This window comes from Pandoraea aquatica (assembly GCF_902459565.1).
Lineage (GTDB): Bacteria > Pseudomonadota > Gammaproteobacteria > Burkholderiales > Burkholderiaceae > Pandoraea > Pandoraea aquatica.
Genome location: NZ_CABPSN010000007.1, coordinates 1 through 57,671, shown reverse-complemented (window position 1 = coordinate 57,671; position 57,671 = coordinate 1). Strand labels below are relative to the sequence as shown.

The 57,671-nt window shown below is 63.8% G+C and carries 46 protein-coding genes and 1 pseudogene (1 of these 47 running past the window's edge); 14 read left to right on the top strand and 33 right to left on the bottom strand.

Translation table 11 applies throughout. The annotated features are described in order from the left end of the window. Together PAQ31011_RS20490 and pobA are read right to left on the bottom strand one after the other, a co-directional pair. Window positions 1–1,278, bottom strand: partial view of an MFS transporter gene (locus PAQ31011_RS20490; RefSeq protein ID WP_150577568.1) — the 5' portion only. The gene continues 102 nt to the left of window position 1, outside the view; only the first 1,278 of its 1,380 coding nucleotides appear in the window; it begins with the start codon at window positions 1,276–1,278; the stop codon falls past the left edge of the window. Window positions 1,279–1,545: 267 nt separating this feature from the next. Next, window positions 1,546–2,724 carry a 4-hydroxybenzoate 3-monooxygenase gene (gene pobA, locus PAQ31011_RS20485; protein ID WP_150577567.1) on the bottom strand — a complete coding sequence of 393 codons (1,179 nt, stop codon included), beginning with the start codon at window positions 2,722–2,724 and terminating at the stop codon, window positions 1,546–1,548. A gap of 278 nt (window positions 2,725–3,002) precedes the next feature. Between pobA and PAQ31011_RS20480 the strand changes: the two genes are divergently transcribed. Continuing rightward, the gene (locus PAQ31011_RS20480; protein WP_174990215.1) at window positions 3,003–3,968 is read left to right on the top strand and encodes a helix-turn-helix domain-containing protein; all 966 of its coding nucleotides are present in this window, start codon (window positions 3,003–3,005) and stop codon (window positions 3,966–3,968) included. Here the strand turns inward: PAQ31011_RS20480 and pcaD are convergent, their stop codons facing one another. The 5 genes from pcaD to pcaH form a co-directional block, all read right to left on the bottom strand. Further along, window positions 3,969–4,757, bottom strand: a complete 789-nt coding sequence (pcaD, locus tag PAQ31011_RS20475) for a 3-oxoadipate enol-lactonase (RefSeq protein WP_150577565.1) — start codon at window positions 4,755–4,757, stop codon at window positions 3,969–3,971. Between the two features lie 13 nt (window positions 4,758–4,770). Then, window positions 4,771–5,205 (bottom strand): 4-carboxymuconolactone decarboxylase, encoded by a 435-nt coding sequence (gene pcaC, locus PAQ31011_RS20470; RefSeq protein ID WP_150577564.1) that lies wholly within the window; start codon window positions 5,203–5,205, stop codon window positions 4,771–4,773. After that, the gene (locus PAQ31011_RS20465) at window positions 5,202–6,581 is read right to left on the bottom strand and encodes a 3-carboxy-cis,cis-muconate cycloisomerase (protein WP_484549343.1); all 1,380 of its coding nucleotides are present in this window, start codon (window positions 6,579–6,581) and stop codon (window positions 5,202–5,204) included. Before PAQ31011_RS20465 ends, pcaC begins: the two co-directional genes overlap by 4 nt. A gap of 102 nt (window positions 6,582–6,683) precedes the next feature. Further along, entirely contained in the window at window positions 6,684–7,283 is a 600-nt protein-coding gene (gene pcaG, locus PAQ31011_RS20460; RefSeq protein ID WP_150577562.1) for a protocatechuate 3,4-dioxygenase subunit alpha, read from the bottom strand. Window positions 7,284–7,286: 3 nt separating this feature from the next. Continuing rightward, window positions 7,287–7,997, bottom strand: coding sequence for a protocatechuate 3,4-dioxygenase subunit beta (gene pcaH, locus PAQ31011_RS20455; protein WP_150577561.1), 711 nt, complete (start codon window positions 7,995–7,997; stop codon window positions 7,287–7,289). A 131-nt stretch (window positions 7,998–8,128) separates the two neighbouring features. On the opposite strand from pcaH, the gene pcaQ reads away from it, so the two are divergent. Continuing rightward, window positions 8,129–9,076, top strand: a complete 948-nt coding sequence (gene pcaQ / locus PAQ31011_RS20450; RefSeq protein WP_150577560.1) for a pca operon transcription factor PcaQ — start codon at window positions 8,129–8,131, stop codon at window positions 9,074–9,076. Between the two features lie 12 nt (window positions 9,077–9,088). Here pcaQ and PAQ31011_RS20445 read toward each other — a convergent pair whose 3' ends face one another. The 14 genes from PAQ31011_RS20445 to PAQ31011_RS20380 all read right to left on the bottom strand — a co-directional run bounded on the left by PAQ31011_RS20445 (window position 9,089) and on the right by PAQ31011_RS20380 (window position 26,134). Then, window positions 9,089–9,997 carry an amidohydrolase family protein gene (locus PAQ31011_RS20445; protein ID WP_150577559.1) on the bottom strand — a complete coding sequence of 303 codons (909 nt, stop codon included), beginning with the start codon at window positions 9,995–9,997 and terminating at the stop codon, window positions 9,089–9,091. Continuing rightward, window positions 9,994–11,745: an acyl-CoA dehydrogenase family protein gene (locus PAQ31011_RS20440; RefSeq protein ID WP_150577558.1), complete on the bottom strand. Its 1,752-nt coding sequence runs from the start codon at window positions 11,743–11,745 to the stop codon at window positions 9,994–9,996. Before PAQ31011_RS20440 ends, PAQ31011_RS20445 begins: the two co-directional genes overlap by 4 nt. Before the next feature lie 9 nt (window positions 11,746–11,754). Continuing rightward, window positions 11,755–13,593: a feruloyl-CoA synthase gene (locus tag PAQ31011_RS20435; RefSeq protein WP_425495127.1), complete on the bottom strand. Its 1,839-nt coding sequence runs from the start codon at window positions 13,591–13,593 to the stop codon at window positions 11,755–11,757. Window positions 13,594–13,716: 123 nt separating this feature from the next. Next, window positions 13,717–15,168 (bottom strand): aldehyde dehydrogenase, encoded by a 1,452-nt coding sequence (locus PAQ31011_RS20430; protein ID WP_150577556.1) that lies wholly within the window; start codon window positions 15,166–15,168, stop codon window positions 13,717–13,719. Between the two features lie 18 nt (window positions 15,169–15,186). After that, a complete protein-coding gene (locus tag PAQ31011_RS20425; RefSeq protein ID WP_150577555.1) occupies window positions 15,187–16,017 on the bottom strand; it encodes a p-hydroxycinnamoyl CoA hydratase/lyase in 831 nt (276 codons plus the stop codon). 164 nt (window positions 16,018–16,181) lie between these two features. Then, a complete protein-coding gene (locus PAQ31011_RS20420) occupies window positions 16,182–17,324 on the bottom strand; it encodes a porin (RefSeq protein ID WP_150577554.1) in 1,143 nt (380 codons plus the stop codon). A gap of 164 nt (window positions 17,325–17,488) precedes the next feature. After that, window positions 17,489–18,754, bottom strand: coding sequence for a 3-(3-hydroxy-phenyl)propionate transporter MhpT (gene mhpT, locus PAQ31011_RS20415; RefSeq protein WP_246179699.1), 1,266 nt, complete (start codon window positions 18,752–18,754; stop codon window positions 17,489–17,491). A gap of 358 nt (window positions 18,755–19,112) precedes the next feature. After that, window positions 19,113–19,583: a MarR family winged helix-turn-helix transcriptional regulator gene (locus PAQ31011_RS20410; RefSeq protein ID WP_150577729.1), complete on the bottom strand. Its 471-nt coding sequence runs from the start codon at window positions 19,581–19,583 to the stop codon at window positions 19,113–19,115. 305 nt (window positions 19,584–19,888) lie between these two features. Further along, window positions 19,889–20,254: a response regulator gene (locus tag PAQ31011_RS20405; protein WP_039400475.1), complete on the bottom strand. Its 366-nt coding sequence runs from the start codon at window positions 20,252–20,254 to the stop codon at window positions 19,889–19,891. Between the two features lie 48 nt (window positions 20,255–20,302). Beyond that, entirely contained in the window at window positions 20,303–20,944 is a 642-nt protein-coding gene (locus PAQ31011_RS20400) for a chemotaxis protein CheX (RefSeq protein WP_150577553.1), read from the bottom strand. 77 nt (window positions 20,945–21,021) lie between these two features. Next, window positions 21,022–21,591 (bottom strand): hypothetical protein, encoded by a 570-nt coding sequence (locus tag PAQ31011_RS20395; protein ID WP_150577552.1) that lies wholly within the window; start codon window positions 21,589–21,591, stop codon window positions 21,022–21,024. Between the two features lie 23 nt (window positions 21,592–21,614). After that, on the bottom strand, window positions 21,615–22,343 hold the full coding sequence (locus PAQ31011_RS20390) for a methyl-accepting chemotaxis protein (protein WP_150577551.1): 729 nt from the start codon (window positions 22,341–22,343) through the stop codon (window positions 21,615–21,617). A 104-nt stretch (window positions 22,344–22,447) separates the two neighbouring features. Continuing rightward, a complete protein-coding gene (locus tag PAQ31011_RS20385; RefSeq protein WP_150577550.1) occupies window positions 22,448–24,904 on the bottom strand; it encodes an MCP four helix bundle domain-containing protein in 2,457 nt (818 codons plus the stop codon). 288 nt (window positions 24,905–25,192) lie between these two features. Beyond that, the gene (locus PAQ31011_RS20380; RefSeq protein WP_150577549.1) at window positions 25,193–26,134 is read right to left on the bottom strand and encodes a LysR family transcriptional regulator; all 942 of its coding nucleotides are present in this window, start codon (window positions 26,132–26,134) and stop codon (window positions 25,193–25,195) included. A gap of 122 nt (window positions 26,135–26,256) precedes the next feature. On the opposite strand from PAQ31011_RS20380, the gene PAQ31011_RS20375 reads away from it, so the two are divergent. Together PAQ31011_RS20375 and PAQ31011_RS20370 are read left to right on the top strand one after the other, a co-directional pair. Next, window positions 26,257–27,525: a flavin-dependent oxidoreductase gene (locus tag PAQ31011_RS20375; RefSeq protein ID WP_150577548.1), complete on the top strand. Its 1,269-nt coding sequence runs from the start codon at window positions 26,257–26,259 to the stop codon at window positions 27,523–27,525. Window positions 27,526–27,631: 106 nt separating this feature from the next. Then, window positions 27,632–28,999: an MFS transporter gene (locus tag PAQ31011_RS20370; protein WP_150577547.1), complete on the top strand. Its 1,368-nt coding sequence runs from the start codon at window positions 27,632–27,634 to the stop codon at window positions 28,997–28,999. A 21-nt stretch (window positions 29,000–29,020) separates the two neighbouring features. Here the strand turns inward: PAQ31011_RS20370 and PAQ31011_RS20365 are convergent, their stop codons facing one another. The 6 genes from PAQ31011_RS20365 to PAQ31011_RS20340 form a co-directional block, all read right to left on the bottom strand. Next, on the bottom strand, window positions 29,021–30,658 hold the full coding sequence (locus PAQ31011_RS20365) for a gamma-glutamyltransferase family protein (protein WP_150577546.1): 1,638 nt from the start codon (window positions 30,656–30,658) through the stop codon (window positions 29,021–29,023). Window positions 30,659–30,736: 78 nt separating this feature from the next. Continuing rightward, window positions 30,737–31,675 (bottom strand): ABC transporter permease, encoded by a 939-nt coding sequence (locus tag PAQ31011_RS20360; RefSeq protein ID WP_246179698.1) that lies wholly within the window; start codon window positions 31,673–31,675, stop codon window positions 30,737–30,739. A 12-nt stretch (window positions 31,676–31,687) separates the two neighbouring features. Continuing rightward, window positions 31,688–32,632 (bottom strand): ABC transporter permease, encoded by a 945-nt coding sequence (locus PAQ31011_RS20355; RefSeq protein WP_150577545.1) that lies wholly within the window; start codon window positions 32,630–32,632, stop codon window positions 31,688–31,690. A gap of 13 nt (window positions 32,633–32,645) precedes the next feature. Continuing rightward, the gene (locus PAQ31011_RS20350) at window positions 32,646–34,148 is read right to left on the bottom strand and encodes an ABC transporter substrate-binding protein (RefSeq protein WP_150577544.1); all 1,503 of its coding nucleotides are present in this window, start codon (window positions 34,146–34,148) and stop codon (window positions 32,646–32,648) included. Between the two features lie 43 nt (window positions 34,149–34,191). Continuing rightward, entirely contained in the window at window positions 34,192–35,298 is a 1,107-nt protein-coding gene (locus PAQ31011_RS20345; RefSeq protein ID WP_150577543.1) for an ABC transporter ATP-binding protein, read from the bottom strand. Then, complete coding sequence (locus PAQ31011_RS20340; protein ID WP_217424880.1) at window positions 35,295–36,320, bottom strand: ABC transporter ATP-binding protein; 1,026 nt, start codon at window positions 36,318–36,320, stop codon at window positions 35,295–35,297. The genes PAQ31011_RS20345 and PAQ31011_RS20340 overlap by 4 nt, the downstream gene beginning before the upstream one ends. A gap of 130 nt (window positions 36,321–36,450) precedes the next feature. Between PAQ31011_RS20340 and PAQ31011_RS20335 the strand changes: the two genes are divergently transcribed. Beyond that, on the top strand, window positions 36,451–37,320 hold the full coding sequence (locus PAQ31011_RS20335; RefSeq protein ID WP_150577541.1) for a LysR substrate-binding domain-containing protein: 870 nt from the start codon (window positions 36,451–36,453) through the stop codon (window positions 37,318–37,320). Window positions 37,321–37,418: 98 nt separating this feature from the next. Here PAQ31011_RS20335 and PAQ31011_RS20330 read toward each other — a convergent pair whose 3' ends face one another. Next, window positions 37,419–38,753, bottom strand: a complete 1,335-nt coding sequence (locus PAQ31011_RS20330; protein WP_150577540.1) for an MFS transporter — start codon at window positions 38,751–38,753, stop codon at window positions 37,419–37,421. Between the two features lie 160 nt (window positions 38,754–38,913). On the opposite strand from PAQ31011_RS20330, the gene cyoA reads away from it, so the two are divergent. From cyoA to PAQ31011_RS20305, 5 genes are all read left to right on the top strand, one after another. Next, window positions 38,914–39,948, top strand: a complete 1,035-nt coding sequence (cyoA, locus tag PAQ31011_RS20325; RefSeq protein WP_150577539.1) for a ubiquinol oxidase subunit II — start codon at window positions 38,914–38,916, stop codon at window positions 39,946–39,948. A gap of 100 nt (window positions 39,949–40,048) precedes the next feature. Next, complete coding sequence (gene cyoB, locus PAQ31011_RS20320; RefSeq protein ID WP_150577538.1) at window positions 40,049–42,040, top strand: cytochrome o ubiquinol oxidase subunit I; 1,992 nt, start codon at window positions 40,049–40,051, stop codon at window positions 42,038–42,040. Next, complete coding sequence (gene cyoC, locus PAQ31011_RS20315; protein WP_174990214.1) at window positions 42,033–42,707, top strand: cytochrome o ubiquinol oxidase subunit III; 675 nt, start codon at window positions 42,033–42,035, stop codon at window positions 42,705–42,707. Before cyoB ends, cyoC begins: the two co-directional genes overlap by 8 nt. Beyond that, entirely contained in the window at window positions 42,704–43,114 is a 411-nt protein-coding gene (gene cyoD / locus PAQ31011_RS20310; RefSeq protein WP_150577537.1) for a cytochrome o ubiquinol oxidase subunit IV, read from the top strand. The genes cyoC and cyoD overlap by 4 nt, the downstream gene beginning before the upstream one ends. A gap of 12 nt (window positions 43,115–43,126) precedes the next feature. Further along, complete coding sequence (locus tag PAQ31011_RS20305) at window positions 43,127–43,981, top strand: SURF1 family protein (protein ID WP_281350017.1); 855 nt, start codon at window positions 43,127–43,129, stop codon at window positions 43,979–43,981. Here the strand turns inward: PAQ31011_RS20305 and pdxR are convergent. Next, window positions 43,947–45,428 carry a MocR-like pyridoxine biosynthesis transcription factor PdxR gene (pdxR, locus tag PAQ31011_RS20300; RefSeq protein ID WP_150577536.1) on the bottom strand — a complete coding sequence of 494 codons (1,482 nt, stop codon included), beginning with the start codon at window positions 45,426–45,428 and terminating at the stop codon, window positions 43,947–43,949. The two genes, PAQ31011_RS20305 and pdxR, sit on opposite strands and share 35 nt — an antisense overlap. A 227-nt stretch (window positions 45,429–45,655) precedes the next feature. Between pdxR and PAQ31011_RS20295 the strand changes: the two genes are divergently transcribed. Then, the gene (locus PAQ31011_RS20295; RefSeq protein WP_150577535.1) at window positions 45,656–46,324 is read left to right on the top strand and encodes a M24 family metallopeptidase; all 669 of its coding nucleotides are present in this window, start codon (window positions 45,656–45,658) and stop codon (window positions 46,322–46,324) included. 762 nt (window positions 46,325–47,086) lie between these two features. Then, entirely contained in the window at window positions 47,087–48,709 is a 1,623-nt protein-coding gene (ggt, locus tag PAQ31011_RS20290) for a gamma-glutamyltransferase (protein WP_246179714.1), read from the top strand. 98 nt (window positions 48,710–48,807) lie between these two features. On the opposite strand, the gene PAQ31011_RS20285 is transcribed toward ggt, so the two are convergent. The 3 genes and pseudogenes from PAQ31011_RS20285 to PAQ31011_RS20275 form a co-directional block, all read right to left on the bottom strand. Next, window positions 48,808–49,452, bottom strand: coding sequence for a methionine ABC transporter permease (locus PAQ31011_RS20285; RefSeq protein ID WP_150577533.1), 645 nt, complete (start codon window positions 49,450–49,452; stop codon window positions 48,808–48,810). Window positions 49,453–49,520: 68 nt separating this feature from the next. Next, window positions 49,521–50,334: pseudogene (locus tag PAQ31011_RS20280) on the bottom strand (methionine ABC transporter ATP-binding protein); the annotation flags it as partial. A 38-nt stretch (window positions 50,335–50,372) separates the two neighbouring features. Further along, entirely contained in the window at window positions 50,373–51,203 is an 831-nt protein-coding gene (locus PAQ31011_RS20275; protein WP_150577531.1) for a MetQ/NlpA family ABC transporter substrate-binding protein, read from the bottom strand. Between the two features lie 326 nt (window positions 51,204–51,529). On the opposite strand from PAQ31011_RS20275, the gene PAQ31011_RS26780 reads away from it, so the two are divergent. Then, on the top strand, window positions 51,530–52,831 hold the full coding sequence (locus PAQ31011_RS26780; RefSeq protein ID WP_246179697.1) for a serine hydrolase: 1,302 nt from the start codon (window positions 51,530–51,532) through the stop codon (window positions 52,829–52,831). Between the two features lie 91 nt (window positions 52,832–52,922). Here PAQ31011_RS26780 and PAQ31011_RS20265 read toward each other — a convergent pair whose 3' ends face one another. Then, a complete protein-coding gene (locus PAQ31011_RS20265) occupies window positions 52,923–54,437 on the bottom strand; it encodes an MFS transporter (RefSeq protein WP_150577530.1) in 1,515 nt (504 codons plus the stop codon). Between the two features lie 318 nt (window positions 54,438–54,755). Here PAQ31011_RS20265 and PAQ31011_RS20260 point away from each other — a divergent pair, with 318 nt between their 5' ends. Beyond that, a complete protein-coding gene (locus PAQ31011_RS20260) occupies window positions 54,756–56,846 on the top strand; it encodes an OPT family oligopeptide transporter (RefSeq protein ID WP_150577529.1) in 2,091 nt (696 codons plus the stop codon). Window positions 56,847–57,671: the final 825 nt, after the last annotated feature.

Below are 57,671 nucleotides of genomic sequence, written 5' to 3'. Positions count from 1 at the left end.
GATCACGGCCGGAATCGCGAGTAGCGAGAACGTGGCCGAAAAGCCGAGGTGACGACGCACCAGTTCGGCACCAAGCAGCGCGCCGGCGATGCCGCCGAAGCGTCCGATACCTAGCATCCAGGCCACGCCGGTCGCACGACCGTTCGTCGGATAGAACATCGCCGCCAGCGACGGCATAGACGATTGCGCGCCGTTCATCGCCGTGCCCGCGAGGAAGATCAGCGTCACCAGCATGCCGATGTTGCCGATCGCCTGTCCGACGGCATAGACCAGCACAGCAGTCAGCGCGTAGCCCACGGCCACGACCTTCTGCGCGTTGAACTTGTCCATCAGCCAGCCCGACAGAATCGTGCCGATGCCGCCGCCGAGCGGGAACAGCGCCGTGATCAGCGCAGCGCGCTCGATCGTGAAGCCCGCGTCCTTGAACAGAATCGGCATCCAGCTCGTGAGCAGATAGAAGATCACCAGCCCCATGAAGTAGGTGACCCACAGCATCAGCGAACCGAAACCGTATTGCTTGGACAGCACCACACCCATCGCCGAACCGGCGCGCTTCGGTGCGGCTTCCACGACGGTAAATGCGCCGACGTCATCGAGCGACTCGCCAGAGATGCGCGACAGAATGCGACGCACCCGCTCCACTGGCTTCTGCTTGACCACGAGAAACTTCACCGACTCCGGCAGGCAGACGATCAGCAGCACCGACAGCACCAACGGCAGCACGCCGCCCAGCACCAGCACGCTATGCCAGCCGAAGTGCGGAATCAGCCAGGAGGCGACGAACCCGCCGACCGATGCGCCCAGTGGAAAGCCGCAGAACATGGTGTTGACGATCACCGCACGGCGCGCTTCCGGCGCGTACTCGGAAATCAGCGTCACGGCGTTGGGCATGGCAGCCCCCAGACCGAGGCCCGTCAGAAAGCGCAGCACGGTCAGCGTCTGGAGATCCTGTGCGAACGCCGTCGCAAGACTGGCAATGCCGAAGAACACTACTGACAACACGAGCATCGTCTTGCGACCGACCTTGTCGGCGAGCGGTCCGGCGAAGATTGCACCACCCGCCAGGCCGAAGAGCGCCGCCGAGAGTACCGGGCCGAGCGAGCCCTTGTCGATGTGCCATTGCTGCACCAGCGACGGTGCGATGTAACCGATGGCCGCCGTGTCGAATCCGTCAATGGCCACGATGAAGAAACACAGGATCAGCACCAGCCACTGATAGCCGGAAAATCGCTGTGCGTTGATGTAGGCGGGCACGTCCACCGTGCGCGGTTGATTCATGACGCTGTCTCCTCGGGGCGATGCCGCCCCGTTGTTCATTCCATTATTTTTTTGAAATCGTCGCCGCCGGTGCGCGCCCGGATGTCGGGGGTGGCGCGCATGACAATGACCGGGGTGTCCGGCACGATGGCTGCTCGCCGTCTTGATGCGGCATTGCAGCGAAGCGGATTTCTGCCGCTAATGTACGTCCTTACCTTGCCTGTCGAAATGATCTTTCGTCAAGCCATCCATAACGGGCAGTTATGGATGGTCTGACACCCGCAACGCTCAGGCCAGCGGCAGCCCGACGTAATTCTCTGCCAGCATGAGCGACGCGGCGCGCGAGCTGACCACGTACTCCAGCTCCGAGCGCTGCATCTGCTGCTCGAACGGCGTGGCATCGTCGATCCGGTGCAGCATGCGCGTCATCCAGTACGAGAAATGCTCTGCGCGCCAGATGCGTTTAAGCGCCGCCTCCGAATAGCCTTGCAACCCGGTTTCACTGTCGCGATGAAAGAAGTCATCGAGCGCACGCGCCAGACGCCACACGTCCGCCACCGCCAGATTCATCCCCTTCGCGCCGGTCGGCGGCACGATGTGAGCCGCGTCGCCCGCCAGGAACAGACGGCCGTACTGCATCGGCGTCGCCACGAAGCTGCGCATTGCCACCACGTTCTTCTGGAAGATCGGCCCTTCCGTAAGACGCCAGCCGTCGTCGCTCTCGGTGCGCGCGTGCAGTTCTTCCCAGATGCGCGCGTCGCTCCATTCCTCCGCGCGCTCATTCGGATCGCACTGGAAGTACATGCGTTGCACCGTGGGCGAGCGGGTGCTGATGAGCGCAAAGCCACGCTCGTGCGCGGCATAGATCAGTTCGTCCGACGACGGCGGGGCCTCGACCAGCACGCCGAACCAGCCGAACGGGTACACGCGCTGGTATTCCTTGCGCACCGAGGCGGGCATCGCCGGGCGGCACACGCCGTGGAAGCCGTCGCAGCCCGCGATGAAGTCGCACGTGAGTCGGCGCGTCTGTCCGCCCACCGTGAATTGCACACTCGGTTGCGTGCTATCGATGTCGTGCACCGAGACGTCGGACACGTCGAACAGAATCTCACCCTGCGCCGCTTCTCGTGCGGCGATCAGATCCTTGATGACTTCGTGCTGCGCGTAGACGGTAATCGCGCGGCCGGTCAGCTCCGTGAGTGCGATGCGGTGACGCTGTCCACCAAACGCCAGCTCGACGCCGTGGTGCACCGCGCCTTCGCGACGCATGCGTTCACCCACGCCGGTCTCGTTCAGGATATCCATCGTACCCTGCTCAAGCACGCCAGCGCGAATCGTCGATTCGACGGCTTCACGCGAGCGCGATTCGAGCACGATGGACTCGATGCCTTGCAGATGCAGCAGATGGGACAGCAGCAGGCCGGCGGGACCGGCACCGACGATAACGACGGGGTAATGGGTGCGCATGAGTTGTCTCCTTTCATTGCACCGCCCGCGTCCGGCACACCTGCGCCGGACATCTCGTGACAGGAAATTCGCATGTCGACGGATTGCATTTCTTGGATGCTTCACGCCGACCGCCCCCACTTAGGACTGCGCGTAAACGAGCATGTCCGAAGTCATTTTGATGCCTTGTCACGAGGGGCGAATGCGTCATATCTTATGGAGCGCGCGCGTCGCGTTGAATGGATGAATCGACGACTTTCTTGTACTTTTTCGACAACCTAGACCAAGGGAAAACCAGTATGTCAGGCGCGTCATCCCGGCTGCGCGCGGCGCGCGAGACGATTCCGGAATTCTCGTTGTATGGCGAGTTGACCGAAACCGACAGCGGCGACTTCGTCCATATCGAATGGATCGAAACACGCAGCCGCCTTTACGACTGGCATATCGATACGCATCGCCATCTGGGACTGTTCCAGGTGCTCGCGATTTTCGAGGGGACGGTGGAAGCCAACGTCGACGACGCGACGTGGGAAGTCGAGGGGCCGGCCGTCATCACGGTGCATCCGTCTGCCGTACACAACTTCCGATTCTCGCGCGGGGCGCATGGCTTCGTGCTCACGATGGCGCAGAGCGTGCCGTTCGACGCTGCCATCGGGGCGGATGCCGACATGGCGTCGCTGCTACGAAAGCCGTGGCTGTTCCCGCTGGCCGACGCGCCGCAGACACGCGACCGTCTCTACACGCTGCTGGGCCTCATCATGGACGAGTTCTCGCGCCCGCAACTGGGGCACGCGGAGATGGTCGGATGGCTCACACGCAGCGTGCTGCTGTTGCTCGCCCGTCTGCATGCGCATCACGATTCGGCCACGCGCACGGGACGTACCGAACTGGATCTGTTCGCGCGCTTTCGCGCGTTGGTGGAGTCGCACTACACCGAAGCGTGGGCGGTGCCGGCTTACGCGGAACGGCTGCATGTGACGGAGAGCAAGCTCAACCGTCTGTGCCGACGCATCTCGGGAAAATCGGCGTTCGATCTGGTACAGGACCGATTGATGCTGGAGGCGCGACGCAAGCTGATTTACATCCCCGCGCCAGTCTCTCACGTGGCCTACGAACTGGGGTTTCAGGACCCCGCCTACTTCTGCCGCGTGTTCAAGCGGCACGTCGGTGTCACGCCGTCGGCCTTCCGGCGAACGGCGCAACACGCGCATCTGGGCGACGAGGCCGACCTTGCGGCGGATCTCGTCGCCGCCATCACAGAATAATCAGCCGCGCAGGAAGGTCAGCAACGCCTCGGTGACGGCCGGTGCACACTCGATGTTCGAGAGATGTGCGCCCGGCACAATGACCTGCTTCGCGCCGGGGATGCGCTCGACCATCGCGGTCGACATCGCAGGCGGCGTTGCCAGATCGCCCGAGCCGGTGATGACCAGCGTCGGCGCAGTGATCGCAGCGATCTCGTCCAGCTGATTCATGTCGCGTACCGCTGCGCAAGCCGCCGCATACCCGTTAGGCGCGAGCGAGCGGAACATCGCCTTCATGCGCTCGACGGTCGCGCCCTCGCGCTCGGCGAACTCAGGCGTAAACCAGCGCGAGACCACTGCGTCGGTCACGGCGTTCATGCCGTCGGCCTGCACGGCGCGAATCCGGCCATTCCACACGTCTTCCGCACCGATATGGGCCGACGAGCAGACAATGGCGAGACGATTCAGACGCTGCGGCGCGTGAATGCCCAGCCACATGCCCGTCATCCCGCCCATCGATACGCCCGCGAGGCTCGCACGCTCGATGTCGAGCGCGTCGAGCAATGCGACGACATCGCGTCCCAACTGGTCGATGACATACGGTCCCGGCGTGACGGACGAGCCGCCGTGCCCCCGCGTGTCGTAGCGAATCACACGGAACTCGCGCGCGAGCGCAGGCACTTGCGGCGCCCACATGTCGAGCGTCGTGCCCAGCGAGTTGGACAACACCAGCGCAGGTGCATGGTCGTCGCCGTCGATGGCGACGCGCAGTTGGGCATCGCCCACGTCGATCAGACGTTCTACCGTCATTTGCGTCTTCTCCTCAGGCTGTCTTCTCGTTACCCGCATTGGGTACGCGCGTGGTCGATCCCGGCTCGGCGGCTTCCATCTCCGCGAAGACTTTCTCGGCATCGTGAATCGCCTGATTGGCGGCGGGCAGCCCGGCGTACAGCGCGGCGTGCATGAACAGTTCCTTCATTTCCTCGCGCGTCACGCCGTTGTTGAACGCCGCGCGCACGTGCATGCGGAATTCGTCGCCGCGATTAAGCGCGATGAGCAGCGACAGCGTGATCATGCTGCGCATGTGACGTGTGAGGCCCGGGCGCGTCCAGATGTCGCCCCAGGCGAAGCGCGTGATGAAGTTCTGGAAGTCGTCGTTGAAGTCGTTGCGGCGCGTGAGCGTGCGGTCGACGTGTGCATCGCCGAGCACTCCGCGTCGCACTTGCATGCCGTTGTCGTAGCGTTCCTGATCGTTCATTGGGATGTCCTGCCGTGTTGGGTTGACGGCACCGCCGCGTCTGCGAGTGCGAGCACCTGGCTCACAAACGTATCGGCAGCGCCAAGATAGTGTTGCGGGTCCGTCAGACGTTCGAGGGCTTCGGCAGACAGCACTCGCGTGATCTCGGTGTCTTCACGCAGGACATCGAGCAGATGGCGCTGCTGCACGAGCGCGTCGCGACAACGCGCTTCCACGCGACGATGCGCTTCGAGCCGTCCCATCGACTCGCCTAGCGCCATCGTCACGGCTTCGGCCATGATGAGTCCGTGCGTGACGTCGAGATTGGCGCGCATGCGTGCGGTATCGACCGTCCAGTCATCCACGAGCGTGCGCGCCGTCGCCAGCGCGCCGCCGCACAGCATGAGCAGTTCGGGCAACGTTTCCCACTCGGCGTGCCAGGTGCCCAGCCCGCGCTCGTGGTCCTGCTGCATAGCGGAGAACAACGTCGCAACGAGTTGTGGCGTGCGTGCAGCGGCCGCGAGGATGGCCGCACAGCCGACCGGGTTGCGCTTGTGCGGCATGGTGGACGAGCCGCCGCGTCCCGCGCCGGAGGCTTCGGCAATCTCGCCGACTTCCGTCTGGGTCAGCAGCGCCGTGTCGCGCGCGAACTTGCCGAGCGAGCCGGTCAGCGTCGCCGCCCAACTGCCCACGCGCACGATGCGATCGCGTTGACCATGCCACGGCGTCGCGCCTTCCGACAGACCGAGATGACGCGCGAGCGCCGCCGCGACCGCCGGGCCTTGCGTGCCAAGCGACGCCAGCGTGCCTGCCGCGCCACCGAACTGCACGCAGAGCACCTGTTCGCGCACGGCGGCGAGGTCGGCGCGCGCGCGCAACAAAGCGTCGAGCGTGCCAGCGAGCTTCAGACCGAAGGTGATCGGCAACGCATGCTGAAGCCACGTGCGGCCGATCATGACCGTCGCACGATGTTGTCGGACTTGTTCGGCGAGCGCTGCGATCAGCGCGTCGAGATCTGCGCCGAGGTCGTCGAGCGCACCGCGCACTTGCAGGATGAGGCCGGTATCGATGGCGTCCTGACTGGTCGCGCCCCAATGGACGAAGCGGGCGGCATCGGCGTCGTGCGTCTTCACGCGCGCCGTCAGTTGCTTGACCAGCGGAATGGCGAGGTTGCCCGCGCAGGCGGCAGCGTCGCGCAAGGCCATCCAGTCGAGATCGCCCGCACGCGCGGCCGCGGTGATCGGGGCGACGGCGGCGGCCGGGATCAGGCCGACTTCGGCTTCGGCAGCGGCGAGTGCCACTTCGAAGTCGAGCATGCCCTGCAATGTGGCGTCGCGGGAGAATCGCGCCGACACGGCAGCGCCGCGCAGTAGAGAGTCAAGCAGTTCCGTCATCAGAGAATTCGATGCGTTGCAACAATGCAGATACGGCCACGGGCTGCCGGCATTCGCATGCCGGCAGCCCGAAGCCGCGCCAGATTCAGCGTGACATGACAGACGTCAGAGGTCGAGGAACACCGTCTCCTCGTCGCCCTGCATGCGAATGTCGAACCGGTACGACACACGCCCGCCGCTCACCTCACGGCGTGCAATCAGCGTGTGACGGCGCTCGGCCGGCACTTGTTGCAGCACGGGGTCGGCCGCATTGGCGGCTGCCTCATCGTCGAAATAGATACGCGTAAATAGATGATTGAGCAAGCCCCGCATCGTCAGAATCACGTCGATGCGCGGTGCGTCGCCCGGCACAGCCACGCCTGGCTTGACCGTCTCGATGACGAAGCGGTTCTCGGCATCCGTACCCGTGCCGCAACGCGCTGCGCCCGCGAAGCCGGTGCGCTCGATGTCTTCGGCAGTCTCGACGTACCGGCCGTGGGCATCCGCCTGCACGATTTCGATGAGCGCATCGTTGACCGGATGACCCGCACCGTCGAACACCTGACCGATCAGGCGGATGTGCTCGCCTTCTGCGCGGTCAGTGGCGACCACCGGCGTGAAGGCGCTCTTGAAGTCGTACAGATACTGCTCCGGCGACAGGCCATAAGCGAAGTACGGGCCGACGGTCTGCGACGGCGTTTGCTTGAATTCGGGCGTAGTGGACATGGCTCAGGACTCCATCGGCGTTTGGTCGGCACCGCGCAGGACGATGTCGAATTCGTAACCCAGCGCGTACTCCGGCTCGGTAATGTCCATCGAAAAGCGCGCGATCAGGCGGTCGCGGGCGTGAGCCGGCGTCGCTTCGAAGATCGGGTCGTAGGCGAGCAGCGGATCGCCGGGGAAGTACATCTGCGTGACCAGACGGGTCGCGAAGTAATGGCCGAACACCGAGAAGTGCAGATGCTGAGGACGCCACGCGTTGTGGTGGTTCTTCCACGGATACGCGCCCGGCTTGATCGTCAGGAATTTGTAGCGGCCTTCGGCGTCGGTCATGGCGCGACCAGCCCCGAGGAAGTTCGGGTCGAGCGGCGCGTCGTGCTGATCGACCTTGTGGACATAGCGCCCGCAGGCGTTGGCCTGCCACAGCTCCACAAGCGTGTTCGGCACCGGACGGCCACCTTCGTCGAGCACACGGCCCGTGACGATCATGCGCTCGCCCAACGGCTCGCCGTTTCGCACGGCGTTACGCGTCAGGTCGTTGTCGAGCGCACCGATGATGCCGTTGCCGTACACCGGCGAGCGCAGGTCAGCGAGGTTCTGCTTGACCGGCACGAGCAATTGTTTGGGGCCGCGCAGCGCCGTGGACTTGTACCCGCTGTCGATGAGCTTGGGATGCGAATCCCAGTCGCGGGGGCGCAGGACGGTTGTCGTCTTCGACATGGTCTCACTCCATTTTGTGTTGACTGATCTGGCAGGCACGTTGGCCGGTCACCAGCTTGTTTTCGACACTATATCCATAATCAACGGATATATTTATTGACATTTTCTTAGCCTTTTCATAACTTTCCGTCATGGAAAGACATCTACTCGACGGACGCATCAAGCTGCGTCATCTGCAATGCCTGCTGGCCGTCGCCCAGCACGGCAGCTTGCAGCGCGCAGCGGAAGCCCTGTCCATTACGCAGCCCGCCGTCAGCAAGACGATTGCCGAGCTGGAAGGGCTGCTGGGCGTACGTCTGTTCGACCGGGGCCGTAACGGTGCCCGGCCCACGGCGCAGGCCGAGCTGTTCCTGCGCCATGCAGGCGCAAGCGTCAGTGCGCTGCGTCAGGGCATCGACGTGCTGTCGCGCGCCGTCGGCCAGACTGGTGGCGTGATCGAAATCGCGGTGCTGCCCACGCTTGCGGCCGCGATGATGCCCGGTGTGCTCGAAACGTTCCGGCGCGAATGGCCGGGCATCGTGGTGCAGGTGCATACGGGTGCCAATCAGCAGTTGCTCACGCAGTTGAAGTCCGGTCAGGTGGCGCTGGCGCTTGGGCGGATGTCCGACCCCGAAGGCATGGCCGGGCTGACGTTCGAACATCTGTGCGCCACGCCGCTGTGCGTCGTCGTGCGCCCCGAGCATCCGCTCGTGCAGCAGCGCAGCGTGTCGATGGCGGATATCGCCCACCATCACGTGATCCTGCCGCCGCACGGCACGATCCTGCGTCACACGGCGGACAGCTTTCTGCGCGCACAAGGTGTCGGCACGCTCGACGACTATTCCGAACTGCTCTCGATGTCGCTCGCCCGCGCGATGACCTTGCGCGACGACGTCGTCTGGATCGCCTCGGAGATCACCGTGCAGGACGACCTCGCCGACGGTGCCCTGTGCGCCCTGCCCTTCGCGACGAAAGGCACGGAGGAATCCATCGGCATTCTGTGGCGCAACGACACCGTGCCGACGCCGCCCGAGCAGACGCTCATCAGCGCCATGCGCGAAGCCGCACGCGTGCGCTATGGGATGCCCGGGCTGCGCTAACGACATCCCGGCTCACACCTCGGCGGCAGTCGTTGCGTCCGACACGGCCGCCAGCCCGAGCATGCGCACCGCGTTGTCCTTGAGCAGCAGCGGTTTGACCTCGTCTCGAAAGCCCGCCGTCTCGAAGTCCTTCAGCCAACGGTCTGGCGCGATGAGCGGGAAGTCCGAGCCGAACAGCATCTTCTCGCGCAGCAACGAATTCGCGTACTGAATCAGCTCCGGCGAAAAGTACTTGGGCGACCATCCCGACAGATCGATGTAGACGTTCGGCTTGTGCAGCGCGATGGACAGCGCCTGCGATTGCCACGGCCACGACGGATGCGCGATCACGATGTTCATGTCAGGGAAATCGGTCGCCACATCGTCGAGATGGATCGGCTCCGAGTACTTCAGCCGTAACCCGCCGCCACCCGGCATGCCCGAGCCGATCCCGGAGTGTCCGCTATGGAACACCGCCGTGAGCTTGTGCTCGGCGATGAGTTCGTACATCGGGTACGCCATGCGGTCGTTGGCGAAGAAGCCCTGCATCGTGGGATGGAACTTGAACCCGCGCACACCGAATTCCTCCACCAGCCGACGCGCCTCACGCACGCCCATCTTGCCCTTGTGCGGATCGATGCTCGCGAACGCAATCATGATGTCCGCGTTCTCCTGCGCGAAGCCCGCGATCTCCTCGTTCGGAATCCGGCGTCGGCCGATGTTCGCCTCGCAGTCGACGGTGAACATCACGAAGCCGATATTGCGCTCGCGATAATGCGCGATGGTCTCGGGAATCGTCGGGCGGCGATTCCGCTTGAGCACGGTGCCGAAGTATTTGTCGGCGGCGTCGTCGAACGCCTTGCCGAACAGGTCCGGCGGCTGACAGCAGGACACTTCTGCGTGCACGTGCGTGTCGATAGCGATGAGATTGTCGAGGTTCATTGCGCCGTCTCCGGATCTTGAATCTGCGCCGCGACCATCGCCATGGCGCGACGCGTGTGCGGCAGTTCAAACTTCAGCCAGTAGCGTGCTGCGTGGCGCTTGACGTCCGACGTGCTGCCTGCCGACGTACCGCCCGATTCGGCCTCCGCCATCGACGCCTGCGCCCAAAGCCCGGCCATCGACAGGCCGTGAACCGCCTGCATGACTTCCCCGGCGACGCACAGCGCGGCACGTGGCGTCGTGCGGGACAACGCGATGAGCGACGGCATCAGGTCGGTCCACGCATCGAACGCGTGAGACGCATCGGCGAATCCGCTCAGTCGATCCAACACGCTCGCCTCCCGTACCTGCGCCTGCCCCCACGCCAGCCAGCGTGACAGCGTCGCACCATCGTCTTTGACGATCTTGCGCATCAGCAAGTCGATGGCCTGAATCTCGTTGGTGCCTTCGTAGATCATCGGAATGCGCGCGTCCCGCACGAACTGCGAGATGCCCGTCTCCTCGACGTAGCCATAACCACCGAAGACTTGCAGGGCGTCGCTGGCCCCGTGAAATGCCTGCGCCGTCGCAGTGGCTTTGACGATGGGCGTGAGCAGCGCCGCCAGGGCATCGGCATCGGTGCGCATCGCCGGGGTGGCCGCGTGATGGGCTTCGTCGATGGCGAGTGCCGCGCGATACAGCAGCAGGCGCGCGCCTTCCACGCCGACACGCTGCCCTTCGAGCAGACGCCAGACGGCCGGATGTCCGGCAATCGGCGTCCCGGCGTCAGCCCCCGGCACCCGCGACTGGACACGCTCATGCGCATGACGCACCGACATCTCGTAAGCGCCTTGCGCCAGCCCCACCGCCGACGCACCCACATGCAAACGCGCCGAATTCATCATCGCGAACATCGCTTCCAGTCCGCGATGCACTTCGCCCACGAGGTACCCCGTCGCACCTTCGAACGCCATCGAACAGGTCGCGCTGCCGCGAATGCCCATCTTGTGTTCGATACCGGTGCAGCGCACTTCGTTGCGCTCGCCATGCGCGAGAACTTTCGGCACAAGAAAGAGCGATAAGCCAGCGCTACCGGACGGCGCATCCTGTGTGCGCGCCAGCACGAGATGCACGATGTTCGGCGTCAGATCCTGCTCGCCGCCCGAGATGAAGATCTTTTCCCCCGTGACGCGCACGGTCTCTTTTTCGTCATCAGTCCAAACCGCGCGCGTACGAATCTGTCCCAGGTCGCTGCCCGCGCCCGGCTCCGTCAGACACATCGTCGCCAGCCACTCGCCGCTGACCAGCGGCGCGAGCCATGCGTTGCGCAACGCCGCGCTGCCGAAGCGATGCACGCACTCGTACGCGCCATGCAGAATGCCGGGATACATCGTCCAGGCGAGATTCGCGCCTGCCGTCAATTCCTGTACGGCGATCTGCGTGACGAGCGGCAAGCCTTGCCCGCCCAGCGACGGATCACACGGCAGCGACGGCCATCCTGCGTCGCGATACTGACGGTAAGCCTCGGCGAACCCGGCAGGCGTGCTCACCGTGCCGTCACGCCATGTGCAGCCCTCGCGGTCGCCGACCGCATTCAATGGAGCGAGCACCTCGCGCGCGAAGCGAGCCGCCTCAATGACGACCTGCACCAGTGTTGCCGTGTCGAATTCTTCAAATGGTGCGAGACGCGTCAGTGCCTCGCCCACCCCGAGCGTCTCCAGCACGAACGCGATGTCCTCGGCCGCGCTGCGCAATTCCGGTGAATGCATGACAGCGCCCTATCGACGTGCGGCCGCAAGGATCACGCGCGCATCGCCTGCGGTGGCGGCGTGGAGCGCGTCGACCGTCGCGGCCCGATGGTCCTGCACCGCGCGCTGGTTGATCGAGCCTTTGTCCGTCACCTCGCCCCGGTCGAGCGACGGCGGCGTGTCGAGCAGCAGCAGACGGGCAACGCTCGTAGCGCTGCCGCTCGCGTTGGCATTGAGCCGCGTCAGGAGCGACGCGAACGTCTCGCGCACCGGCGTCGACGCCAGCACATCAGCGAGCGGCGCATCCTTCGGCAAACCGCTCAGCCGACGGCAATCGTCCACGCGCGGGAAGATCATCAGACCGATATCGTCGCGATTGATGCCGGTGACCACGGCGTCTTGCACGTACGGCGCGCCTTCGGAAATCACGCGCGCCCGCAGCGGTCCCACGCTGACGAAGGTGCCCGAGCTGAGCTTGAAATCCTCGGTGATGCGGCCGTCGAACTGAAGTCCCGCCTCGGGGTCTTGCGCATCGACGAAGGTCGCAGCATCTCCTGTGCAGTAGTAGCCCTCTTCATCGAACACCGGGTCCGACGCTTCGTGACGCCAGTATCCCGCCATGACGTTCGGCCCGCGAAAGCGCACTTCGAGCTTGCCGCCCACCGGCGCGAGTTTCACCTCGCAACCGGGCGCGGGCAGACCGATGTAGCCCGCGCGCATGACCGGCCCCGTGGTGAACATGCAACTCGGTGACGTCTCCGTCATCCCGAGACCGGACATGATGCGAATCCGCTCGCCGCAATGCGTTTCGGTCAGGCGCTCCAGCCGGTCCCACGCCGCTTGCGACAACCCGGCACCGCCGAAGAAGTACAGATTCACGCGGGCGAAGAAGCGCTCGCGCAGGACCGCGTCGCTTTCCAGCGCAATCGCCAGGTCTTCCCAGCCCTTGGGCACATTGAAGTAGACGGTCGGGGAGATCTCGCGCAGGTTGCGCAGCGTCTCCTCGAACTTGCCGGCGACGGGCTTGCCGTCGTCGATGTACAGCGTGCCGCCGTTATAGAGCGCGATGCCCACGTTGTGACTGCCGCCGTACGTGTGATTCCACGGCAGCCAGTCGACGAGCACGGGCGGGGCTTCGCCAAACGTCGGGAACGTTTGCAGCAGCATTTGCTGGTTACTGCACAGCATGCGCTGCGTCGTCGGCACGGCTTTCGGCGCACGCGTCGATCCGGACGTGAAGAGAATCTTGGCGACGGTGTCGCCGGTCACCTTCGCATGTGCCGCATCGATGTCGCGCGGCACCACGTCGGCCAGCGTGTCGAACGACACGGTGCCGTGATCGCCGTCTGCCGTCACGCGAATTACATCGTCTCCCAGCACAGCGTCCATCGCGCGCCCGTACGCCGTCGCGTCGCTCGCGTACACAAGGCCCGGCTTCAGCAGGCCCAGCGTGTGACGCAGCTTGCCGTAGTCCGTCGACACGATGGAGTACGCCGGCGAGATCGGGGCGAACGGCACGCCCGCGTACATCGCACCCAGTGCGAGCTGGAAGTGTTCGAGATCGTTGCCCGACAGAATGGCGATGGGGCGCTCAGCGGACAGCCCCCGATCGCGCAACGCCTGTGCAATGGCGCGCACGCGCAGCAGCATCTGCCCATAGGTGACGCCGACCCACTCACCGTCCGCGCCTCGGCGGGCGACAAGCCACCGTGTCGGATGCTTAGCCGCGCCCGAGACGAGCCGGTCCGTCAGACGCTCGGGAAAATCGCCCAGCGCCTCACGCGAGCGCAGATACCAGAACTCGCCCTCGCGCTGCACTTCGACACCGGGATTGCCGATGGCGACATGCCGGTAGCGATGCCCGGCCATGCTGTTGCCTTGATTCAACACACTGTCTCCTGCTGGGTCATGCATTCACCCGGCACGACGCGCTTTTTGTTCTCTGGGCAGCGTTCGTGCACGGGGACATTGTCGTCTTCCGCGTTGCGGGGATCAGATCGGGTAGTGACGCGGTGTCGTCTGCACGGTGATCCAGCGCAGCTCCGTGAATTCGCCGATGGAAGCCTTACTACCGAAACGTCCGTAGCCGCTCGCCTTCACACCGCCGAACGGCATCTGCGCCTCGTCGTGCACTGTGGGGCCATTGATGTGGCAGATGCCCGATTCGATGCGTTTGGCCAGTTGCAGCGCGCGCGATACGTCGCGACTGAAAATCGCCGCCGACAGGCCGAACTCGCTATCGTTCGCCACGCGCACCGCTTCGTCGTCGCCGCTCACGCGCTGAATCGTCACGACAGGGCCGAACGACTCCTCGCGATACAGGCGCATCGCAGACGTCACGCCGTCGACAATCGTCGCCTGCATGATCGCGCCGTCGACACGGCACCCCAGCGGCAGACGCGCACCGTGCTCACGTGCATCCTCGACCAACGCCGCGACGCGCGATGCCGCCTGCGCGCTCACCATCGCGCCGAGCACGCTGTCGGGCGACGTCGGTGAACCCGCGTGCAGCTTCGCCGCCTTCGCCGTCAACTTTTCCACGAACGCGTCGGCGATACGTGCATCGACGATCACGCGCTCCGTCGACATGCAGATCTGCCCTTGATTGAAGAACGCCCCGAAGGCGATGCCATCGACGGCGGCATCGAGGTCGGCGTCGTCCAGCACCAGCACCGGGGCCTTGCCGCCCAGCTCCAGCAGTGCAGGCTTGAGATGCTCGGCCGCCAGCCGCGCGATGATGCGGCCGACGTGCGTCGAACCGGTGAAGTTCACGCGACGCACCACCGGATTCGCAATCAGACGCGCCACGATGTCGCCTGCGTCCTGCGGTGCATTCGTCACGACGTTGACCACGCCATCGCCAAGACCTGCTTCATGCAGACACGCGCCGATCAGCGCATGCACGCCGGGACACTGCTCCGACGCCTTGAGCACCACGGTATTGCCGCACGCAAGCGGCATGGCGAGCGCGCGCGTCGCCAGAATCACCGGCGCATTCCACGGCGCGATGCCCAACACCACGCCCACCGGCGAGCGCACAGCCATGGCGAGACTTCCGGGCACATCGCTCGGAATGACGCTGCCGTCGATCTGCGTCGTCATCGCCGCCGCTTCGCGCAGCATGTTGGCGGCGAGCATGACGTTGAAGCCATACCAGTTCGCCATCGCGCCGGTCTCGGCGGCACCAATCGCGATGAACTCCGCCGCGCGGGCGTCCATGCGCTCGGCCGCGGCGAGCAGACGCTGACGACGCGCCGTGGGGGAAAGCGCCGCCCACGCGGGGAACGCGGCCTGAGCGGCATCGACAGCCGCGTCGGCATCGGCCAGCGTGGCCGCCGGGGCGCGCGTCGCCACGTCGCCCGTGACCGGGTCGATGCGCTCGAACGTCGCCCCGCCTTGCGCGCCGCGCCACTGGCCGCCAATCAGCATCTGCACTTCATGCATCGCAGTCGTCCTCAGTGTTCAACGCTTGTAGGCTTGCAGGCCCGGCTTGATCGACTTGTCGTCGAGGAACTGCTTCAGGCCCTGTTCGCGGCCATGCTCCGGATCGCGCAGTTGCGCCTGATCGAGCTTGGCGTACAGGTAGTCCTCGCACTGCTCCCACGTGAGTTCGCGCGAACGCTTGAAGCCGTGCTTCGCCGCGCGCAGCACCACAGGGTTCTTTTCGAGCAGCTTGGCGGCGAGCGCCAGCGTAGCGTCGCGCAGCTCAGTGAGCGGCACGCTCTGATTGACGAGGCCCATGTCGGCCGCTTCGCGGCCGGTGAACGTGTCGCCCGTCATGATGTAGTGCAACGCGCGACGATGGCCCACGGTGTCGGCCATGGCTTTGCTCACCAGATTGCCCGGCGGAATGCCCCAGTTGATTTCCGACAGGCCGAACGCGGCGTCGTCGGCGGCAATCGCCAGATCGCAGGCCACCAGCGGCGAGAAGCCACCGCCGAAGCACCAGCCGTTGACCATCGCGATGGTCGGCTTGGCGTACATGCGCAGACGACGCCATTGCCAGTCCGAGGCGTCGCGGCGAATGCGCTCCTGCACGATTTCCGGGCCGCCATCGATCTCGCGGAAGTACTCCTTCAGGTCCATGCCAGCCGTCCACGCGGCACCTGCGCCCGTCAACACGACGACACGCGCGTCGCTATCGAGTTCGAGTGCGTCGAGCACCTGATTCATCTCAGTGTTCAACGTCGGGCTCATGGCGTTGCGCTTCTCCGGACGATTGAACGTCACCCAGCCAATGCCACCCTCGACCTTCACGTCGACCGTCTTCCAGCGTCCTTCGTATGCATTCATTTTGCGCAATTCCCAAATGTCCGGGGCAACCCGACCGCGCGCCGGAAGTGGTGCGCGGCGTTGCCGACAGACACAATTTAATATCAGGTTACCTTACATTGCAAGCGCGGCGACTTCAGGGGAAACCCTGAAGGTCGGTCCGCGCTCGTCAGAACATCAGAACGTCAAAACGTATGCCGCATGCCGAGCATGACGCCCGCTTGACCCTCGCCTGCGGGGGGCGTCGTGCCGCCACCACCGCCGCTGACCGAATAGGCCGCGCGGGCGCTGTTGAAGAGATAGGCGGCCTGCGCATAGACGGCCGTGCGCACGGAGAGCGAGTACGTCGCGCGCAGCGTGGTCATCGTGCCGCGCGTGTCGTGGTCGCTGTTGATGATGCGATAGACCTCGGCGTCGACCAGCCACGCGGGTGTCACGCTGTACGCTGCGCCGAGATAGAACAGGTTCGAATGCGTGTTGACGGCAGACGTCGACACGCGACGCCCCAGCCAGCCACCGCCAACCTTGAACGCACCGTACTTGTAGTACGCGCCAAGGGTTGTGCGCGTGTCCTTGTCGCCGCTGCTGGTGAAGGCGGACGTGGCCTGACCGTCGAAGAAGTTGGCGGCGGCGTTGGTACCACCGCGCTGTTCTTCATACGACGCAGCCACACCGAAGTTGCTCGCGTCGTACTTGAGCATCACGGACCAGTCGCGGCACTGCACGTTCTGCCCCGGCACTTGCCCCGCGCAAGTGCCCTGCCCCGGCGAGTTGCCGGTGCCCGCCGAGTCGCGGCCGAAGGAATAGCCTGCGCCGAACGTCAGGCCCTGCCAGCCGACCTGATACGTCACCGAGTTGTCGGTGCGGGCGTTCGGGATGTAGGCGTCGAACGAGCCCATGCCGTAGATGTCCGGGCCCAAGATGTCGGAGCCCAGCAGCGCGTAATACGTCATGGTGTATTGGCGGCCGATCGACAGCGTGCCGTACGGCCCTTTCAGACCGACGAACGCCTGACGGCCGAACAAACGACCGCCCTGACCGAGATCGCCGCCACGAATGTTGAAGCCGCTCTCCAGCTGGAAGATGGCCGCGAGTCCACCGCCGAGATCTTCGCTCCCTCGCAGGCCCCAGCGCGATGGCAGTTCGCCGGTCACGCCCGGCATGCGCACCACCGAGCCATTCGGGCTCGCATGCGAGACGTACTCGATGCCGGTGTCGACGATGCCGTACAGCGTGACGCTTGACTGCGCGCTCGCGATGGCTGGTGCGGCCAATGCAGCGACTGCCGCGAGTGGCGCAAGCGTGTGACGTGAAATGCGAAAAGCCATGAAAGTCTCCAAATTATTGATGTCGTTATGTGTGTGCTACGTGAATCAGACGAGGCGTCCGGCGATGCCCCAGAAAAAACGCGACGGCGGCCTTTGCATGCCGTCCGTCGCGCACAAGCGAGGCCGAGTCGAGTCAACTTTTCCAGCCAACTCGTGAAGCGAACTCAGTCGGCCGCGCGGGGACGACGGATCAGCGTGAGTGCCGCAAGTGCGGCGACGATGGTCACGGGAATGCTTGCGCCGATCACCACGGCTGCGCTGCTGCCCACGGCGAGCAACATGCCGGCGGCGAGCGGGCCGACCACAGAACCGATGCGTCCGATGGCGACCGCTGCGCCCACGCCGGTGCCACGCATGGCTGTCGGGTAATAAGCCGCAGCGAGCGCATAGAGCACCGACTGGCCGCCGATGATGAACATGCCTGCGAAGAACGCCGCCGCGGCAAGCACACCGAACCCATGTGCGGCGGCCAGACCGACAAGCGACGCGATCATGCCGAGATACATGCCCCCGATCACGAACGACATGCGCGCGCGGTCCATGAGATAACCCAGCCCCAGCACGCCGACGGCGCTCCCCACGTTGAAGAGAATCTGCACCCAGCCGATTTCGCCACGCGCAAGTCCGCGCGATCCCATCAGCGACGGCAGCCAGTTGAGCAGGAAATACAGCACGATCAGCGTGCAGAAGTAGGACAGCCAGAGCTGCACCGTCGAGAGGCCGCGCCCTTCCGAGAACAGCACCGACGTCATCGGCGCGGGTGTAGCGCGTTGCCCTTGCGACGTCGCTGCCGCAAATGCTCGCGACTCCGGCAGGAACCAGGCAAGCAACGGCAGCAGCAGGATCGGGCCCAGACCGCCCACGTAGAAGATGTGCCGCCAGTCGGCATCGCTCACCGCCAGCATGCCAATGGTCGCCGCGATGCCGCCACCGAGCGGAATGCCGCAATACATGATGCTCACGGCCGTGCCGCGCAGACGCGGTGCCACCGCTTCCGACGACAGTGCAATGAGGTTCGGCATCGCGCCGCCCAACCCAACGCCCGTGAGCATGCGCACGATCACCAGCATCCAGAAGTCCGACACGAACGCCGTGGCGATCGACAACACGCCGAACAGCGCAGCACTCAGCATCAGTACGCGCTTGCGGCCGATGCTGTCGGCCAGGCGTCCGCCCACCATCGCCCCCGGCAACAGACCGAACGTGCCCGCCGAGAACGCAATGCCCATCTGCGCCACGCTCAGGCCGAACTCCTTCGACATGCCGCGCGCCGCCACCCCGACGGACTGCAAGTCGAGACCTTCGAGCAATGCCACCGCGAAGCACAGCGCAAGTGTCAACGCGACGGAATTCGCCGCACTGCCAACCCCGCCGGTCCCTTCATCTCCCAACGGCAACGCCTGCGCGCCGCCCTCCCGATTCGATTTCATGGTGTCTCCTGTCATCTTCTTTGTGGATGTCGGTTGCCACCCCGCACGGTCCACCGACATCGGCAACGAACGCGTATTACGCAACCATTTAATCAGGTAACCTGATATTAAAGGCGCACGTACGACAGACGCGACAACGCCGCGAGAGCGCTGCATCGCTTTCGTCTTACCGGGTCACTGGGATTCGGTCGCGCGCGCTTTCTTCATGCTTATCTGGCGTCGGCAGACTACCGCCGACGGGGCGCGATCCGGTTAGCCGCCGGTGGGCATACAACAATGCCTACCGGGGTGACGGACTCCATTTAATATCAAGCAACCTGACAATACAAGCCATTGTCCGGTCGGGACAAACCCGGAGTCAGTCGCGCAGATTGCGCACGAACAGTTCGAGATGACGCTGCACCGCAGCGGCGTCGTCACGCGCCACACCGGCACGCATGCGCGTGTCGATTTCCTTGGCGACGGCTTCGCATTGCGCGAGCACACGACGGCCTTCGTCGGTCAGTTGCAGCAGTACGATCCGGCCATGATTGGGATCCGGTTCGCGGGTAATCCACTGACGCGACGCCATGATGCTCACCACTTCATTGGCGGACTGCGGTGTGATGAACGAGCGCTGCGCGAGTTGCGCGTTGGAGAGTTTGCCGCGCGCATCGAGCACGGAAAGCGCAGTGAATTGCGCGAGCGTGAGACCCAGCGGGGCGAGCGCTTCCGACATGTGCCGGCGCAGCAAGCGGTCGAGACTGGCGATGACGTAAGTCAGTCGCAGCTTGGAGCGGCGCGGGCGGGCGTCGGCACCTGTCGCGTCGGTGGAGGCCGCAGGTTCCACGTCGCCATCGGCCGCGAGCGCGACGTTGTCCGGCGTGTCGTGCGAACGTGAGTCGCTGGCGGCAACCGCAGCGGCAGTCTTCTTCTTCGAGGGTACGACGCTCATGATGACTCAGCGAGAATGCGCAGATTTTCGCGTAATGCGGGAAAGTCAGCAGTGTAACGCCGCCACCGGGGCGGTGGCGACGGTCTGCCCGCGATTCATCCCGACGATGAGCGGCGTTCGCGGCGTGCGTGGCTGGCCGAGAGCCCCCTCAGACCTTCGGCACAGCCAGCAAGCCCACGTGCGCACGTGGCTTGCCAGTATCAGCTGGCGAGCTTGCGGAACGTTTCCAGCACGGCGTCGCCCTTGAACGGCTTGACGATCCAGCCCTTCACGCCGGCGGCCTTGCCGCGCTCTTTCATGGCAGGGCTGCTTTCGGTGGTCAGCATCACGACATTGACGGACGCGTTCGCGAGTTCGCCGCGAATCTTCTCGACCATCGTCAGGCCGTCCATGTTCGGCATGTTCACGTCGCTGATGACGAGACGCACGCCCGGGCTGGCCTTGATCTTGGCGAGACCATCCTTGCCGTCGACGGCAGTGTCCACGTCCAGGCCGTTCTTGCGCAGGAAACCGGCGACTTCGTCGCGCACGGTGCTCGAATCGTCGACCACGAGAATCTTCGACATGGTGTTGTCCTTTGTGTGTAAGAGAGAGTGGATTGACGAGCCGGGATCTCAGAACATTTCCAGCGCCCCGGTCTCGACGGGCTCGGCCGCGCCCTGTGCCGCCTCGCGAAACGCTTCGGGCGACCAGTTCAGGCTGAATACAAAGTGCTGGTGCAGCGTGACGATCTGACCGTTGACCGGATCGGTCAGGCGGTAGACGAAACACAGCTGTGGGTTATCGGTGCCGAAGGTGATGTACTTCTGCTTGTGGTTGATCAGCAGCGGCACTTGCACCTGCGTGCGGTCCACGGCGAGCGGATCGCCCATGTAGCGGTTCTTGAACGCGCCCCAGACGAGGTTCGTCAGTTCGCCCAGCATGCCGTTGAGTTCGCGAAAGCCTGCCTGCCCTTCGCAGCGGCCGGTGTGCTCCAGCAGTTGCATGAACGGCACCTGCTCGGCCTGCATCATCATGTAGCCACGGCACCAGGCGCTCTCGAGCGGGATCAGGCTGAACACTTCGCCGAAGATGATGCGGTCGCGCACCACGCTGGGCGAATCGCAGGTCACGTCGACGTCGCCGAACAGGCCACGGAACACGCCGTCGGTGATGTCGATCATGCCGCGGACCAGCGCGTCCGGGTACTCGTGCTCGACGCTGTCTTCGAGGATCAAGAACTGGCTGACCGACTCGCGGGGGGTGCTTCGGTTCATTGTGGTGGTTTCCTAAAGCGTAATTCGTGAGAGGCGATGGGGTGCGACCTGAAGTGATTTCCGGTGCACGAGCCGCGTCAAAACAATTCCAGTTCGCCGCCGCTGTCTTGCGTCACACTGACATCGGCGTTGAAGTCCAGCGGTGCATGCGCACACACGCACAACGTGGCCGCAAGACTGACCGAACCGTCGAGCGTGATGTCCCACGACGCCAGATGGTTCGGCTTGAGCTGCATGAGGTGAGGCACGCAGCGCGCGCTGAGCACGTAGGGTGTGGACATGCCCAGATCGGGGAAGTAGCCCAGCAACTCCTGGTTGATCGCCCCACAGCACAGGTTGCTGATTTCGAGGAAGGCTTCGCGAAACGACTTCTCCTGATCGTCGCCCACAAAGTACGCGCGGGTGGCGTCGTCTTCGTCGAAATGCAACACCAGCAGCATGCGGAAGTCGATGCCCGAGATCGTGAGCACGACCACGTTGGTGTGGCGCACCTTCAGCGCGATGCTCGCGGTCGTGCCCGACGCGTCGGCCTGCTGCACGGCGAGCGGTGCGATCTCGCACGGTGCGTCGGCCGAGCGGGCCAGCCGAGTGCGTGCCGCCTTGTGAAGGATGCGTTCGAAACTGTCGCGTGCGTGAGCGCTGATCACAACGAAACCTGCCTGCTGAGTGCTTAGTGGAGACGGGAATGCAACTGCTGCGCCAGCGCCTCGACGCTGGAGAGCGACGCCGCAATCATCTTGCCGCCGGCCTGAATGTCCTGGAACGTTGCCGTGGTCGTGACGTCGTTGCGATGCAGGCTGTCGCGGTAGCTCTTCGAAAGTTCTTCCGAGCGCGTTGCCAGTGCGCGCACTTCGCTCGCTACGATGCCGAAGCCGCGACCCGCCGTGCCCGCACGCGCCGCTTCGATGGACGCGTTGAGCGACACGATCAGCACATGGCGCACGATCGACGCGAGTTCGTGGTTCTTCGCGTGCATGTCCTGGTTCTGCGTCATCAGCGAGATCATCTGTTCGTGCCAGCGCTCGAACGTGGCCGCCAGACCGCGCAAACGCGCGGCTTCACCCGCGATGCGCTGCGCCTCGCCCTGCCACATCGCCTTGTCTTCGAGCACCGACGCTTCCGACTTCTGTGCAGCCTGCAAGTCCTGCTCGGCCTGCGTCAGACGCGCCTGCAATGCGGCGATAGCATCGTCATGCGACTGCATGAGTTCGTCCTTGCCTGCGACGGCGACACGCTCGCGCTCAAGCGCCTGTTCCAGCGCTTCGTCGTGCGTTTTAGTCAGCGCGCGCCAATGCGCCGTGGCCTGCGCCATGCGCCACCGATGTACGACGAAACCCGCGACACCGGCACCGACGAGGCCCGCCGCCGCACCCGCCAACAGCCATTGAACTGCTTCCATACCCGATCCATCTCCGAAAGCGGCGCGGCGGCCGCAAACCCATCAGGTCTGCGCCGCCTCGCCGATCGTCCTAACGCCGGAAGCCCGACGCTTTTGTCCTCGCCTCAGACCTTGCCGGTTTGCGACAGATCGTCGCGCGACTTGTCCTGTGCCGCCGTCAGGCCGTTCGACCCCACTTGCGTCGCACCGTCTTCCAGCGCAGGCAGGTCGACCGCATCGGCCGCCACGCTGTTCAGATCGAAGCCGTCGACCACGAGGTTGTCGGGCAGGCACACGACCGTCTGGAACTGACGGAATTCCGCACCCTTGCGTTCGTCCGTGAAGCGCAGTTCGATGCGGCCGTGTTCGCGGCGCACGAAGTCCTGCACGGCGTCCATGCCGACACCCCGTCCCGACACTTCCGTGACGCTCGACGCGGTCGAGAAGCCCGGGCGGAAGATGAACTGTGCGATCTGCTCGTCGGTCACATACGTCTCGGCAGTGATCCAGCCGCGCTGAACGGCGATGCTGCGGATGCGATGCAGCGCCAGGCCGCGACCGTCGTCGGTGAGCGTGACTTGCAGCATGTTGTGGTCAAGACCCACTTCGATATCGATGGTGCCCGCGGCCGGCTTGCCCTTCGCGCGACGCTCGTCCGCGCCTTCCAGACCGTGGTCCATCGAGTTGCGCAGCAGGTGCATGAAGACGTCGCGCAGAATGCGCACGGCCGGGGCACGCAGGCGGTAGCCGTTGTCGTCGATGCGCACGGCAGGTGCGGGCTTGCCGAGTTCGCCCGCCAGCGACGGCAGCGAGTCGAGCACACCACCCAGCGCTTCGCCCACGCCTTCGGTGCCCAGCAGACGCAGCGTCTGGTGCACAGCATCGCGCATGGCGACCAGTTGATGCGGATCGTTCGGATCGGCCGCTTCGAGCATGCGCAGGCTGGCGCGGATGTGCGCGCGGTCCACCACCATCGACTGCTCGTCGGCGGTGCGGCCCGGCCCCTTGCGACCGAGGCTCATCTCGTTGATGTGGGCATACGTGTCGACGGCGTCGCGCACGCGTTCGAGTTCGCGCATCAGGCCGTCCTGGTCCCACAGACGCGCTTCGTCCGGCGCACGCAGATCGTGATAGCGCTGCTCGGTCTCGTGCACGACGTTCGTCAGATATTGCAGGTTGTACGTGCGCGCATTGCCCTTGATCGTGTGCATGTTGCGGAACAGCTCGGCAATCGCCGCACTGTCAGCTTGCGAATGCTTGCGGATGATGCGCTCGTTCTCGCGAATGAAGCCCGTCGAGCTTTCGATGAAGTGATGGAACTTCTCCTGGCTCACCGCCAGAATCTCGCCGATCATTTCCAGGCGCTGCTTCTGCTCGTTCGCTTCGGCCGCGAGTTCGCGCAGCTCGGTCACGTCACGCACACACAGCATGAGGCGCAGAATCGTGTCGGTCTCATCCGTGATTGCCGACCACGTCAGATCGAGCTGCTTGATCCGGCCGTCCGGCATGCGCTTGCCGATCTCTCCGACCAGCAGGTGTTCGTTGAACGCGAAGTTGATGGCGTCCTGACCGATACAGGCGTCGATGGCCGCTTCGACTTGCGAGACGGCGTCGGCGCCCAGATCGCTGTCGGTGAACACCAGATCCATGACACCGCGACCGGCGATGTCCTGCGTCTCGAAGATCGCTTCGAGGTAAGCCGAGTACTCGCCGTGCACCTTCGAGCCATCGACGACCGTCAGAATGCCCTGCTGCATGTTCTGCAACATCGCCTGAATGTCGGCCGTCTTCTGCTTGAGTTGCGCGGAGCGCTCCTGAATCTTCTCGATCATCCCGTTGAACGCGACGATGGAGTGCCCGATTTCATCCATGCGGCCCACCGGCACGCGACGGGTGAAGTCCTGGCTGTTCGCGATCTCGCTCATCATGGCCTGCATGCGCGAGAGCGGACGCGTGATCTGGCGATACAGCAGCGCGCCGATGGCCGTGAGCAGCACAATGGCCAGCCCCGTCACGATGCCGATGGCGGTCGTGGTGGTCGAGAGCGTGTCGTTGAGGGTGGCGATGGCCGAGTCTTTCTGGCGGTTCTTCTCGACGCGCAGCGTGTTGACCACGCCTTCGAGTTCGTCGCGGTACTGCGCGACCATCGCGAAGAGGAACGCCTGCGCCATCTCGGTCTTGCCCGCCTGCTTGAGCTTTGCGGTGTCGTTGATGGCGTTGAAGTAGTTGTCGACGCTCTCGCGGGCCTGCGTCACCAGCCCCTTCTGCGCGTCGCTTGCAGCGCCTTCGGCCTGACGGGCGAGCGACTGGTCGATGTCCCCGCGCAACTTCTTGAGATTGTCGAGCGCCTGTTCGACGACGGTCTCGTCGGGCGCATAGACCAGCGTCATCGTGGCGATCTGCACCGCCTTGACTTGCGAGACGAGATCGGCAGAAGCGAGCGCGCTGGGCACCACGCCTTCCGTTACCTGACGTACTTTGTGAGCGCTGGCGCGTGTCTGATAGACCGCGTAGCCACCAATGATCGAGAGCGCGACAAACGTCAGGATCACCAATAGCGTTATTCGATGACGGATGGTCATTGCGTCATTTCCCCGGGTCGCACCGGCGCCCGGTGCCACGCGTGATTTGACGCAGTAGATCGGCCGCCGAATTAGTTTGTAGATTCCTCGTGCGCCGTGATTATTGCGGGTGAACTGTGACGATTCGATGAATCAACAGAAGCTTCACGTTACCTCGATGCCGTAGTGCCGTGTAGGAATCCGAGATGAGTGAGTGCGTACTGACAGGATCGGTATCCCTCGACCATCGAGATTTCGGTCCTCACAACGTCCCCCATCCCTCGCACCTCGGCGGATACCCAGTCAGCACTAACTTCTGCGCTCGTCCGCCACGGCATCGATGCGTTGCATCGACTCGACGGCCAGCTCGGTGAATTGACGCCATAGCTCGGGCTTCGCGCGCCCGCGCTTCACGATGCGATGGAAACCCAGTGTGACTTCGGGGTCAGTGAGTACCTCCCAACGGACGGCGCGATGACGACACGCCTGCAAGGCGAACGTCGGCATGATCGCGGTACCGATGTCGGCTTCGGCCATGCCGATCAGCGTCTCGAAGCGGCGAAACACCGCGCGTGGCTCGTCCGCCCGGTCGATACGCGCAAGATGCGTCTCGACCAGTTGCTGAATCGGGTTGTCCGGCGGCAGACCGATCAGCGTTTCGTCCCGCAGGGCGTGCCACGATGCATCGCCCGCCTCCGCTTTGGGGTTTCCCGTTTTGCGGGCGGTCCGCTTCGCCGCCGTCACGCGCATCAGACGAAACGATTGCAGCAGCGTTCGCTCGATGCCGTGCGATGCCTTGGTGAAAAAACCGAACCCCATGTCCGCCTCGCCCTGCTCCACGAGTGTTTGCACCTGCGCGAGTTCGGTTTCATGCAGCCGCAGGTCTACATCGGGGTTCGCCCGTTGAAACGTGCCGAACCACTCGGGCATCAGATGCGACGACACGAGGGGCGTAGCCGCAATGCGCAGCGTCTTGCGCGACATCTGTCCGAACGTCGCGATCTGTCCCGCGACGGTATCGAGTTGGCTGACGGCTGCGCTCGCGACCGGGAGCAACGCATGACCGGCGTCGGTCAGCGTCACGCTGCGGGTCGTGCGGTCGAACAGACGGCTGCCGAGTTGCGTTTCGATCTCGCGCATCATCACCGACAAACCCGCCTGTGTGATGTGCAGCCGCTCCGCCGCGCGCGTGAAATTACCCAGCGTGGCCACGAGGACGAACGCTTTGAGTTGGCGCAGTGAGATGTTCATGTCAATTCATAACCAATCCATATTAATTCATATGATAGTCAAAATTCCCTAATGACTGACGACGCGCTTTAATGGTGACCATTCCAGAACCATCGGCGCACTGGCGCTCAGGAGACTTTCCCATGCCCCCATCGATCGACGTCGCCATCGTCGGCGCAGGTATCGGCGGTTTGACGCTCGCGCTCAACCTGCATGAAGCCGGTATCGCCTGCCGCGTATTTGAGGCCGTCCCCGACATTCGTCCGCTGGGCGTTGGCGTGAACATCCTGCCGCACGCCGCGCGCGTGCTCGACGGGCTAGGCCTGACGCCCGCGTTGCGCGAGGTTGCCGTGACGACGCGCGAGTCGGCGTTCTTCAATCGCTTCGGCCAGTTCGTCTACAGCGAACCGGCCGGAGAACATGCCGGTTACGCGTGGCCGCAGTTCTCGATTCATCGGGGCGACCTTCAGGGCGTGTTGCTCGCCGCTGTGCGTGAGCGCCTTGGAGAAGACGCGGTCGTCGTGGGGCATCGCTGCACCGGCTTTCTCCAGGACGACGACGAGGTCACGATCTCGTTCGAGTCGCCGGAGGGCGACACCCTGCCGCCGGTCAAGGCACGTCTGCTGATCGCCGCAGACGGCATTCACTCGGTGGTACGCAAGCAGTTTTATCCGGCCGAAGGTGCGCCGCGATACTCGGGCGTGAACATGTGGCGTGGCAGCGTCGTGCTACCGCCGTTCCTGAGCGGCGCATCGATGGTGCGCGCGGGCTGGCTGTCGGTGGGCAAGATGGTGATCTACCCGATTCGTAACAACGTCGACGGCCACGGCAATCAGTTGGTGAACTGGGTGGCGGAGATCGAAGCGCCACGTCCGGCGCGTCGCGACTGGAACGGTGTGGGACGTCTGGAAGATTTCTTCCCCGCGTTCGCCGACTGGCACTTCGACTGGCTCGATGTGGCGGGCATGATCGAGGCGACCGAGACGATTCTCGAATACCCGATGGTCGATCAGGATCCGTTGCCGCGTTGGAGCTTCGGGCGTGTCACGCTGCTGGGCGACGCCGCGCATCCGATGGTGCCGCGCGGCTCGAATGGCGCGGGTCAGGCGATTCTCGACGCGCCGTGTCTGGCCGCACAATTGCGCGAGCATGGTCTGACGCCCACGGCGCTCGACGCCTACGAGCGCATTCGCGGCAAGGCGACCGCCGACGTCGTGCTGATGAACCGAAAAGCGCCGCCGGACGCGATCCTGCAAACCGTGCACGAACTGAGCGGCGACAAGCCCTTCACGCATATCGACGATGTGATCAGCGCCGCCGATCTCGCGGAGATTTCGAATCGCTACAAGAACGTCGCGGGCCTGAACCGCGAAGCGCTCAACGCTGGGCAAGCGGCGCAGACCGGACGTTGATTCGCTTGGCAGGCGACTGCCAATGACGCGTGCGCGCCCCCGGGTGCGCACGCTTTTGCCTATTCGACAGAGCCTCGCGAACGAGGCCGATCATGGAGACAGTGTCATGCCCCAACCCAGCATCGATCTGCGTGCGCTCATCGACGAGCGGCCCTTCGGGCGCTATCAGATATTCGTCACAGCGCTCTGCGGGCTGATCGTTTTTCTCGACGGTTTCGACACGCAGGCGATCGGCTATGTGGCCCCGGCCATCGTGCATGCGCTAGGCATCGATCGCTCGGCGCTCAGTCCCGTGTTCTCGGCCAGTCTCGTCGGTCTCACGCTCGGCGCGCTCATCGGCGGACCGGTCTCCGATCGCGTGGGGCGACGCCCGGTGCTGATCGCGGGCATGCTGATCTTCGGGGCGATGTCGCTCGCGACGGCGTTCGCGTCGTCCGTTACATCGCTGCTGGTGCTGCGCCTGCTCACCGGCATCGGGCTGGGCTGCGTGATGCCCAACGCCATTGCCCTGACCGGTGAGTTCGCGCCCGCGCGCGTGCGCTCCACGGCCATCATGGTGATGTTCTGCGGGTTCTCGCTGGGCGCGGCGCTCGGCGGGCTCGCTGCAGCGGGCCTGATTCGCGATTACGGCTGGCCGTCCGTATTCATCGTGGGCGGTTTGCTGCCGCTCGCCGCCGCATTGCTCGCCTGGCGGCATCTGCCCGAATCGCCCCGCTTTCTCATCGTGCACGCAAAGCATCCGGCGCGGCTGCTTGCCGTCCTGCGAAAACTCGCCCCCGATCTGCCGGAAGACGCGCGCATCGACAGCGGCGTCGACGTGCACGCCAAGGGGCACGCCAGCGTGTCCGCCCTCTTCGCGGACAAGCGCGGGCGGATCACCGTGTTGCTGTGGGTGATCTTCTTCATGAGTCTGATGGATCTGTATTTCCTGTCGAGCTGGCTGCCGACGGTGATTCACGATGCGGGTATCGCCCTCGATACGGCGGCGATCATCACCTCCATGCTGCAAATCGGCGGCACGCTCGGCACACTCACGCTCGGACGCGTATTCGACCGCGTACCGCCTTTCAAGGCGCTCGGCGTGGTGTATCTCGGCGCAGCGGTGTGCGTCGTGCTGGTCGGATTGGCGGGCACATCGGTCTCAGTGCTCGCAGCGACGATCTTCGGGGCGGGGTTCTGCGTCGTCGGTGGACAGATCGGCGCGAACGCACTGGCCGCACGCACCTATCCCACGGCGATTCGCGGCACGGGTGTAGGCTGGGCTTTGGGGATCGGGCGTATCGGCTCCATCGTCGGGCCGATGGTCGGCGGTGTGCTGCTGGCCCTGCACTGGGACCCGCAGCACCTGTTCATGATGGCCGCCGTGCCGGTGACCATCGCCGGTGTGGCGGCCTTCACGATCAGCGCTGTCGTGCAACGTGAAGCAAAGCTTGAAGCCCGCCGCGTCGCCCGCACTGCGAGCGACGCTGTCTGACAAGGAACGGACTCAGCAGCCTCAATAGCCCGCAGCGAGGCCGTCGCGACGGCTGTCGCTCGCGGCCACGTAGCCGCGCTCCGGATCGTTGCGATCCAGACGCCAGATGTACTGACCGGAGCCGAAGTCCATGTACGGGTCATCGATGGACTTGAGCTTGTGGCCCAGCGCGACGAGCCCTGCCACCGTCTCGCGATCCATCGTCGACTCGATGTCGACGGTGAAATCGCGATTGACCTTCCAGCGCGGCGCGTCGCATGCCGCCTGCGGTTGCTGACCGTAGTCGAGCATGCGCACCACCGATTGCAGATGGCCTTGCGGCTGCATGTCGCCGCCCATCACGCCGAAGCTCATCACGGCTTCGTGCTGACCGTTGACCTTCTGCGTGAGGAACGCCGGAATGATGGTGTGGAACGGACGCTTGCCGCCCTCGACCACGTTGGCCGACTTCGGGTCCATCGAGAAGCCGCAGCCACGGTTTTGCAGCGCGATGCCGTAGTCCGGCACCACAACGCCCGAGCCGAAGCCCATGTAGTTCGACTGGATGAAGCTGACCATCATGCCCTGCTCGTCGGCAGCGGTCAGGTAAATGGTTCCGCCGGACTTCGGCATGCCGAAGTCGAAGTGCGTCGCCTTGTCCGGATCGATGAGCTTCGCGCGCTCGGTCAGGTAAGCGTCGTCGAGCATCTGCTCCGGCGTGACTTCCATGGAGCGCGGATCGCCCACGTACTTGTAAAGATCGGCGAAGGCCAGCTTCATCGCTTCGATCTGCAAATGCTGCGAATGCACGCGATCCACCGCAAGGCTGGAGACGTCGAACTTGTCCAGAATGCCCAGCGCGATCAGTGCCGCAATGCCCTGCCCATTCGGCGGGATTTCATGCACGGTGTAGCCGCGATAGTCCTTCTCGATGGGCTTGACCCAATCGGCGCGATAGTTGCGCAGATCGTCGGTCGTCATCGCGCCACCATGCTCGGTGCTCCAGGCCACGATGCGCTCGGCGATCTCGCCTTCGTAGTACGCGCGCGGGCCTTCCTTCGCCAGCAGACGCAGCGTGCGGGCGTGGCCCGGCATACGCATCATCTCGCTGGTGGTCGGCGCACGGCCGTTCGGCATGAACGTCTGCGCGTAGCCCGGCTGGTTCTTGAGTTCGGGCACCGCCGCGGCCCACTTGCGTGCCACTATGTTGGCGACCGCGTGACCGCGCTCGGCGATCTCGATGGCCGGGGCCATCAGGTCGGCGAACGGCAGCTTTCCGAACTTCGCGTGGAGCGCTTCCCAACCGGCGATCACGCCGGGAATACTGACGGAGTCGACGCCGCGAATCGGCTGCTTGGCGAGGCCCTTCTCTTCGCCGTACTTCTTACGGAAGTAGTCGACATTCCATGCGCCGGGCGCGGTGCCGGAGGCGTTCAGGCCATGCACCTGCTTGCCGTCCCATACCAGCGCGAAGCAATCCCCGCCCAGACCATTGGAGACGGGCTCGACGATGGTCATGCACGCGGCAGCGGCAATCGCTGCGTCGACGGCATTGCCGCCTTGCCAGAGAATGCGCAGGCCGGCTTGCGCGGCGAGCGGGTGCGACGTCGACACGATGTTGCGGGCGAACACCGGCAGGCGCGGCGTCGGGTACGGGTTTTGCCAGTTGAAGTGCGTCATGGGAATCGCTGATGACCTCTGTCTCGAATGGTTGGAATAAGTCTGCCGGAGCGTGATGTTGCTTTGGTTACGTGACGGTTATTGTTCGCGAGGATCCAGCGCGTCGCGCAGTCCGTCACCCAGCAGGTTGAAGCCGAGTACCGTCAGGAAAATGGCGATACCGGGGAAAATGGACATCCAGGGCGCTTGCTCGACGAAGTCCTTGGCCGTATTGAGCATCGAGCCCCACGACGGCAACGGCGGCAATTGCCCAAGCCCGAGAAACGACAGGCTCGCCTCGGCGATGATCGCGGTCGCGACCGTGAGACTGGCCTGAACGATGATCGGCGGCAGCACGTTCGGCAGGATGTAGCGCACGATGATGCGTGTGTCCGTGAGGCCGATGGCACGCGCACCCTCGACATATTCTTCCGCCTTCACGGTAAGCGCCTGCGCGCGCGCCAGCCGGACGAAGCGCGGCATGGCGGATACGCCGATGGCGATCATCGCGTTGGTCAGGCTCGCGCCAAGGAACGCTGCCATCGCAATGGCCAGAATCAGGAACGGGATGGACAGCAACGCGTCGGCCAGCCGCGAGACGATGGCGTCGACCCAGCGGCCGAAGTAGCCCGCAAGCAAGCCGAGCGGCACGCCGACGATCACCGCGATGCCGACCGACACCACGCCCGCCGCCAGCGACGCCTGCGCGCCGTAGATCATGCGCGCGAGAATGTCTCGACCGAGTTCGTCGGTGCCGAACCAGTGCAGCGCGCTCGGTGCCTGACGCACCGTCATGAAGCTCGTGGCAATCGGGTCGTAAGGCGAGATCCACGGCGCGAGCAGCGCGACGAGCACCGCGAAAGCGACGATGATCGCCCCGGCGACAGCCGCCTTGTTGCGCGCGAACTTGCGCAGCCCGCGATAGCGGCGGCGCGGCAGGCGCTCTGCGCTCACGGCGGCGCCAACCGGCGCGACGGTAGGACTCGCGTCCGGCGCTGGCGAAGAGGATGACGTCTGTGTCGTCTGGATAGCAGCCATGTTCTTGGATTCTCAGGCGCGACGCAGGCGCGGGTTGAGCAGGACGTAAAGCACGTCGGCCAGCAGATTCAGCACGATGAAACTCACGGCAGTGACCAGCACCACGCCCTGCACCACCGCATAGTCGCGGTTGAACACGGCGTCGACGACCAGCTTGCCGAAGCCCGGAATCGTGAAGACCTGCTCGGTGAGCACAGCCCCCGCCAGCAACTCGCCGAACAGCAGCGCCAGCACCGTCACAATCGGAATCAGCGCATTGCGAAACGCATGCTTGAGCACCACCGTCCCGCGCAGCAGCCCTTTCGCGCGTGCCGTACGGATGTAATCGGTGCGCAAGACACCGAGCATGGCGCTGCGCGTGTGACGCATCAGTTGCGCGCCGAGCGCCGCCCCGAGCACGAAAGCGGGCATCACCATCGTCTTGAAGCTCATCCACAAGTCTTCGCTCGGTGGCACGTAGCCCGACGACGGCAGCAACTGCCAGCGCACGGAGATGAGGAAGATCAGCAGAATGCCGAGCCAGAAGTTCGGAATCGACATGCCCGAGAGCGCCAGTACGTTGGATCCGTAATCGATGGCTTTGCCGCGATTGGCCGCCGAGAGTATGCCCAGCGGAATACCGATGCCGATGGCGATCACAAGGCCGAACATCGCAAGTTGCAGGGTGACGGGCAACTTCTGCGCGATGAGTTTCGTTACCGGCTCGCCCGTGCGCAACGAGTTGCCGAGATCGCCGCGCAGCACGCTGCCGATCCACAGCGCGTACTGCGTGGGCAGCGGCTTGTCGAGGTGGTACTTCTCGCGCAGCGCGGCAATGACCTGCGGGTTCTGATCCTCGCCGGCCATCGCGAGCACGGGATCGCCGGGCAGCATCTTCTGCAACCCGAAGATCATCATCGACACGATGATGAGCGTTGGAATGGCAACCAGCGCACGATGGACGACGAGGCGCAGCATGGCGGCAGTCCCCTTAGCCCTTGATGGTCACGCCGCGCAGACGGATCAGACCGTCCGGGTAGGCCACAAAGCCCTGCACCTTCTTCGTGAGCACATACGGCCACGGCTGCACGTACAGATAGAGGATCGGGTCTTCGTCCGCGAGAATCTTGTTCGCGGCGTCATACAACGGCTTGCGCTCGGCGACGGTGGACTTCACGCGTGCGTCGTTCAGCAGCTTGTCGACCTCGGCGTTGCAGTACTGGCCGTAGTTCAGGTTGCCCTTGCAGGAGACGAACTGATGCAGGTTGCCGTCCGGATCGACGCGCCCCGACCAGCCGTTGTAGAGCACGTCGAAGTCGCCGCGATGCGCTGCGTCGAGCGCCGCCGCGTAGTCCATCGGACGCAGCTTGAGCGTGATCCCCGCTTCCGCGAGCATCGCCTGCAACATCTGCGCCATCTGGTTGGAGACGGTGCTGTTGCCGAAGCTCAGCGTGACGTTCACCTTCTCGAAGCCCGCCGACTTCAGCAGCGCCTTTGCCTTGGCAACGTCGCGCTTCGTGGTCTTGATCGACGTGTCGTAATACTGCCCGGAGTGCGGCAATGCCTGATTGGCGGGCGTGAAGATGCCGCCGCCGATCACCTGATTGATCGCGTCGCGGTCGATAGCCAGATCGAACGCCTGACGCACGCGCTTGTCACGCAGCGCCTTGTTCGCATTCGGCGCGACGTTGAACGTCAGGCCGTAGTAGCCCAGGCCGTCCATCGAGATGAAGGTGAGGTTCGCGTCGCGCTTGACCGACTTCACGTCGGACGGCGAGAGACGCTCCAGCATGTCGAGCGAGCCGGAACGCACGTTCGCGAGACGCACCGTCGTGTCCGGAATCGGCAGGAAAATGACCTTCTGGATGGGGTACTTGTCGGCGTCCCAGAAGCCCGGGAATTTCTCCAGCACCACGCGATCGTTCTGCACGCGCTGCACGAACTTGTACGGACCGGAACACACCGGCTTCGATTGCACGCTCGCGTCGTCGGCGAGCGTCTTGGGCGCGAGCATCATCCCTGCGCGGTCGGACAGCGTGGCGAGCAGCGCCGAATCCGGGGCCTTGAGCACGATGTTCACCGTCGAGTCATCCACTACATCGACATGGTCGATGGACGACAGCTCGCTCTTGCGGTTACTTGCCTGCATCGTGCGTGCACGGTCGAGGTTGGCCTTCACTGCGGCGGCGTTGAACGGCTCGTCGTCGTGAAACTTCACGCCCTTACGCAGCTTGAACGTCCACGTCTTGCCGTCGGCGCTCACATTCCACGCGGTGGCCAGCATCGGCACGAACTTCAGATCGGTGCTGATATCGACCAGCGAGCTGCACAGCGAGCGCAGCACCATGCGGTCGACGACCTGCGAACTGCGCGCAGGATCGAGCGAACCGATGTCTTCCTGCAAGCCAATCCGGATAGTCGATTGCGCCATGGCCGAAGCCGCGCCGGTCGTCAGAGCCGCCGCCAATACAAGATCGAGCAGAACGTTGCGCATGCGTGTGATCCCTTGTCTGTGTGATGGTGTCGTGAAAGTGTTCTTATGCACTCGTGCGATTCAGAATCGCGTCCGCCTGCGACTGTCGTGCCCGGTACAGCGCGAGCCGTTCGCCCAGCTTTTCGCTCGGTGCCGCCGCCCGCGCAGGGCTTGCACCGGCGTTCTGAATCTCGTGCCAGAAGTGGCAGGCGACCTGTCGGCCGTCCGGCAGCACTTCGTCGACCGGCTTCTGCTCGCGGCAAGCGGCACGTGCATGCGGGCAGCGCGGGTGGAAGCGACAGCCCGGCGGCGGCGCGGTCGGGCTCGGCAGTTCGCCACCCAGCGGTGCGCGCTCGCGTCGCAGATGCGGACGGCTCGCCGGAATCGCCTGAAGCAACGCCTGCGTGTAGGGATGCAGCGGGTTGTCGAAGAGCGCATCGGCGCTCGCCAGTTCGACGATTTCGCCGAGGTACATCACCGCCACCCGGTCGCTCATGTGGCGAATCACCGCCAGATCGTGCGCGACCATGATGAGCGTGAGGCCGAAGTCGTGCTTCAGCCGTTCGAGCAGGTTGATGACCTGCGCTTGCACAGAGACGTCGAGCGCCGAGACGGGCTCGTCACCGATGATCACGCGCGGCTCGCCGGCCAGCGCGCGTGCAATACCGATGCGCTGGCGCTGACCGCCGGAAAACTCATGCGGGAAGCGTTGCGCGTAGTCCGGTTGCAGGCCGACCGTGCGCAGCAGTTCTGCGACGCGCTCGTCACGGGCGCGTCCGTGCGCGAGGCCATGCAGCGCAATCGGTTCACCGATCAGACCGCCCACGGTCATGCTCGGGTTGAGCGAGGCAAACGGGTCCTGGAAGATGATCTGGAGTTCGCGCCGCAGACGTCGCATCGCGCCCGCCCCCAGCGTCATGATGTCTTCGCCCTGATAGCGCACTTCGCCGCGCGTCGCGTCGAGTAGTCGCAGCAGCAGACGTCCCAAGGTGGATTTGCCACAGCCCGATTCGCCGACGATGGCGAACGTCTCACCCGCCTGCACGGCGAACGAGACGCCGTTGACGGCATATACCGTGGGGGCGCGTGAGAAGCCGAGGCGATGGCCACCGAAGTGCTTGGTCAGATCGCGCGCTTCGAGCAGCGGTGAGTTTGACGATGGCGTGCTCATGCAACGGCCTCCTCACGCAAAGACGGCGGCGGAGTGAGCAACTCGACCGGCGCAAGCCAGCAGGCCACGCGGTGCGCGCCGGACAATGTCCGCTCGGGCGGTGCTTCACGCGTGCAACGTGCCTCGGCGAACGGGCAGCGCGGCGCGAACCGGCAGCCCGCTGGCATACGCTCAGGCGAGGGCACTGCGCCGCGGATCGTCGCGAGCGTGCCTTCGCGCTTGCCGATGGACGGAATCGCGCCCATCAGCCCGATGGTGTAAGGGTGCTGCGGATCGTCGAAGATCTCGCTCACCGTGCCGTATTCGACGATACGCCCGGCGTACATCACGGCGACATCGTCCGCCACTTCGGCCACCACACCCAGATCGTGCGTGATGAGCACGACGGCGGTGCCGGTTTCGCGTTGCAGCGTCTGAATGAGCGTGAGCACCTGCGCCTGAATCGTGACGTCGAGCGCCGTCGTGGGTTCGTCGGCAATGAGCAGCGCAGGCCGGTTGGCGAGCGCCATCGCGATCATCACGCGCTGACGCATACCGCCGGACAGTTCATGCGGGTAGTTATCGAGCCGGGTTTCGGGCGCGGGAATGCGCACGAGTTTGAGCATGTCGAGCGCTTCGGCACGCGCGGCGCGCCGGTCCAGTCCGCGATGCCGCCGAATGCCCTCTTCGATCTGATGGCCGATCGTGAAGGACGGGTTGAGCGACGTCATCGGCTCCTGAAAGATCATCGCCAGACGATTGCCGCGCAGGTCCGCGAAGTCGCGTTCGTCCAGCGCCAGCAGGTCGCGACCTTCGAAGACGGCGCGTCCGGCCACGAGGTTGGCCGGCGGGCTGGGCAACAAGCCCATGAGCGCCAGCGAAGTGACGCTCTTGCCGCATCCCGATTCGCCGACGATGCACAACGTCTTACCGGGGTGCACGGCGAAAGAGACGCCATCGATCAGATTCGGCGCGTCGGGTGCCTTGGAGAATTTCAGCGACAGTCCGGTGACGTCAAGCACCGGCCCAGCATCTGCGGGCATGGTCATGGGGCGCGTTGTGTGGGTCGGCCACCCGCTCATGCGGGATGTGCATGACACGATTATGTCTTCCCCGCACGCAAAGGAAATATTAATATTTCTTTTTCATGCTTAAGTAATTTTTACTTCCCAAATGCTCACGTTGCGCATGTTGAAGACGTTTCGTCTGGTGGCTCAAACCGGCTCGTTTGCGGCGGCGGCCGAGCGCGCCGCATTGACGCAGGCGGCCGTCAGTTTGCAGATGCGCGGGCTGGAAGACGCGGTCGGTCAACGGCTGTTCGACCGGCGCGGGCGGCAGATCACGCTCACGCGTCAGGGGCGCGAACTGTTCCCCCGCGTCGAGCAGATTCTGGCGCTCACGGCCGAGCTGACCACCTCGCCCGTCGATGCGATGCAGGGCCCTGTGACCATAGGCGCTGTGGTGTCGGTCATCGGCGCGCTCTCGCTCGTGGTCGCCGAACTGAAGACGGCGCATCCGCAGCTCGATGTGCGGCTGACATCCGCCCGCTCGGACGAGCTGACCGATCTCGTCGAACAGGGGGAAGTGGACATCGCCGCCGTGGTCGCGCGCGCGGACGATGCCCGCGCCGACGGACTCGTGTGGACGCCGCTCTACACCGAGCCAATGGTGATGGTCGTCAATCGCGACATCGCGGAGTCCGATCCGCAGCAGATTCTCGACGCGCACGCGTTCCTGCGTTTCGACCGTCGCGTGCGAACCGGCCTTGTGGTCGAGCAGGCGTTGCGCGCAGCGAAACTCAGCGTGACGGAATATCTGGAGCTGAACTCCATCGAGACGATCGTCGCGCTCGTACGCAAGAACGTCGGCGTGTCGGTGTTGCCGTTGCTGCATCGGGGCGACTGGCACGCAGACCCGCTACTGCGGATCGTCCCGATTGCCGAGCCGCCCCTGCTTCGCACCGTCGGCATGATTCATCGCGAGCACGACTCACGCACGCACAACATCACTGCGGCGATTGCAGGCATGCTGTACGACGTTTGAAATTTGAGGCGCATGAACAAGTCGCACAAATGACAACGGCGCGAACTTTGTCGCGCCGTTGGTGGGAAACAACGTAAGGTGAAATTGTTGAGCGGCGCTCAGTCTTTCGTTTCGAGCGCCTTGTTGATGCGCAGCGCGAGCAGCGTGCAGACCGTGCCCGAGAGCAGATAGCCGCTCACCGCGATCAGCCCGAACTCGGCCGACAACCCCAATGCGACGAGCGGTGCGAACGCCGCGCCGAGCAGCCATGCGAAGTCCGTCGTGAGCGCCGCACCGGTGTAGCGAAAGCGTTGCTCGAAGTTGGACGTCACCGTACCGGCCGCCTGACCGTACGACAGGCCGAGCAGACCGAAGCCGACCAGAATGAAGATGTCCTGCCCCACCGAACTGCCGCCCATCAGGAAGGGGGCGAACAGGGCGAAGACGCCGATAAAGAGCGCGAAAAGGCCCAATGTCGTGCGTCGGCCGATGCGGTCGGCGATGCGTCCGGAAATCACCGTGCAGATGATCGCGATGACCGCACCGCAGAGCTGCACGATCAGCACGCTGTTCAGATCCTGCGTGTTTTGCAGCGAAATCCACGACAACGGGAACACCGTCACGAGGTGGAAAAGCGCATAACTTGCGAGCGCCGCAAATGCGCCAAGGAAGATGTTATAGCCCTGCGAGCGCACCATCTCCCGCGTGCTGATCGGCTCCAGTTGCCCCTCTTCGAGCATGGCCGTGTATTCGTTCGTGACGACCAGACGCAGCCGCGCGAACAGCGCCACCACGTTCACGGCGAAGGCCACGTAGAACGGATAGCGCCAGCCCCAGGTGAGGAAGTCGTCCGGGTCGAGACTCCAGTGCAGGAACAGGAACAGCGACGCCGCGATGATGAAGCCGATCGGCGCGCCCAGCTGCCCCATCATCGAATACCAGCCGCGCCGCTGCGGCGGGGCGTTCATCGCCAGTAGCGACGGCAAACCGTCCCACGAACCGCCAAAGCCGATGCCCTGCACCAGACGGAAGAACGCGAGCAGCCAGATCGCCTTGTCGCCGATCACCGCGTGGCCAGGCAGGAAGGCCATGCCGGCCGTTGCCGTACCGAGCACGAACAGCGCCGCCGTGAGCTTGACGCTGCGTCCCCAGCGACGCTGCACGTTCATGAACAGCGCAGTGCCGAACGGGCGCGAGATGAAAGCGAAGGAGAAGATCGTGAACGAGTACAGCAGCCCGTGAAGGCCGTCCGCAAACGGGAAGAAAACGTGTGGGAAGACGAGGACGGCAGCGATGCCGAACACAAAGAAGTCGAAGTACTCGGAGGCGCGTCCGACAACGACGCCGACCGCGATCTCCTCAGGCGCGATGCGGGATTTGCTCCCGTGATCGTGCGCTGTCGGCGCGCCGGGTGCCCCCGGTTGCGTCGGCGATTGATGAGCACTGCTTGACATTATCGGACCCCCTCGCGGATCGGGATGACGATGACACTCGTGCCAGAAAAGCATCGCAGGTATCTCGAATTGCCGCTATAGGGTTTACCCTAAATTGATGCATCAGAAAGGGCGGTCCATGATGGGTACGGTCTAAGGCTACGGTTCCATCGATCGCAGCATGACTTCCCCCAAGTTCCTCCGCGGGGTACTTTTACTCCCCGCCTTCGCGCTGCTGTCCGGCTGCAATACCGTATTGATGTCGCCTTCGGGGGATCTCGCGGTAAGGCAGCGGGACATCATCATCGTTTCCACCGTTCTGATGTTGCTGATCATCGTGCCGGTGATCGTGCTGACATTGATGTTCGCCTGGCGATACCGGGCATCGAACAAGAACGCCGTCTACACCCCCGAGTGGGATCACTCCACGCTGCTCGAACTGTTGATCTGGGCCGCGCCGCTCTTGATCATCATCGCGCTAGGGGCGCTCACGTGGGTCAGCACGCACAAGCTCGATCCTTACCGGCCGCTTGAGCGCATCGACGCGAAACGGGAGATTCCGCCCGACACGCGTCCGCTCACGGTGCAGGTCGTGGCGATGGACTGGAAGTGGCTGTTCTTCTACCCCGACCAGGGCATTGCGACCGTGAACGAACTGGCTGCGCCGGTCGACCGTCCGATCCGCTTCGAAATCACGTCGACCACGATGATGAATTCGTTCTTCGTGCCTGCGCTGGCCGGTCAGATCTACGCGATGCCGGGCATGGAGACAAAGCTGCACGCGGTCATCAACAAGCCCGGCGTGTACGACGGTTTCTCCGCGAACTACAGCGGTGCGGGCTTCTCCGGCATGCGCTTCAAGTTCCACGGCATGACGGCGGACGAGTTCGACGCGTGGGTCAAACAGGTCAAGACGAAGGGCGAAAATCTGTCGCGCGACAAGTACGAGGCGCTCGCAAAGCCAAGCGAGTGGGTGCCGGTGAAGTACTACGCCGACGTTGCGCCCGATCTCTACGACGCGATTCTGAATCGTTGTGTCCAGCAGGGGCAGACTTGCCTGAAGGACATGATGGATCAGCCGAATCACGCGCATGCCAGCCGGGCCGGTTCGCGCAAGACCGATGCGTTGCTCGCCGACGCGATGTGTACCGCACAGAACACCGTGCAGTTCGCCGCCGACGCGCAACGTGCCCCGGGGACTGCGCTCGCGCAGTGACTTCGTGAAGCCGACTCGCGACGACCTACCCGTGACGCGCACTGCGCTTAACCGTCGACAATGATGCGCCTCGCGCGCGAATGATCCCAGGTTCGAGCTTATGGACATCGTCAAGCTGATCTTCGGTCGCCTCACGCTAGAGGCGATCCCGTACCACGAACCGATCCTCCTCGCGACCTTTGCGGGCGTGGCGATCGGCGGCATCGTGGTACTGGGCGCCATCACCTACTTCAAGCTGTGGGGCTACCTGTGGCGAGAGTGGTTCACGAGCATCGATCACAAGAAGATCGGCATCATGTACGTGATCCTCGGCATCATCATGTTGCTGCGCGGCTTCGCCGACGCCGCGATGATGCGCCTGCAACAGGCGGTCTCGTTCGGCGACAACATGGGCTATCTGCCGCCGCACCACTACGATCAGATCTTCACCGCGCACGGCGTGATCATGATCTTCTTCGTGGCGATGCCGCTCGTGACCGGTCTCATGAACTTCGTGGTGCCGCTGCAGATCGGCGCGCGCGACGTGGCCTTCCCGTTCCTCAATAACTTCAGCTTCTGGATGACGACCAGCGGCGCGGTACTCGTGATGATGTCGCTGTTCGTCGGCGAATTCGCGCGCACCGGCTGGCTCGCGTATCCACCGCTCTCGGGTGTGTTGCAAAGCCCCGACGTGGGCGTCGATTACTACATATGGGCCTTGCAGATCGCAGGCGTCGGTACCCTGCTCTCCGGGATCAACCTGCTCGTGACCATCGTGAAGATGCGTGCACCGGGCATGACGATGATGCGCATGCCGGTGTTCACCTGGACGTCGCTGTGCACCAACGTGCTGATCGTGGCCGCCTTCCCGGTGCTCACCGCCGTGCTCGCCCTGCTCGCCCTCGATCGCTACGCCGGCACCAACTTCTTCACGAACGATCTCGGCGGCAACGCCATGATGTACGTGAACCTGATCTGGATCTGGGGCCACCCCGAGGTCTACATTCTCGTGCTGCCTGTGTTCGGAGTGTTCTCGGAAGTCGTCTCCACGTTCTCCGGCAAGCGACTGTTCGGTTACGCGTCGATGGTCTATGCAACGGTCGTGATCACGGTGCTGTCGTACCTCGTGTGGCTGCACCACTTCTTCACGATGGGCTCGGGGGCAAGCGTGAACTCGTTCTTCGGGATCACGACGATGATCATCTCGATACCCACGGGGGCCAAGATCTTCAACTGGCTCTTCACGATGTATCGCGGACGCATCCATTTCGAAGTGCCCATGCTCTGGACCGTCGGCTTCATGGTGACGTTCGTGATCGGCGGCATGACCGGTGTGCTGCTCGCGGTACCGCCTGCGGACTTCTCGCTGCATAACGGCCTGTTCCTGATCGCCCACTTCCACAACGTGATCATCGGCGGGGTCGTGTTCGGTGTGTTCGCCGCCATCAGCTACTGGTTCCCGAAAGCCTTCGGCTACAAGCTCGATCCGTTCTGGGGCAAGTGCTCGTTCTGGTTCTGGTTCATCGGCTTCTACGTGGCATTCATGCCGCTCTATCTGCTCGGTCTGATGGGCGTGACGCGGCGCGTGAGCCACTTCGACGATATGTCGTTGCAGATCTGGTTCCAGGTCGCCGCCGTGGGCGCACTGCTCATCGCCATCGGCATCGGCTGCTTCATCATCCAACTGGTGGTGAGCTACCTGCGCCGCGATCAGCTGCGCGACGAGACGGGCGACCCGTGGGGTGGACGCACGCTGGAATGGTCGACGTCGTCGCCGCCGCCGGTCTACAACTTCGCCTTCACGCCACTCATTCACGACAACGACGCCTGGTGGCAGATGAAGCAGCACGGCTTCAAGCGCCCGATGGACGGCTTCATCCCGATTCACATGCCGAAGAACACCGGCGCGGGCATCATCCTCGCAGGGCTCGCGACGGTGTGCGGCTTCGGGCTGATCTGGCATATGTGGCTGGTGGTGATCGTGGCGTTCGTGGCACTGATCGCGACGGCCATCGGACACACGTTCAACTATCACCGCGACTACTACATCCCGGCCGATCAGGTCGAACACACGGAGGCAGCGCGCACGCGACTGCTCGCCCAGCATGTCTGATACGACCGCACCGTTCCCTGCCGGTGGCGTGCCGCTCGGCGGCGGCGCCCACTCGCCCTCTCCGCCGCGCGAGGGCGACCTGAAGTTCATGATGTCGACGGACTACCACCCGCCGGGTGGCACGTTGCTCGGCTTCTGGATTTATCTGATGAGCGACTGCCTCGTCTTCGCCTGTCTGTTTGCGGCGTATGGCGTGCTCGGTCGCAACTACGCGGGCGGGCCGACCGGTGCGGAGTTGTTCGAACTGCCGCTCGTCGCAGTGAACACCACGTTCCTTCTGCTCTCGTCGATCACCTACGGCTTCGCGATGCTGGAGATGCAAAAGCGCCGCCAGAGCGCCGTGACCGGCTGGCTGATCGTCACGGGGATTCTCGGCGCGGCCTTCCTCTCGCTCGAACTGTATGAGTTCGGCACGCTGATTCATGAAGGTGCCGGACCGTGGCGCAGCGCGTTCCTGTCGTCGTTCTTCACGCTGGTGGGCACGCACGGGCTGCACGTCACGTTCGGCATCATCTGGCTGATCACGCTGCTGGTGCAGATCGGCAAGCACGGGCTGACCGCGCCGAACCGTCGGCGACTGATGTGCCTGTCGATGTTCTGGCACTTTCTGGACGTCGTGTGGATCGGCGTCTTTACGTTCGTCTATCTGATGGGAGTGCTGCCGTGAGCACCCACGACTCGACAATGCACGACGCCCACGGGCACGACCCTCACGACCATGCCGATGATCATGGGGATGAGGGACCGCACAGCACGCTGCGCGGCTACGCGACCGGCTTCATTCTGTCGGTGGTGCTCACCGCGATTCCGTTCTGGTTCGTGATGGGTGGCGTGTTCGAGAAATCGAGCACGACCGCGATCATGATCCTGTTCCTTGCGGCCATTCAGATCGTGGTGCACATGATCTACTTCCTGCACATGAACGCGAAGTCGGAGGGCGGCTGGAACATGCTGTCGCTGATCTTCACGATCGTGCTGGTCGTCATCACGCTCTCGGGCTCGCTGTGGGTGATGTATCACCTGAACCAAAACATGATGCCGGGTATGATGCAGGATACGAAAAACCTCCCTTGAACGGCACTTCCCTTGAGCAGCGATCGACTTCACGATTCGGGGGACGCACAGCGTCCCCCGCGCGCTTCTGGCGCACACTCCCGCACCTCTCCCCTTCGCGTGGTGATTCTCGGCGTCATCACGCTGGTGCTGATTTCCCTCTTCGTCTCGCTCGGCACGTGGCAGTTGCAACGCCGCGCGTGGAAGCTCGATCTGATCGAACGCGTGAATTCGCGTGTGCATGCGCCGCCTTCCGCTGCGCCGGCGCGCGCACAGTGGGCTGACGTCAACGCCGAGAAGGACGAGTATCGTCACGTCTCGCTGACCGGCACGTACCAGTTCGACAAGGACACGCTCGTGCAAGCCGTCACCGATCTGGGCGGCGGCTACTGGGTGCTCACGCCGCTGCGCACGGCGGAAGGTGGGGAAGTGCTGGTCAATCGCGGCTTCGTGCCGCCGGGCTGGAAAGAGTCGGTACCGCCCGCCCCGGCAGGCGAAGTCACGGTGACGGGTCTGCTGCGCATGCCCGAGCCGGTCGGCGGATTCCTGCGCAAGAACGCACCCGCCGAGAACCTCTGGTATTCGCGTGACGTGGTGGCGATTGCCGCTGCCCGTGGCCTCAATGCGTCCGACGTCGCCCCGTATTTCGTGGACGCCGACGGCAAACCGGGCGCGAACGCCGGTACGAACGCGATCACCAACGACGCCGAAGCCATGACCAGCAAGGTGCAGTCGCAAGATCGCGACTATCCCGTGGGCGGCCTGACCGTGGTGCAGTTCCCGAACAACCACATGAGCTATCTGCTGACGTGGTACGCGCTCGCGATCATGTCGGCCGTGGCGGGCTGGTTCGTCATCCGGCTCGAACTTCGCAAACGTGGCGAATAGCCGTTGCAATACACGTTGCGATACACCCAGCAATACATGCTGCAATCTCCGGCAGCCGCGCGTCGTCCAGCGCGGCGTAGCCGAGCACCAGGCCCGGGCCTACTGTCTGCACCCGGGTGAACTCCCCTAGTCCTTCCACGAATACGCCTTGCGCGCGTAACGCCGCGACGAGCGCCGCCTCGTCTACGTGCGGCGGCAGCCACAACACGCAGTGAAAGCCCGCGTGATCGCCGGTGATCCGGCACGGTGCGGTCATCCGCGAGCGCAAGGTCTCAAGCAACAGATTGCGACGTCGGAGATACACGCTGCGAGACGCGCGCAAATGCCGCGCGAAATCCCCGCCATCGATATAGCTCGCGAGCGCCATCTGCTCGATGAGGCTGTTGGAGCGTCCCGACGCCGAGCGCTGCCCCGCAATGCGCGCAAGCAACGCCGGCGGCGCCAGCAGATAACCGATGCGCAGCGACGGAAACAAGGACTTGTTGAAGCTGCTGCAATGGATCACGCGCGCCTGCGTGTCGATGGCTTTGAGTGCAGGCAACGGCGCGCTGCCGTAGCTGAACTCGCTGTCGTAATCGTCTTCGACGATCCAGACGTCGCGTGCGCTCGCCCACTCGAGCAACTGCATCCGACGGTTGATCGACATGGTGGTGCCGAGCGGCGCCTGATGTGCAGGCGTCACGTAGGCAATGCCGGGACGTCCTGCCCCCGCACGGTCGGCGGCTTCCACGACAAAGCCCTCGTCGTCGACCGGCACGCTCACGCAACGCGCCGACGGTGCGCGCACCAGCGTCGACAGATTCTTGTAGCCGGGGTCTTCGAGATAAAACGCGGTGGTGTCGTCAGCGAGCACTTCCGTGACGAGATCGATCGCATGGCGAATGCCCGTCGTCACGACGATTTCGTCGGCTTCGCACGCGATGCCGCGCGTCATGCGCACGTAACGGGCGATGCTCTCGCGTAGCGGCAAATAGCCGCGCGGGTCGGTGTCGGCCAGCAACTCGGGCGTGACCGCCCGCAGCGCACGATTCATGTGCTTGCGCCAGACCGGCAGCGAGAACAGCGCAGCATCGGGCGAACGGCCGGTTTTCGAGGCCAACGATGCGGCGCTCTCCGGCAGCGGTTGCGTCGACGCAGCGGGTTGCCCGGGTGCCGCCGGTGTCGCCACCGCACCGGAGAAGTCCGCGACCACTTCCGTGCCCGCGCCAACGCGACTCGCCACGTAGCCTTCGAGCGTCAGTTGCTCGAAAGCCAGTTCGACGATGCCACGCGACACACCCCAGCGCTCCGCCAGCGTGCGTGTAGAGGGCAGACGGTCCCCACGTCGTAACTCGCCTGCGACGATGCGCTCGCGCACGCAACGGTAGACCCATGCCTGACGCGTCTCCTTCTCGTGACGAGCGGAGAGCGGCAGTTCAAGCGGCTGGCTGAGGTGGCGTCGGCGCATGAGGCGGCTGCACAAAGGGATTGGAAACCGGTGTTATCGCAGCAGGCGCTGGCCGTTCACTGCTGTCGAATCGTCGATCCGATGCAAAGTGGCCCAACCCATCCTGCGACAAATGGCGCTTCGAATTATACAAGTTAGGCCTTATCCTAAACACCATGACGTCTGTTCCGCAGGTTGCAACGCGACTGGCGTTCCCCCCAAATCAGAAAAACCAGTGGAGAAATTCGATGGAGTTGACGGAGTTAGTGCGGCGAGAAGCGGTCGGAACCAAGTACAGCATCGAAGCGATGCAACGTGCGCAGGCGCTTACGTGGGAGGCCACCGAGAAAATCGCCGCCATGATCAAGCCCGGCATGCGCGAGTCGGAAGCCATCGCCGCCAGCAAGACGCTGCTCGGCACGCTGGGCATGGACCGCATCTGGCACCCGGTGCTGATTCGCTTCGGCGAAAACACGTTGCGTACGTTCAGCGAGCGTAGCGATAACGACCCGGTGCTTGGCGACGACGACATCTATTTCATCGACATCGGCGTGGTGTTCGGCGCGCACGAAGGCGATTGCGGTTTCACGCGCACGACCGGCACCGATCCGGAGATGCAGCGCTGCGCGGACGACGCCAAGCGTCTGTTCGACGTCGTCCACCAACATTGGCGCGCCGAAGGCGTGAGCGGTCAGGCACTCTACGAATTCGCGAAGGCGCAGGCCGAGGCGATGGGCTGGGTGCTCAACCTCGACATCAAGGGTCATCGCGTGAGCGACTTCCCGCATGCGATCTACAAGGGCGGCAAGCTCGGCGATCTTGAAGGCACACCTAACGGCGGTCTGTGGATTCTCGAGATCCAGATCGCGCATCCGACGCGTGCGTTCGGTGCCTTCTACGAAGACCTGCTGATCTGACCGGCAGCAAAGAGGCGAGCGCCGCCGATGGCGCTCGCATCAACTGCGATGGCAACGGCAAACTCGGCCCGAATCGTCCTCCCCGCATCAAACTCAACACGCAGTTCAATCCTGCTCAACACAGCGATATCCCCCTGTTTTTGCCTGTTATCTGTGCAATTCGCGCTGTTGTCCCGACTCCGATTCGCCAATACTCGGGTCACATGACAGCGTGGTGATCGCGCAACAACAACGAGTGGATTCCGAACTTTTCGCGCCGTTTCGCTTCGTGATCCCCTCCGTTTCGACGGACAAACCCCCATCGACATCTGACCCCATATCGACCGAAGTTCGCGTCGCACAAGGCCCGTGAAGGCGCGCGCACGATTTCGCGAATTGTCCAGAGCCACCTGAAGTCGCGTCGTGGCCCGTCGCCCGGACTTTTGGCGCATCTTTCCCCAATTACCCGTTATGCGTTAACGTTCGATGGTCGACGGGATTGTTCACGCACGTCGTAACGATGTACAGGCAGCGGAGACATCCCCCCGCCACCGTGTCGCCCACTGAGGCACACGGGCGAGGGCGAGCTGCCCGTCGTGTGTCCGTCGCTAGCGCAGTTGAAGCTCCTGCCGTTGGAGCGCCCTCTATCTCGCTCACGATAAGAACCACAGAAAGACGATGAAAAACCCAACCTTCACCCAAGCGCTCTTAGCCACCGCTCTGAGCTGCGCACTGTTCAACGTTCACGCGGCATCGCAGGCACCGGTCGGCGCCCAGAACGGCATGGTCGTTACAGCCCAGCACCTCGCGTCGAAAGTCGGCGTCGACGTGCTCAAGGCCGGCGGCAATGCCGTCGACGCCGCGGTCGCGGTCGGTTACGCGCTCGCCGTGGTGTACCCGGCAGCGGGCAACATCGGCGGTGGCGGCTTCATGACGATCCAGCTCGCCGACGGCCGCAAGACCTTCCTCGACTTCCGTGAAAAGGCCCCGCTCGCCGCGACGGCCAACATGTATCTCGACAAGGATGGCAACGTCATCAAGGGCGCTTCGACGACCGGCTATCTGGCTGTCGGCGTGCCGGGCAGCGTGTCCGGCATGGAATACGCCCGTGAGAAGTACGGCACGAAGACGCGTCAGCAACTGCTCGCACCGGCCATCACGCTCGCCGACAAGGGCTTCGTGCTCGATCAGGGCGACGTCGACATGCTCTGGACGTCCACCAAGGACTTCGAGAAGGATCATGCCAACTCGGGCGCCATCTTCCTGAACAAGGGCCAACCGTTCCAGCCGGGCGAACGCCTCGTGCAGAAGGACCTCGCCCGCACGCTCAAGCTGATCAGCGCGAAGGGCACCGACGGCTTCTACAAGGGCGAAGTCGCCGACAAACTCGTGGCGTCGATGAAGGCCGGCGGCGGCATCATCACGCAGGCCGACCTCGATCAGTACAAGACGCGCGAACTGGCCCCGGTCGAGTGCGACTATCGCGGCTATCACGTGGTGTCGGCCCCGCCGCCGAGCTCGGGCGGCGTGGTGATCTGCGAGATCATGAACATTCTCGAAGGCTACCCGATGAAGGAGCTGGGCTATCACTCGGCTCAGGGCGTGCACTACACCATCGAAGCCATGCGTCACGCGTACGTCGACCGCAACAGCTATCTGGGCGACCCGGACTTCGTGAAGAACCCGATCGCACAGTTGCTCGACAAGAGCTACGCCGCGAAGATTCGTGCCGCGATCAACCCGCAGAAGGCTGGCATCTCGCAGGAGATCAAGCCGGGTGTGCCGCCGCATGAAGGCAGCAACACGACGCACTACTCCATCATCGACAAGGACGGCAACGCCGTGTCCGTCACCTACACGCTCAACGACTGGTTCGGCGCGAAGGTCATGGCCAACGGCACGGGCGTGCTGCTCAACGACGAAATGGACGACTTCACCTCGAAGGTGGGCGTGCCGAACATGTACGGTCTGATTCAGGGTGAAGCGAACGCCATCGGCCCGGGCCGTCGTCCGCTGTCGTCGATGAGCCCGACCATCGTCACGAAGGATGGCAAGCCGGTGATGGTCGTCGGCACGCCGGGCGGTAGCCGCATCATCACGGCCACGCTGCTGACGATGCTCAACGTGATCGACTACGGCATGACGTTGCAGGAAGCCGTCGATGCGCCGCGTTTCCACCAGCAATGGATGCCGGAAGCGACCAACATCGAAGCGTTCGCACTGAGCCCGGACACGCAGAAGATCCTGGAAAGCTGGGGTCAGAAGTTCGCAGGCCCGCAACCGGCGAACCACATTGCCGCAATTCTCGTCGGCGCACCGTCGCTCGGCGGCAAGCCGGTCGGCAAGAACCGCTTCTACGGTTCGAACGATCCGCGTCGCAATACGGGTCTCGCACTCGGGTATTGATGGTTGACGTGATCCGGTCTCGCACCGGATCCGCTTAGCCAAGGAAAAGAGGCCGCATCTGCGGCCTCTTTTTTGTTGGATGCAGCGGACGTCAGCGCTCAGCGACGATGATCGACGCGCCGCGCGAGACGCTCCCCCGCGAACTGCACCAGCGTCACGAGCGCCACGAGAATCACGATTACGTTGAACATCACGCTCGTCTCGTAACGCTCATAGCCATACCGCACGGCGAGATCGCCGAGACCGCCCGCCCCAACCGCCCCCGCCATCGCCGACGCCCCGACCATCGCAATCACCGTCACCGTCGCACCGCCGAGAATCGCGGGCAACGCTTCAGGCAACAGCACGTGACGCACGATATGCCAGCGACGGCAGCCCATCGCGCGCGCCGCTTCGATCAGTCCCGGGTCGATCTCGCGCAAGCCGACCTGCGTCACCCGCGCGAAAAACGGAATCAGATGGACAGCGAGCGGCACCACGGCGGCCCATGTGCCCATCGTCGTGCCGACGATCCAGCGCGTGACTGGCAACAACGCCACCAGCAGGATGATGAACGGCACCGCGCGGAACAGATTCACGACGACCGACAATGCGCGGTTGAAGCGCGGACGCGGGACCAGCCCGCCCGGTGCGGTGATCACCAGCACAATGGCGATAAGCATGCCGACCGCGAAGACGATGGCGCACGCGCTCGTGACCATCAACAAGGTTTCGCCGAGGGCGCGTAGGTATTTGTCGAGCATAGTGATGACGGATGTCTATACCGCGTGAGCGTGGTGACGTTGTGCACTTTGGGGAAGGCGCCCCTGCCATGCGTGTTGCAGTGGACGCAGCAAGGCGCGCGTCGCCTCGGCCAGCGGATTCGCGAAGACTTCGTCGACCGGCCCGAGTTCGACAATGCGCCCCTGATCAAGCACCAGCACGCGGTCACACGCCTGATGTATCACGCCCATGTCGTGCGTGATGAGGACCACTGTCAGACCGAACTCGCGCTGTACGTCGCGCAACAGCGAGAGAATCGCTTCGGTCGTTTCGGGATCGAGCGCGGAGGTCGCTTCGTCGCACAGCAGGATCTCCGGGCGATGCACGAGTGCACGGGCAATGCCTACGCGCTGCTTTTGTCCGCCGGAGAGCATGGCGGGATACGCGTCGGCTTTGCCCGACAATCCCACCAGCGCCAGCAACTCGTTCACGCGCGGCGCGATTTGCGCTTTCGGCACACCGGCCACGCGCAGCGGCAACGCCACGTTTTCGAAGACCGTCTTCGCCGACAGCAGGTTGAAGTGCTGGAAGATCATGCCAACGCGTCGGCGTAAGCCGACCAGCGCCGCTTCGTCGAGCGACGCCACATCGACGCCATCCACCTTCACCTGCCCCGTGCTCGGCAACTCCAGCGCGTTGATCGTGCGCAGCAGCGTGGACTTGCCCGCGCCACTGCGTCCGATGATGCCGAAGCTCTCACCGCGATGCACGGCGAAGGCGATGTCCTGCAACGCTGCGCTCGACGCGCCGGGGTAAATCTTGCCGAGTCCGTCGAAGGTGATGTGTGCGACTTCGCGCGCTGCCGCCGTGGGCAGGCGAGTAACAGTGGTCGTGGGTGCCGTGGAAGTGTGCCGGGTTGTCATCGACGGAGTCCTCGCTGATGAGAATGATGAGTGAGCGATCAGAACGCCGGAACGACCGAGCCCTGATACTTCGTCTCGATGAACTTGCGCACTTCGTCAGACTGATAGGCCTTCACGAGGGGCGCTACCCACGCGGCGTTCTTGTCTTTCTCACGCACGGCAATGATGTTCACGTAAGGATTGTTCTCGCGCTTCTCGACCGCGATACCGTCGCGCGTGGCGATCAGTCCGGCCTGATACGCGAAGCTGTTGACGATGGCCGACGCATCGACGTCCGGCAGCGAGCGCGCCAGCACGACGGATGCACTTTCGATGAACTGAAGCTTGCGCGGATTGGCAGTGACGTCCGACAACGTGGCCGTGCCGGTGTACGGATCGAAGCCGTCGCGCAGCTTGATCAGACCATGATCGCGCAGGATCACGAGCGCACGTGTCTGGTTGCTCGGGTCGTTCGGCAAGCCGATCTTCGCGCCTTCGGGCAGCGATTCGAGCGATTTGTACTTCTTCGAATAGAACGCGATGGGCGAGATCAGCGTGTCGCCGACCGACACGAGCTTGTAGCCGCGCTGCTTGATCTGGTCGCGCAGGAACGGAATGTGCTGGAACGAGTTGGCGTCGAGATCGCCGTTGTTCAGCGCTTCGTTCGGGCTGGCGGTGCCGCTCACCACCACGGATTCGACGTTCAGGCCACGCGATTTCGCGACCTTCGTGACCACTTCCCAAATCTCTTCATCGACACCGCCGCGCACGCCGACCTTGAGCGGCTTGTCGGCCGCAAACGCGCTCGCCGAGCCCAACGTACCGAGCGAGCCGATGGCCAGTGCGAGCGAGAGACGGCCGAGCAGACGAAACAATTGGCGGCGTTGCATGACGTATTCCCCTTGATTTAGGTATGGGTGATGCCGATTCAGGCGAACGCTCAGTCTAGGAAGCCGGAGACGCCAGCGTCCAATAACCAATTGCGCAAAGCTAAGTCGCGGGGGCGCGCAGAGCATTCGTATGCCGAAGGTTCTGCACTTGTAACTTTTTGTAATACGCCGGCGAGAAACTCAGGAACTCCTCTTCTGACCGACGTCCAACAGGTTTCCCCGTGCATTGCGTCTATCTCTCGTGTGACGGTTGCCGTCGCGCGCGGAGCATTTTTGTTCGACGCACATCGCCTCCCCGTCACTCCTCTCTACGGAACCGCGCGAAGATGTCTGCCCTGTGGTACCCGCTGCTCAGCCCGTCCCTACCTCGTCTTTACCGTATGCCGCCACGTGCGATTGCCATTGCGCGCCTCGTGCTGTTCGGTGTCATTCTGCTCATCGCAGGACTGCCGGTCAGCGACGCCCTCGCTGCCAACGCGCATCAGACGAGTACAGGCAAGCGTCGACATGACGCCGTCAAGAAGAAGAAACCGGTGGCGAAGAAGGCAAAGACAGCACCGCAGCGCAAGGCGACCGCAGCGAGCGCGTCGCGCAAACGTACGGCGACTCACGCGACCAAGGGACGCACGAGCCGCACCTCGAAGAAGGCGGCACCGCCACGTCGCGCCAAGGTGACGAAGTCCACTGCAAAGCGCTCACCGACGGTGGCGCGACGCAAGGCCGTGCCGAAGGCTGCCGTAGCAGCAGGAGCAGCAGCAGGAGCAGCAGCGGGGGCTACAGCGGCGGCCGCGGCGAAGTCTGGGGGCACGGCGGCGCCTTCAGCCCAAGTGAGCACTGACGCTCAACCCCGACTGCTCGCCCGTTGCGGCTTCACGCCGGCATCGCGAAAGCGACTGTTCTCGAAGGCGGTGTACATCGTCGACGAGAAGACGCACACGCCGCTCTTCACCCTGAATGCCGATCAGGTGCGCCCCATCGCGTCGCTCTCGAAGCTGATGACGGCCGTCGTCTGGCTCGACAGCGGCCCGGCCATGCGCGCGCCGCTCACCGTCACGAATGCGGATCTCGATACGCTGAAGTTCACGCATTCGCGTCTGGCCGTGGGCTCGACGCTCTCGCGCGCCAACATGCTGCACATCTCGCTGATGGCCTCCGAGAATCGCGCGGCTGCCGCGCTGAGCCGTGACTATCCGGGCGGGCGGCCTGCGTTTATCTCGGCAATGAACGCCAAAGCGCGATTGCTCAATATGCCCAACACGCGCTTCGAGAACTCCACGGGACTCTCGCCGCGTAACGTGTCGACGGCGCGTGAACTGGCGCGGTTGGTGCGGGCGTCGAACGGCTATCCGCTGATTCGCCGCTACTCGATCGATCATCAGCAGTTGGTCCCCACTGGCAAAGGACAGCTGCAATACGTCAATACGAACCGGCTGGTGCGTTACGGTAAGGTGCACGCCAGCGTGCAGAAGACGGGCTTCATCAACGAGTCGGGGCACAACATGGTGATGCGGGTGATGGTGCACAAGACGCGTCCCGTGATCGTGACCATGCTCGGCAGCGATACCCCTGAAGGGTCACGCCTCGATGGCGTTCGCATCGCGCATTGGTTGTCGTGCTCGTTGCGTTGAGTTGCGTTGGGCTGGCGTCGCGAGACAAAGAAAAACGCGCGCTCACGAGTCGGTGAGCGCGCGCTTCAGTGACGATGAGTCACGAGGTACGTTAGTGCTTACGTGCGTGCCAACGTCCCCAGATCGCCGTAGCGAAGAGCAGGAACGCGCCCGCGCCGATCACGGCGTCGAAGCCATGATTGAACGCCGTGTTGGAGAGCAGCGTGAGCGCATCGGCGGCCACCGGCGGTAAGTGCTCGGCGACGATCTGCGCTTCGTCAAGGCTGTCGCGCACGGTGTCCGGGAGCGTCGCGACTTGCGGCACATCCATCGAACGGCCGTAGACGAACGTCAGCAGGCTGCCCATGAAGGTCACGCCCAACGCGCCGCCGAGTTCGTACGAGACTTCTTCGACCGACGCCGCCATCCCGGCGCGCTCGGGCGGTGCGCTCTGCATGATGGTGCTCGACGCCGCCGTCATCGTCGCACCGACGCCAACACCGAGTGACGCCAATGCCAGTGCGGACAACACGAGGCCCGAGTCGCGCAGGATCAGGTAGCCCGCCATGCCCACGGCCGACATCAGCAACGAGATGAACAACATCCGTGCACTGCCCATGCGGGGGAGCATGCGTCCGGCAATCGGTCCCGCGACAAAGGCGGCAATCGATAGCGGCATGCCCGCCCATCCGGCTTCCAGCGGGGAGTAGCCCATCGTCAGTTGCAGACGCTGGCTGAACACCAGTTGCATGCCGATCAGCGCCGCTGCGGCCATCAGTGCCGCCGCCACCGCGCCGGCGAACACCGGATTACGGAACAACGTGAAGTCGAGCAACGGGTGCGCACTGCGCTGCTGGCGCTTGACGAACGCCCACAGGAACGCAACACCCACAACCACCGCAACACCGACCGTCGCCCAGTCGGGGGACAGCTTGCCGGCGCTCTTGATCGCGTACGTCACGCCGATCAGACCGACCATGAAGAGCAGCGAGCCGAACCAGTCCCACGGTTGGGACGACGTCGCCCCACCCTTCGGAATCAGCCACCAGGCCACAGGCAACGCGATCAGCACGATCGGGACGTTGATCAGGAAGACCGAGCCCCACCAGAAGTGTTCGAGCAGCGCGCCACCGACAATCGGGCCGAATGCTGCACCACCCGAAGCCACCGACGCCCAGATACCGATAGCGAGCGCCTGCTCACGCGGATCGGCAAACGTCAGGCGGATCAGCGACAGCGTGGCGGGCATCATCATGGCCGCGCCGACGCCGAGGAAACCTCGGGCGACGATCAGGATGTTGGCACTCGGCGCAAAGGCGGCAGCGAGCGACGCCACGCCGAAGACGACCAGACCGGCGAGGAACAATTGCTTGTGGCCCAGACGGTCGCCGAGCGTGCCCATGCCGAGCAGCAGGCCCGAGACCACGAGTGCGTAAGCGTTGACGATCCACAGCTTGGCGGAGGCCGTCGCTGCCAGATCGTGGGTCAGACGCGGCAGTGCCGTATAGAGCACCGTCATGTCGATCACGATGAGCAGCAGCGCCACCGACACGATGGCCAGTACAAGCCAACGGCGTGCGCCGCTCGCATGAGGTACCGGATGTGTTGAGGTATGCAGACTGGACATCGGAAAAACTCCTTTCCTTTTTGGTGCGCAACTCCCGTTTGTCGAACGGTGCTACGGACTCACTTTAGTTCTAGGGAAAACCCGCATCATCCATCAATAAATCGATTAAGAAAAGTTGGATTCCATCTGATAAGTGGATGGATTTGAAAGGTTTTTCCGTTTAGCGACCGCTGGATGGGGATGTCCGCGATTTAGGGGGTGATGGGGTCAGATTCGAACGGTCGTTCTAGTGCGCCCGTCAAGACTGGCGGCGCACCAAACAGACGCATACAATCTGCGCCACATTCCCATTGGGCGAAAAATCCCCCCTATTCGTACATGGCATCTCATCCGACCCGAATTCCAGACGCCGTCTCGCTCCCCGAGCTGACGGTACGCGGCATGATCCTGGGCGCACTGATCACTGTGGTGTTCACCGCCTCCAACGTTTATCTCGGCCTCAAGGTCGGTCTCACGTTTTCGTCCTCCATTCCTGCGGCCGTCATTTCGATGGCCGTGCTCCGCGCGCTGCGGGGAGGCAATATCCTCGAGAACAACATGGTGCAGACGCAGGCGTCTGCGGCCGGCACGCTCTCGTCGATCATCTTCGTGTTGCCTGGCTTGCTGATGATCGGACACTGGCAAGGCTTTCCGTTTGGCCTGACGCTGGCGATCTGTGCGTCGGGCGGAATTCTTGGCGTGCTGTTCACGATTCCGCTGCGTCGCGCGATGGTCGTCGACAGCGAGTTGCCGTATCCCGAAGGCGTGGCGGCGGCGGAAATTCTGCGCGTCGGCAGTGAAGGTGATGAAGGCACGGCGTCTGCCAACGGGAAAGCATCGACGGGTAACGAAGCGAGCGGTGTGCGGGAGATTGCCTTTGGCGGGATCGTCTCCGCGTTGTTCGCGTTTGCGACGGCTGGCCTGAAGATTCTCGGCGAGAGCATTACCGCGTGGATTCCGGCGGGCACTGCCGTCTTCCGTCTGACGACTGGCTTCTCGCTCGCTTTGATTGGTGCGGGTTATCTCATCGGCATCGTGTCGGGGCTGGCCATTCTGCTTGGCTTCGTGCTCACGTGGGGCATTGCCGTGCCGGTGCTCACGACCATCACACCGAATCCCGATGGACTGGCGATGACCGCGTTCGCTAATGGACTGTGGCAACACAAGGTGCGGTTCATTGGCGCCGGTGTGATCGGCGTGGCCGCCATTTGGACGCTGATTACGTTGGCAAAGCCGATGGTCGACGGCGTGAAGACATCCTTCACAGCGTTGGGTAAGGCGCGTGGCGCGCGGGGTAAGTCGGGTAAGTCAGGTAACGGACAGACGCTGGGGCGTACGGAGCAGGATCTGTCGCCGTATTGGGTGATCGGTCTCACGTTGTTGTGCGTGGCGGTGTGGGTCGTGACGTTCGGCGTGTTCCTTGCGGATGCACCGCTGTCGTTCGGCGGTATTGCGACGCTGGTGATTTGCAGCGTGGTGTTCGCGGTGGTCTTCGGCTTCCTGGTGGCTGCCGCGTGTGGCTACATGGCAGGGCTGGTGGGATCGTCGGCCAGTCCGATTTCGGGTATCGGGATTGTTGCGGTGGTGTTGGTGTCGCTGCTGATTCTGAGCGTCAGTCAGGCGAGCGGGTTACTCGATACCGCTGGCGGCAGCAAGCTTGCGATTGCGTTGGCGCTCTTCACGACGGCCGCCGTCATCGCCATTGCGACGATCTCCAATGACAACCTGCAAGATCTGAAGACGGGTTGGTTGGTGGGCGCGACGCCGTGGCGTCAGCAGGTGGCGCTGTTGGTGGGATGTGTCGTCGGTGCGGCGGTGATTCCGCCAGTGCTGAACCTGTTGTACAACGCTTACGGGTTCACCGATGCGTTGCCGCGCGCGGGGATGGATCCGTCGCAGGCACTGTCGGCACCGCAGGCGATTCTGATGACGGCAATTGCCAAGGGCATCTTCACGCACCAGCTCGACTGGTCGATGCTTGGCATCGGCGCGGTGCTGGGGCTGACGTTGATTGCCATCGATGCGATGTTGGCAAAGCGTGGCGGTGTTGCGCGTGTGCCGGTCATCGCGGTGGGTATCGGCATCTATCTGCCGCCGACGATCGGCTCGGTGCTGGTGATTGGTGCGGTGCTCGGTTGGATTGCGCAGCGCGTGCTGAAGGCGCGAGCCAAAGCGCAAGGAAAGGACTTCGGACCGTATGCGGAAGCGGCTGAGCGACGCGGCGTGTTGCTTGCATCGGGCCTGATCGTGGGTGAGAGCCTGGTGGGTGTCGCGATGGCGATGGTTGTCGGCTTCACCGGCTCCGACGCACCGCTGGCCATCGTCGGCAGCAGCTTTGCTCCGACGTCGGAATGGCTTGCCCTGCTGGTCTTCGCCGGCATCTGCATCGTCATCGTCCGCCGGGTGCTTTCAACGACGCGATCGGCTTAAAGGTTTGCCTGGACGGTTTAGTGGCGTGGTAGCGAAGTCAACGTAATACGCGACGCCCACGCCACACGCCATTGAACACAACGTTGTATCGATCGTAGCGTCACCTGTGAGTCGATGAGCGCGACCTAGCGCGCATCGACTCACAGTGTCTCCTCCGCCTCTCCGCTTCTTCCCCGCTCCCCCGTTAGATCCTTCCTGATGGTCAACCTTAGACCATGGATGCGACACGCAACGCGAAAGCTGCCAACACCCCAACATAAAGAGGCGCGCAGAAGCGCGCCTGAGACGCGAGTCAGCCAGACATACAACCTCTGTGTACGTCCGCTCGTGAAGATCATGAACCGGCGTCGGCACGGGGTGAGTAAAACGTGAGGGGCTAGCGGGACTGGAAGGTGACGTGCCTCAGAGAACTCCGGGTTCCCGTTTTCCAAAGCACTGAACAGAAACGTCACGCAAAAGACAAAGCACTGCGGATATCAAAGACGGGAATACGAGAGGATCGCGATGCCAGAGCTAACGCATCGACGCTTCGTACAGCAAACCCGCTATGCAAACGCCAATGAATGAGGTGAGGAAAAAGAGAGCTTGCCGACGCGGGGTAGCACACGTCGAGGCACAGCCCCGCCGAAGCTATAAGGGGAAGATGGATTGAGAGAGGGTGCCTATGTCCGCCCTCCATCCGTTGCGAGACGGCATACAAAAGGGGTTAGCGAACCCGCACCGTCCATTGAGGCCACCGAGGCGGGTGAGCGGATCTTATCGAGAATGGGCAGCCGGCCCTGTTCTCGTACGCGACATCCAAGAGCAGTGGTTAGCCGATCTCAT

What these genes read in the sequence shown, in the direction of transcription:
- pcaD (WP_150577565.1), bottom strand. Translation starts at nt 4,757, where the DNA reads ATGACGGTAGAACGTCTGATCGACGTGGGCGATGCCCAACTGCGCGTC.
- PAQ31011_RS20295 (WP_150577535.1), top strand. Translation starts at nt 45,656, where the DNA reads ATGGAGTTGACGGAGTTAGTGCGGCGAGAAGCGGTCGGAACCAAGTAC.
- pobA (WP_150577567.1), bottom strand. Translation starts at nt 2,724, where the DNA reads ATGCGCACCCATTACCCCGTCGTTATCGTCGGTGCCGGTCCCGCCGGC.
- PAQ31011_RS20275 (WP_150577531.1), bottom strand. Translation starts at nt 51,203, where the DNA reads ATGCAACGCCGCCAATTGTTTCGTCTGCTCGGCCGTCTCTCGCTCGCA.
- PAQ31011_RS20365 (WP_150577546.1), bottom strand. Translation starts at nt 30,658, where the DNA reads ATGACGCACTTCAACTGGCAAAACCCGTACCCGACGCCGCGCCTGCCG.
- pcaG (WP_150577562.1), bottom strand. Translation starts at nt 7,283, where the DNA reads ATGTCCACTACGCCCGAATTCAAGCAAACGCCGTCGCAGACCGTCGGC.
- PAQ31011_RS20370 (WP_150577547.1), top strand. Translation starts at nt 27,632, where the DNA reads ATGCCCCAACCCAGCATCGATCTGCGTGCGCTCATCGACGAGCGGCCC.
- PAQ31011_RS20385 (WP_150577550.1), bottom strand. Translation starts at nt 24,904, where the DNA reads ATGACCATCCGTCATCGAATAACGCTATTGGTGATCCTGACGTTTGTC.
- cyoB (WP_150577538.1), top strand. Translation starts at nt 40,049, where the DNA reads ATGGACATCGTCAAGCTGATCTTCGGTCGCCTCACGCTAGAGGCGATC.
- PAQ31011_RS26780 (WP_246179697.1), top strand. Translation starts at nt 51,530, where the DNA reads ATGTCTGCCCTGTGGTACCCGCTGCTCAGCCCGTCCCTACCTCGTCTT.
- PAQ31011_RS20400 (WP_150577553.1), bottom strand. Translation starts at nt 20,944, where the DNA reads ATGAACCGAAGCACCCCCCGCGAGTCGGTCAGCCAGTTCTTGATCCTC.
- PAQ31011_RS20285 (WP_150577533.1), bottom strand. Translation starts at nt 49,452, where the DNA reads ATGCTCGACAAATACCTACGCGCCCTCGGCGAAACCTTGTTGATGGTC.
- pcaH (WP_150577561.1), bottom strand. Translation starts at nt 7,997, where the DNA reads ATGTCGAAGACGACAACCGTCCTGCGCCCCCGCGACTGGGATTCGCAT.
- PAQ31011_RS20335 (WP_150577541.1), top strand. Translation starts at nt 36,451, where the DNA reads ATGCTCACGTTGCGCATGTTGAAGACGTTTCGTCTGGTGGCTCAAACC.
- PAQ31011_RS20405 (WP_039400475.1), bottom strand. Translation starts at nt 20,254, where the DNA reads ATGTCGAAGATTCTCGTGGTCGACGATTCGAGCACCGTGCGCGACGAA.
- PAQ31011_RS20260 (WP_150577529.1), top strand. Translation starts at nt 54,756, where the DNA reads ATGGCATCTCATCCGACCCGAATTCCAGACGCCGTCTCGCTCCCCGAG.
- PAQ31011_RS20340 (WP_217424880.1), bottom strand. Translation starts at nt 36,320, where the DNA reads ATGCCCGCAGATGCTGGGCCGGTGCTTGACGTCACCGGACTGTCGCTG.
- PAQ31011_RS20330 (WP_150577540.1), bottom strand. Translation starts at nt 38,753, where the DNA reads ATGTCAAGCAGTGCTCATCAATCGCCGACGCAACCGGGGGCACCCGGC.
- pcaC (WP_150577564.1), bottom strand. Translation starts at nt 5,205, where the DNA reads ATGAACGATCAGGAACGCTACGACAACGGCATGCAAGTGCGACGCGGA.
- PAQ31011_RS20345 (WP_150577543.1), bottom strand. Translation starts at nt 35,298, where the DNA reads ATGAGCACGCCATCGTCAAACTCACCGCTGCTCGAAGCGCGCGATCTG.
- PAQ31011_RS20435 (WP_425495127.1), bottom strand. Translation starts at nt 13,593, where the DNA reads ATGGCCGGGCATCGCTACCGGCATGTCGCCATCGGCAATCCCGGTGTC.
- ggt (WP_246179714.1), top strand. Translation starts at nt 47,087, where the DNA reads ATGGTCGTTACAGCCCAGCACCTCGCGTCGAAAGTCGGCGTCGACGTG.
- pcaQ (WP_150577560.1), top strand. Translation starts at nt 8,129, where the DNA reads ATGGAAAGACATCTACTCGACGGACGCATCAAGCTGCGTCATCTGCAA.
- mhpT (WP_246179699.1), bottom strand. Translation starts at nt 18,754, where the DNA reads ATGAAATCGAATCGGGAGGGCGGCGCGCAGGCGTTGCCGTTGGGAGAT.
- PAQ31011_RS20445 (WP_150577559.1), bottom strand. Translation starts at nt 9,997, where the DNA reads ATGAACCTCGACAATCTCATCGCTATCGACACGCACGTGCACGCAGAA.
- PAQ31011_RS20355 (WP_150577545.1), bottom strand. Translation starts at nt 32,632, where the DNA reads ATGCTGCGCCTCGTCGTCCATCGTGCGCTGGTTGCCATTCCAACGCTC.
- pdxR (WP_150577536.1), bottom strand. Translation starts at nt 45,428, where the DNA reads ATGCGCCGACGCCACCTCAGCCAGCCGCTTGAACTGCCGCTCTCCGCT.
- cyoA (WP_150577539.1), top strand. Translation starts at nt 38,914, where the DNA reads ATGACTTCCCCCAAGTTCCTCCGCGGGGTACTTTTACTCCCCGCCTTC.
- PAQ31011_RS20430 (WP_150577556.1), bottom strand. Translation starts at nt 15,168, where the DNA reads ATGCATGAAGTGCAGATGCTGATTGGCGGCCAGTGGCGCGGCGCGCAA.
- PAQ31011_RS20265 (WP_150577530.1), bottom strand. Translation starts at nt 54,437, where the DNA reads ATGTCCAGTCTGCATACCTCAACACATCCGGTACCTCATGCGAGCGGC.
- cyoC (WP_174990214.1), top strand. Translation starts at nt 42,033, where the DNA reads ATGTCTGATACGACCGCACCGTTCCCTGCCGGTGGCGTGCCGCTCGGC.
- PAQ31011_RS20360 (WP_246179698.1), bottom strand. Translation starts at nt 31,675, where the DNA reads ATGGCTGCTATCCAGACGACACAGACGTCATCCTCTTCGCCAGCGCCG.
- PAQ31011_RS20380 (WP_150577549.1), bottom strand. Translation starts at nt 26,134, where the DNA reads ATGAACATCTCACTGCGCCAACTCAAAGCGTTCGTCCTCGTGGCCACG.
- PAQ31011_RS20440 (WP_150577558.1), bottom strand. Translation starts at nt 11,745, where the DNA reads ATGCATTCACCGGAATTGCGCAGCGCGGCCGAGGACATCGCGTTCGTG.
- PAQ31011_RS20350 (WP_150577544.1), bottom strand. Translation starts at nt 34,148, where the DNA reads ATGCGCAACGTTCTGCTCGATCTTGTATTGGCGGCGGCTCTGACGACC.
- PAQ31011_RS20420 (WP_150577554.1), bottom strand. Translation starts at nt 17,324, where the DNA reads ATGGCTTTTCGCATTTCACGTCACACGCTTGCGCCACTCGCGGCAGTC.
- PAQ31011_RS20375 (WP_150577548.1), top strand. Translation starts at nt 26,257, where the DNA reads ATGCCCCCATCGATCGACGTCGCCATCGTCGGCGCAGGTATCGGCGGT.
- PAQ31011_RS20390 (WP_150577551.1), bottom strand. Translation starts at nt 22,343, where the DNA reads ATGGAAGCAGTTCAATGGCTGTTGGCGGGTGCGGCGGCGGGCCTCGTC.
- PAQ31011_RS20425 (WP_150577555.1), bottom strand. Translation starts at nt 16,017, where the DNA reads ATGAATGCATACGAAGGACGCTGGAAGACGGTCGACGTGAAGGTCGAG.
- PAQ31011_RS20480 (WP_174990215.1), top strand. Translation starts at nt 3,003, where the DNA reads ATGTCAGGCGCGTCATCCCGGCTGCGCGCGGCGCGCGAGACGATTCCG.